A 57671-nucleotide genomic window follows, 5' to 3' on the forward strand; every position below is an offset into this window, starting at 1 on the left:
CGAAGCCCTGCGAAAAAAGATGACTCAGAGTGCTAGAACTTTTATACACCTTGACATGCACAAAGTCTCTTCCATTTCGAATCAAATCACAGTGTTCCAATTTATCATATGGACCACCTATTTTTATGTTCTTTTTATCCATCAGACAAAAACCAGTCTGGGATTTATAAACATGATCATTGTATTCCTCTTCTCGATCATGAGAATAGACAGGAAACTGAAAATCATATTCTTCAAGTTCTTCCAAGTATTCGTCAACCGCTGAGACGAAGTCATTGTTTACCTTGTACCAAACGCCATTCCTTAGAATGTACTGACTGCCATCGAAAGAAATTTCGGCATATAAGCAACGATATACCGACCAACTCTTAACAGACTGATACTCCGAATTGTTCACATGGATAACATCAGACTTCATCCTCTCGACAGATGGCAAATCTCCTCCTAAGTAATCTAAATAGTCTTGAAACAAAAGCACAGCGTGTCGGGGCGAATTAGGGTACATACTAAATGAGTAACCGATCTGGCTTTCCCAATCTACAATTTCTGGCTCTCCTAACCAAAAACTTTCAGCCGCCATTGTTTTGAAGCATTCGTCTAGCTCTAGATCAAGAATCTCGATTTCATCCAAATCCCTTACTCGATTGATATTTTCAACCCAGCTAAACTTACTAGGCAGGGTTGTTTTATACTGAGAGTACGCAGTCTTTAGGATTCTTGGTATATCGTCTAGTGACGCCTCAACTGCGATAGTGAGGGCATCTCTTCCTGTAACGTGGCTGCCAAACTCCTTTACTTGAGACGACCCTGTAATTGCGTACAGCATCTCCATTTCTGAATCAAGATGAAGATTGAATATATCCACATCTCTGGTGCTTTGCGTTCTAGAGTTGAGTGGATTGTGATCATAACTAGCTTTATCTAAGCTTCTAAGCTTATCGGGATCAACAGAATTGAGAGTAACCTTCAGCCCAAAATCCCTTTCAATAGCTTCTGGTTTGAGCAAATGAAAGCCTGTTCCAAAAGATAAAACAAATGTAGCCGTTCCGGTCCGCACGATAAAAACTGAACCAACATTCGAGGAGACCCCAAATAATGAGGCATCGACCGCTTCATTTTCGGTAAACAATTTGGTCCATGGAGGCGGGTTTTTTGGTGGCTGCTTTTTCACATAAAGAACGGCTGCCTCAACCTCTGGAAGGTCGAGCTCTACTGCCTCTTTAGCATTCTCAAGTTTAATCAGGTCCGAGTCGGGCTTGGCACTTTCCCTTGCGAGATAAATTGATAGCTTCTCTTTCCGTGCTTTCTTTTTATTAGCCATACACTCCTCGCACCTAAAAAATTAACGCAGTGCTCTGGGGCAAACCGAAGCGCAGCGTAGGTTTGTCCCTAGCAGCACCTTGCTATGCCTTGCCTACGCCAAACCACGATTTGAGCTTTGAACCCCATTTTTTCTCGTAGAATGGCTTAGTTTGATTTATAAAGTACTGGCTAAGGCCAGAATCATTTTCATTGACCCTATACAGATCAACAGGCTCGCCTTCGGGCGCGGTATCGCCAGCTACAGCGCCAGCCTCTCTCATAACCTTTTCAATATCACCATCTGCCTCTATGCCAACTATTAGATGAGGTTTCTCATCAACAGATGTGTCATGCATGAGTGCCAGATAAGCTTTTTTAACACTGCCATGTTTTGCCAATAGCTGGGTCAATGAGTCAACCATCTTTGAAGGGTAATTAGAAGGTTGCCCCAGTAGTACCTTAGTTTCTTTCTTTACCACTCTCTGGGATGGAGCCTGACTGATACCTATAGATAACAAATGTGCAACTTCTTCAGGAACAAATTCTTTGCCATAGTCGGATTTTGGATTAAGAAATAGCGTAGCTCCTTGCGTCATTTCAAACAAAGAACGTACTGGTAGAGCCAAATATGATTCTTCGCTATTGATTGATTTTTGCAACACTTCTAGCGAAGAAAAGAAAGGAATTACAGGTGAGCCATCTGCTTTTTCCCAATGCTGTATCTGAATTTTACTACCAGCTTCGAGATCCACTTCTCCGTCCGCGCCTGAAACTCCCGTTGTACCAAGTAAAAATACCTGAGAACTTAGTAGAACTTCACAGAATTGTGGTCGATGGGCTGGCTCGTCAGCTGCCAACCTTAGAATTTCTTCTAGTTTATTTTCTTCGGTTATTTCCACGATTCTTCCTTTAGGCATAATGTTTCAAGCAGAGGCGCGCTTTAGCGCGTCCTGCTGCCTTGACTTGTTAAGTTCTTTCATTTGCCGATTTTTTTATTTTTGATTGAACTGTCAATAGCAGAATACCTGCACTAATATCGATTGCTGCCCAAAACTCTTTGGGAAGGTGAATTTTTATTATTGGGTTGAACAGTATTGCGTACACGCCAAATACCCAAGGTAAAACAGTATCTTTCTTTTTATATGCGACTATGACAGCCCATACAAATACCACTGTTGCTACAATTCGAAGCAGCATGTAATAGCCATAGGGCAATGGCGCAGCACCAAGAAAAAGCATGCCCGATGCGATATAGATTACTGCAATTGGCATTATCTGCGACTCTCTAGCGCACCGGAAACAATTGCGATAATTAAAATGACAACAAACGGACCAAAGAACAAACCGCCAGCTTGTAACCAAGACCAATGCCATGCTGTTACAGCACCGAACATACCGACGACTGTGCCAACCAAGGGAATGTAGGCAATAAACAGTGCTAATGGTGCAGCGATTATCCAATGCAGACCTACCCAATCCTCAAGGCCAGCCATTACTGCTGCTAATTGGAAAAGCCCTAAAATGATGTATCCGATGAATACGATTGCTTGCATGATTTCTCCTTGCTCGGGCACTTAACGCCTTGCTCACCGGTAATTTATCCGCGTGCAGCAACTTATTAGCCATTTGCCAGCTGTGAGACAGTTTGAATAATTTCTTCGATTTCATATCTGTCTACGCCATCGTCACCACAATATTTTGATCTTTCTTTAATTTGTTCAGCTGTCATCCTTGGCCAGAACCTTTCCAATACATCATCTTTTCTGACGGTTAATGCTGTTGCGATTTTCTTTTTCGCATCACAGGTATCTGTGTACTCAATGTTGATACCATGAGAAGCTTGAAAAAGCGCAGGGTCTAGATAGTTCTCAGGCTCTCTTTTCTTGGTAAGGAGAGCAATTTTTCCTTGCTTCTTCAGTTCAGAGATCTTCTCCACATTCCTTGGGTTTTGAATTGGATCCCCTAGATCAGAATCCATTAATATTCCCCACTCCAAACCCAGTTGATCAATAAGCTTCTTGGATACCCAGTGCTTTAGATTTCCACAGCCACCTATAGGAATACAAGCTATACCCAGTTCAGACAAGGTGTTTTCAATATCACCATTAATCTTTAATTGCTCAGCGGAATGGTTAACAAATGTCACGTCGCTATGTCCTTCTACTAGGAGAACACCCCGTGATGATGCAATTTCACTTTCAGGAAGTACTCCTAGACTGATTGCTACCTTTTCAAGGACCTCATCTGACCCGCTGGTTATTTTAGGAGTGTTATTTTCGTCTTTTTCGATAAAGCGAATAGACTCTACAGGCAGAAGGCCGGCCAACGCTGGGACATGCGTTGTTAATAAAATTTGGCAGTCAGGTCTGCATGACAAAGCGATTAGTGCTTCAATTAGCATGATTTGATAGCTTGGGTGCTGTGATGTTTCGGGCTCTTCAATAGCGTATATAACCTTAGGAGAGCTCTTTTCCACCCTAACCTTTTCCGCTTCAGCTCTAAAAAAGTTGAGCAAAATAAGTCTTCGAACACCGCTACCACGTTTATTTATCGGAACTCCACCCTCGCCATCTAACGTGAAATTGAAAGTCCACTTTGGTTTATCCTTAAACCTTGGGTGTAATTCCGACGCCAGCGCTGGATCCATTTCTCGTAATTTTTCTTTCGTACGCTCTGCGACCTCCAAAACAGACTGTTCGATTTTTTCTTGCAGCTCGTCTATTTCTTGCTGAAGTGACTTTTTGGCTTGATCTACCGCAACCTGAATTGGGGTTTTTGCCTCAGGATCAGAATCGTTACTCTCTCTATCAGCCTTGAACAAGGCAAATGTAGGCATTTCCGCCTCAATTTTCTTATATATATTTTTTGATTCTTTTTCCAGCGCACTGACATCCAAATCGAAGTCCGTCAGTTGTAAGTTATCAAATTTATTCCAGATAGCAGAACGCCATAAACTTGCAACTCGCTTATCCTGTACCTCTCCATCGATACCTAACTCTTTGCCTCGAGCCTTTAATTCCGCTAGTTTTAAGCTATGTAGATCATTAGTGCTTTCGAGAGAAGGGTGCATGCAGCGAATTAAAATGGCAGGTGCCGATACTGTTTTTTGTACCTTGTACACCTTCGATATTTCGATATCACCATTACTATTTAGCAGGTACTCATTTTTAAAGCTTGTGGGATAATTCTCATCAACAACAACTTCTTCAGACAACTCATCAAAAACACAAGATATTTTGATTTCAGATTCACCAGACTCTACATTTTTATCATCACTATCTATTTTCACAGACTTGTTATTAAAGAAAATCTCGAGTGCCTCAAGTATCGTGGATTTTCCTGCGTCATTTCTTCCAGTGATACCCGTTAATCCATCCTCAAATGATATGGAGGTTTCCTCTTTATAGCCTCTGAAGTTTTTTATCTTTATTTCCTTGAGTTGCATAAATCCTCCTTAAATATGATTGAGTGGCTAACGCCCCGCTAAACGGCGAGCGCTAGCGAGTCCGGTGGAGGCCACGCTTTTTGTGGCCGGAACGAATTTGAGCGGTTTGTTAGGCATTACATTCCACGGCTCAATTCGGCAGCTTGCATAAGTGCATACGTAAGACGATCAGCTAGCGCTTCAAATTCTTTAGCTTGTGCCGGGGTTACGTTTTCATGAGCATGGGCCGCCCGATTTCTCAGAAGTCTAAGCTCTTGATAGGCCGAAACAAGTTGAGGAGGAAAATTAGGATCGTAATCTAAATGACCGAGTATTGTCTGGCCTGATTTAGGAGGTTCAATTCCCCTGCTTTCAAAGTAGTGATTGAGCGTCCACTCCACGTTTCGCCAACTATCTAGGATAGCCGCATTTGGTATCAATTCGATAAGCTCTTTTTGGAGCTCTTCCCGAGACTTAGGCGGTGGAGGTTGTACGGCCTTGACAGGCTTCTTCTCTCTAGGAAGTTTTGCCTCCAAGTCACTTAGAGTTTGGCTGGCCTTTTCTAATTGCTCACCGAAGTCCGCCTCAAAATGCTTAGTTTTAATGCGACGAACATCTTTTATTCGCTCAGCAATAGGCTTTCGAAAAAGAATGGCAACAACGATTACCGCCACTGGCCATGACAGAATTTGCCCAATCAGGTTAGATGTAAATGTGATCCAATCCACTCTTAGTTTATTCTCCGATCTAAGATGCCTAACAGCTTATTATACAGAACCACTCTATGAGAATACTTCTGTATAACTTACCGCCACTCGATGAAAACTCTGTCCTAATCGCATGAAAAAACAGACGAAATACCAGTAAAAAACATCACTACGTCAGAAATTACAGCACAACACTGTCTAACTCACTCACAAATGATTCACTAACATTTTCACCACCATGTACATCTCGGATAAGCTCCATTTGTTCTCGAATAAGCATCGAGATACCCTACATAGCATTGAATAGGTTACAGAAAATCGCCAGAAAAAATTGACACAAACATGACATTTTTTGATGTAGATAGGTTTTGTACAAAATTGCAGCGTTTTGATCCTCAAGGGAAATAATGTTGCTGCGGTGTGATGTGCGATGACTTTCCTGAGTTCAGAGACTCATTGGCTTTCAAAAGGGTTTCTCCCCATTCAAATTAGCCACCAAACAAAGAAAATCATTCACGGAAGAATGATTAGGCTTTTCCGGGCAGGACGCCCGTAAAAGCCGGTTCTGGAAAGCGCACACCCAAGCCCAACAAAAAAAGATTTTCTGGTTCGTCTTTCATCTTTGAAAGATGAATTGGCGCACTGAGTAACGATGTCTCTGAAATTGAGAAACGCAATTGTGCGTCAAAATTCGGTGCCAAAGGCTAGACTAATAAGACTTGTGATATAGATGTTTGGGACGCAATCATATTCATTGATTTCATTAGCATTTTCGAAAGCGCCCCAGATACTTTTTCAAGGCCGAAAAGTACCCCAAAAGGTCTAGGGTTGAGTTCAGTACCTGTTATCAGGGACGCTTTTATTCGCTCCTGCTCACGAAAAGCTTAAAATTCATCCGTGAATTTTACCCTGAGATCATCGATCAAGCTGGCTTTTTAAAAAGATTTCACCCAACTTAAATTATCCACCCAACAAAGAAAATCATTCACGGATGAATGGTTAGGCTTTTCCGGGCAGGACGCCTGTAAAAGCCGATTCTGGAAAGCGCACACCCAAGCCCAACAAAAAAAAGATTTTCTGGTTCGTCTTTCATCTTTGAAAGATGAACTGGCGCACTGAGTAACGATGTCTCTGAAATTGAGGAACGCAATTGTGCGTCAAATCTGGGAGCCGGAGGCGGGGAGAAATAGCAAAAGTGCTTATGCAGCGGTGACGCGTTCAGGATCAGGCAAATGCCAGTCTCAAAACAATGACAGGGGACGACAAGCGTCCCCTGATTGAAGAAAGGTATTATTAGGCGTGACGTCGAATCGCCAATAACCCAAACAGAGAAACCAATAGCACGCCACTGACCGAGCCGCCCATTTTTAGTTCCAGTACCGCAGGATCATGATCTGATGCCCGGTATTGGTCACGATATTTAGGGAGGTCGCCTTTATGTTTGTTATTGTAATCAAACAGAGAAGACTCAGCCGCATTGATATGCCAATCGGTGGCATCAATCACGTGCATTTTTAGACTTGGGCTAATCAAAATATGGTCTAAAGAGCCCACTTCGTCATTGTACGAATAACTCCAGTTGTCAGGATGGATCATACTCACTGCACTGATATAACCGTAGCCATGTGTGATGTCAGCCCCTTGATCGCCAAACTGCGGTTTGCCATTGATGAAGGTATCTCTGGCGGCATGGATGGTTTTGCCATATTTCTCAGGGGTGTAATCGGTCAGCACCAGCAATGGATCTTCTTTGCCGTAGGCATTGAGGTCTCCGAGAATGACCTGATGACCCTCGATGGTTTTCAACGCTTCTCCCAGTGCAACGGCAGCGGCAACGCGGAAGTTCTCACATGAGCCTTGGAAATCCGGGTCTTGCTGACCTTGTCCGCCATTTTCAACTGCAGCCGCATCTTCCCAACAGGCTGAGCCTTTGGATTTAAAGTGGTTCACTGCAACGGTGAGTGTTTGCTCGGTGCCGTTGCTGCTACTGACTTTAAATGTCGGGGCGAGGGTATCACGCTGATAGTTTTTACCGTCTTCAATCATATTGCCGTCTTTGTCATACACAGCAGGTGCTTGTTGCGATGGCATATGAATGATGCGTGGCGTGGTTAAAGAGACATGTTGATTGCGGTAGATAAGGCCAGTGGTAATCGCATCGGTGCCGACAGTATCCCGTGAATCGATGGTGCCGTCCTGATTGCTGTCTATCGCCACATAGTGGTAGCGGTTTTCCGGTTTGTCTATCTGTTGATTGAGTTGTTCAACCAACTGATGAATGGCACCGCCATCGCCGAAACCGTTATTTTCAATTTCCATCAGACCGATAATATCGGCATCGAGTTGCAAAATTGCCCGCACGATTTTCTCTTGCTGGATTTCAAATTCACCGGCACTTTTCGCGCCACGGTTACTGCCATAAGGATTCGCATCACCGCCAAATGGAGAATTGAAATAGTTCAGCACGTTGAATGTGGCAATGCGCAGGTCACCACCATTCTTCAACTGTGGTGAAGCGCGGCGTGGCGAGTTGTGAACGAAGTTATCCTGAGTCAGCGTATTGGTCATGATCAGGCGATATTCACCATAACTGTAAGTGAGTACACCTTGGGCACCGCTGAGGGTATCATTGACGCGAATATAATCTTCGGTAGAACCGTCTTGATCTGCGTCGCTCCGGCCAAACTGCGGGTAGTAAGGGATTTTGCCATCATCAGCAATCTGATCCGATTCAATAAACAGACGATGCTGTGCATTGTCCAGACTTTGTTGTTTGGCTTGCTCCGAGCCTGCCACAAAGTTTTGGTTCGGCTGGGCATTCAAACGCCCCTGAGCGAGCACCATATTGTTGCGTCTGGCATCATAGTCGTAACTGAAGGTACGAGTCACACGCATGTCCAGACTGGATGGCAGGTTAACCAGCATCCCTTCATAGCGCTCTAGCGTTTGGGCAAAGTTATCATCCCCTTCGGCTAAGGCAACATCGGTTGCTTGTGGCGGTTGCTGCTCTCCCTGTTTGACCCATTGATGGTTATCAGCCGAGAGTTCGGTCAAATCATAATACTCTTTGACTTTCCCTTTCGCGCAGACCACATCACCGGGTTTGAGATCAGCGGCTGACTGACCGGTGTAGATGAAAAGACCTTCCGAAGTATTGCTATTGTAGTCATTCTCCAGCGCTTGCAGATAGAAGCCTTTAGTGAGCCCTGTCGTGACGGCGCTGACGACACCCTGAACGGTATATTGTTGATCGGTGGTGTTACTTGAGCCACTGAGCAGTGGCGAGCGGTTGCCTTCTCCTTGAATTTCTTGAATGGAGATAAAGGATTCGCCCTCACAGGTAAAGCTCGATACCGGGCTGTCGACGGCACCGAGTCCGTCGATATTGTCTTTTCCGGCAGTGAGCCATTGTGATTCGACATAGGTCGGTGAAGGAGTTAATTGATTGGATTGACGCACTAAAGTGACGTCTTTGGCAAAATCGTTGCCGCCCATCGTGCCGATCACATCGTGTACCGCACCGTTGCGGAGTAAGGCGATCGGGTCATTACCGTTAAAGTTCAGGACAGTGGTATTGGTTTCCTGACTGACTGCCAGAATGTCACCGCCGGCCTGACTATTGGCTATGACGAGCACCCCGTGAGCCGGAATGCTTCGCCCGTCGAGGGAGAGTTTATTGCCCCACTCGCCGTTCCCATTGGTTGATTTCGCCAGGGTATAGCCGTCCAGAGCGCGTGCTTCATCTCCGGTATTGGCTATTTCGATGGCTTTATTGTATCCGGAACCTTCCACATATTGTGAAAGGAGAATATCGGCATGTGCCGAGAGCGAAAGAATGCCTCCGATGGCAATCGAGAGACATGATAATGAGGTTTTGACTTTCATTTCTGATCCACTTGACGTTGTTTTCCATGATTATGTGAGATTTCGTTCGTGAATAATCAATACATCAAAATTGATAACTCACTACTAAAATGATCAACTATTTCACGGTTTAGTTTTACTTTTTAATATGAAACTAAAAATACATTTCAATTAACCTGAGAAGCGCATCACATAAATAGCATCAATAAATTGAGGTGAGTCACACTTATATATGTAACAAAGTCTGTGTTGAGGAAGGGGAGAACAGCCACCGCGGTACGAGGTGGCTGGTGGTGATGTCAGATGCGATCAAAACAGCAGCATGAAACGATTGGAATTCAGAATCCTCGCATCTGAATACGGCGCAGAAATTCGGTCATAATTCGGTCGTAGAGTAGGTCCCCTAAGAAGGCATCTTCTACATGATGATCGATACTTGGATTATCATTGACTTCAATCACATACACCTGACCATTGATCTCTTTTAAATCAACGCCATATAAACCATTACCAATTAAATTAGCAGCTTTCAGTGCCGTGTCGATGACATGTTTGGGCACTTGTTTGAGATCCAGAGTTTCAAAACTGCCGGACGTTGTTCTGCCATTATTATGGTGGTGATATATCTGCCAGTGGCCGCGGCTCATCATGTATTTACATGAGAAAATTGCTTGTCGATTGAGAATACCGATACGCCAGTCAAAGTCGGTCGGCATGAATGCTTGAGCCAGAATCAACGCACTTTTTTCAAACAACAACGCTGCTTCTTGATTGAGCGAGTCAACGTCCGTCACTTTGATGACACCCCGGGAGAAAGCACCATCAGGAATTTTTAACACCATCGGGAACGACAGCTCAGAGAGCAGCTTTTCCTGCCAGTCCGGATCGAAGCTCTGCACAATCACACTTTTCGGGGTAGGTATATGATTGCGTTGCAGTAATTCGGTTAGAAAAACTTTATTGGTGCATTTCATAATGGATTCGGAATCATCCATCACCACTAATCCCATTTTCTCGGCCGTCTTTGCAAAACGATAGGTCTCGTTGCTGATGTTGGTGGTTGCGCGGATAAATACCCCGTCAAACTCGCCCAAACGGGAGAAGTGCTCCGCTGTAATCGTTTCCAGATTCATGCCTAATCGTTGGGCTGCTTTCTGGAAGCGCTTGAGTGCGGCTTTATCCGACGGGGGCATTTTTTCCTCCGGATCGGTCAGCATCGCCAGATCATAGCGAGAGGCTTTGTTTTGTTTGGGAGTCTTCCACACTTTGCGGGAAAATTTTTCCAGCGATTCAATGAAGAAGTCCTGTTCCGGGTCGGTTAGATCCTGAAACGGGAATGGCTGAATTGATTTGATATGCCACTGCTGATTATGTCTTGATAGCTCTAGATGAATCACCGGAATCATGAATTGTTCAAACAAATGACGTGCCAGCTTCTCTAACCCGTTTTGTGGTGTGCGGCCAAAATAAATTTTGCACTGCAACGCATGTTCGGACGGATAGAGTTTATTCAGCTTGAGTAGATTCGAAGAGTGCAGAAACGGCTGATGGATATCATTGATCGCCATGACCCGGGGGATCACGCGGTGTCCTCTCGCTTCTGCCATCAGTGAGCAATAGTACCCACTGCTCATATAGTCGTAACTGCGGCATAAGTTGACGATCTGAATCGATTTATGCGTCGGTTTCCAGTTGGTGTTCAGGTAGCTTTGAACGTTGATAACCTGATCGGAAGGGAAATATTGGTGCCAGTCATTGGTATGATCGGTCACAATAAAAAGATTTGCCATGGCCTATAATTCCGGTTGCATGATACTTCGTCTCTTATGAAGATAAGTCTCTTGTGGAGATGAAAGTATCGACATAGTATTGCATCGCAATCTTCTAACCTTTTGAGGCATCGTATGGACATTCGTCATGCGAACCACACTGATCTTTCTGCGCTGAATGCACTAGAGCAACAGCTTTTCACCGGAGACAAAATCTCACCACGTCAAATGCGGCGGTTTCTGAAATCGACACATGCTGCCATTTTTGTTGCCGAATCGGGCACTCAATTGGCTGGCTATGCTTTACTTCTGTTTCACCAAGGTACACAGCTATCAAGGTTGTATTCGATTGCCGTAAACCCTGACTTCAGAGGCCGAGGTATTGCCCAGCAACTGATGGGGCAATGTGAGCGTGCAGCTCTTGATCAAGGTGCTTGTACATTACGACTAGAAGTTCGGGATGACAATAGGGCCGCGTTAAAATTATATGAAAAAATGGGCTATAAACGGCTCAGAATACTGATGCATTATTACGATGACCAATGTGACGGGATTCGGATGCAAAAACGGCTCGATCCGCATGAGCCTCGTTTGGAAGTACCCGTGCCCCTTTACGTCCAAACAACGCCGTTTACATGTGGTGCGGCTTGCCTGTTGATGAGCTTTGCGCGCTTTGAGTCTGCAACCGAATTGACTCGGATTCATGAGCTACAGTTATGGCGAGAAGCAACCACGATCTACATGACCTCCGGACATGGCGGATGTAGCGGACATGGTCTGGCGTTGGCTGCGGCACGGCGAGGATTTGAAGTCGAGCTGTGGAGTCGCTCTTCAACGGTGCCATTCATTGATGGTGTGCGGGATCTGAATAAAAAGTCGGTGATTGAATTAGTCCATCAGGATTTTTGTCAGCAGTTGGCAGGGTATTCGAATGTCACGGTGACGGATATGCCACCCACACAGGCTCAGTTTGAGGGTTGGTTGGAAGAGGGGGCGAGTGTTTTATTGCTGATCAGCACTTATCGGTTTACGGGAAACAAAGAACCGCACTGGATTTTACTCAGTGGCATGAGCGAACACTTTTTCTTTATTCATGATCCACATGTTGATGATCAGTCTGAGGTCGTTGCAGCCGCTTATATTCCGGTCGGCAAAGCGGTTCTCACTCAAATTATTGGCTATGGCAAACAGAAGCAGACATCTTGTGTGGTGATCCGCAAGGGGAAAGCACCTGAACTATCGAACGAAGCGATTAAAGATTAAATTGACTAATGCCTAACACGAGCATCCGTAACGTGTTAGGTCAGTGATGATGTGTATTTGCAGTATGCTTGATGCGCATCTGCTCAGGCACATTTTCTATAGTCAGAACTTTTTTTATGCTCAGGCATAGTCGCGCATTGTTGCATGCCGAGTTCCTGAGCTTGACGCACCAGTTCCTCTCTTTCTGTGGTGGTCATTTCGCTTGTTTCTGGTGAGCGAAACGTTTCGATATCAAGTTCTGCAGGGATAAGGACATAATGTTTGTTAAACATTTTTCAATCTCTCTATTTGTTACGATGGATATGTGATGGTTGAAAAAAGATGCTGCTTGATTCTAAGCAGCATCGATAGAAAGGTCAAATAATAATCACAAATCTATTAATAAGCGAACGATTTGTTTTCTAATTTGTGAGCTTCAGACATCATAAGTTGTTGAAGCGGTATCACCGCCTGTACCTGTCCAGTTGGTGTGGAAGAACTCGCCACGCGGACGGTCAACACGCTCATAGGTATGCGCCCCAAAGTAATCACGTTGCGCCTGAAGCAGGTTTGCTGGCAGACGTGCTGTTGTATAACCGTCTAAGAATGTCAGCGCTGATGTGGTACAAGGCATTGGAATGCCGGCTTCCAGAGATTTGGCAGCCACTTTACGCCAAGCAGCAAGACACTGATCCAGAATACCTTTAAAGTAAGGATCTGACCCTAGGAAAGCGAGTTCAGGGTTGGCATCATACGCATCGCGGATATTACCGAGGAATGCTGAACGGATAATACAGCCACCTCGCCACATGAGTGCAACGTTACCGTAGTTCAGTTCCCAGCCGTTCTCATTAGATGCTTCACGCATCAGCATAAAGCCTTGTGCGTAAGAGATGATTTTTGAAGCCAACAGTGCCTGACGTAATGCATCAAGCCATTCTTGCTTATCACCAGCCACTTTCGCGATAGATTTACCAAATTGTGCTTCAGCATCAACGCGCTGTTCTTTGAGTGCCGACAGGCAACGTGCAAATACGGATTCGCTGATCAACGTCAGTGGAATACCGAGATCCAGTGCATTGATGCCAGTCCATTTACCGGTGCCTTTCTGACCAGCCGTATCCAGAATTTTTTCAACCAGCGGGCTACCGTCTTCATCTTTATAGCCAAGAATATCCGCGGTGATCTCGATTAAGTAACTGTTCAGTTCGGTTTTATTCCAATCGCTGAAGGTTTGTTGCATCTCTTCATGGCTCAGACCAAGACCGTCTTTCATGAATTGATAAGCTTCAGTAATCAGCTGCATGTCACCATATTCGATGCCGTTGTGCACCATCTTAACGAAGTGACCGGCACCATCGTTACCAACCCAGTCACAGCAAGGCTCGCCTGTATCGGTTTTGGCTGAAATAGCTTGAAAGATAGGTTTGACTGCTGGCCATGCTTGTGGTGAACCACCCGGCATAATCGATGGTCCAAAGCGCGCACCTTCTTCACCACCGGATACACCGGTACCGATGAAGTGAATGCCTTTCTCTTTCAACGCAGCAACACGACGGTTGGTATCCGGATAGTTGGTATTCCCACCATCGATGATAATATCACCTTCGTCGAGGAGCGGTGCTAACTGATCGATAAATGCATCAACGACTGAACCGGCACGAACCATCAGCATGACTTTGCGTGGCTTCTCTAGCTTTTCAACCAAATCTTCCAAAGAATAAGCACCAATAATATTGGTGTCTTTGGCAGGGCCTGCTAAGAATTCATCGACTTTGGATGTGGTCCGGTTGTGTGCAACGACTGTGAAACCATGGTCGTTCATATTAAGAATTAGGTTTTGTCCCATCACCGCAAGACCAATAACACCTATATCGCCTTTCATTAAATTTATCTCCTCACGCAATCTTTGCTGCTGCGTCTTTATCTAAATACCACTCAGTCTCACCTTGAGAGGACTGAACTTTAGCCGCTGGATAAGGTAATGCTTCTGCAGCGGTGGTGTGAATTTCATGGACAATGTCTGCCTTCCCGGCACCGAGAACCAAGTAGCTGATTCGTTTAGCAGCTTGAAGGACTTTGGCACTTTTAGAAACACGCAATTGGCCTGATTCAGGGTGAGAAGCCACAAGTGCCAGCGCAGGATCTTGATAATTGGTTGCTCCGGGGAAGAGTGAAGCAGTATGTCCATCGGCACCGACGCCTAACAGAATCCAATCGAATACTGGGGTTCCGTCTTGAGTCGGGACTTGCGCCAGCATTTCTTGGGCGAAGCGCTCGACTTCAGATGCCGGATCATCTTCCCCTAAAATCCGGTGGATATTCTCTGCCGGAATTTGAATCTGACTAAACAGGAGTGCGTTTGCTTCACCGTAGTTGCTTTCCGCATCGTCAGGGGCGACACAGCGTTCATCACCCCACCAAAAATGGAGATTGTGCCACTGAATTGATGTCGCATAGGGGGCAGACGCCAGCAGTTTGAACAACATTTTGGGCGTGCTACCACCGGACAGAGAGATATGAACAGGGCGTCCCTGTTCACTATAGGTTTTTAAGTCGTCAGCAAGCGAATGCACGACTTCATCGGCAGTTTGAAAAATTTTGTGGTTGATCATAATTCACAATAATCCGTATTGGTTAAGTTTTTACAGGGGAATCGCCATTCTCTGCCATCTCTTTGCAGCAGCTCATCCGATTCTTTAGGGCCCCATGTCCCACAGGCATATCCATATAAAGAGGTCGGGTCTTGTTTGTAGTCCAGAATCGGCTGAACGAATTTCCAACAAGCCTCAACCGCATCTGTGCGGGCAAATAATGTTGCATCGCCGTTTAGGGCGTCGAGCAATAAACGCTCATAAGCCGTGAGCATGTTGGTTTCTTCCAAAGAGGTGTAATGGAAGTCCATTGATGCTTCTTTTGCTCGGAAACCGGCACCCGGCTCTTTCAGACCAAAGCTCATTAAAATGCCTTCGTCGGGCTGGATTCGAATCACGAGTTTATTTTCCGGTGCGTTCTGAGCAAATACCGGGTGTGGCGTGCGTTTGAAGTGAATCACGACTTCGGTCACGCGGGTCGGCAGTCTTTTACCGCTACGGACATAGAAGGGCACCCCATTCCAACGCCAGTTGTTGATAAACATTTTTAGCGCGACATAGGTTTCGGTGCGTGAATCTTCGGCAACCCCATGCTCATTCCGATAGCCCGGCAGGAATTTTCCCCGGACTTCAGACTCGGTGTATTGTCCGAGGACCAAGTTGTGCCGGAGATCTTCATCACTGAGTGGCTGAAGACTTTGCAGCGCTTTGTTGACTTCATTCCGGATAGAATTCGCATTAATCGCGGCCGGTGGCTCCATCGTGACCATTGCTAGTACTTGCAGCAAATGGTTCTGGAACATGTCTCGCACTGCACCTGAGTTGTCGTAGTATCCACCACGCTCTTCTACACCAAGGAACTCAGCACCGGTGATTTCGACATAATCGATGAAGTTGCGGTTCCAGAGTGGTTCAAACATACCATTGGCAAAGCGGAAAACCAGAAGGTTTTGCACGGTTTCTTTACCCAAATAATGGTCAATACGGTAGATTTGATGCTCTTTGAAGTGACGGTGGATTTCGATATCCAGTTCTTGCGCTGACTCGAGGTCATAGCCAAATGGTTTTTCGATAATCAGACGCTTCCAGCCTTGGCCTTCATCGTTTAATCCATGCGCGGCCAGACAGCTGGGGATCACGCCATACAGACTTGGCGGTGTTGCCAGATAGAATAAGGTGTTGCGTTGCTCAAAGTGATATTGCTCGGCCAGTGTTTCCAGCCGTTCAGACAATTTTTGATAGTCATCGACATTGGCAGTATCAATCGCTTGATAATGAAGGTGCTGGCAAAATAATTCCAGCGTTTCAGGAACTGTTTTCTCCAGTTCTTGAAGGGTTTTTTTCAATCTTTCCCGGTAGGAGTCATCACTATATTCCGTTCGACTTACACCTAAAATTGCAAATGATTTTGGTAGTTGATTGTTTGCATATAGATGATATAAGGCAGGAATAAGTTTGCGGTAAGTGAGATCGCCGGAAGCACCAAATATTACGATGCTGCTGTTTTCAGGTATTACCATCATCTTTCCCTTAAAAACGAGGTATTTAGCGTGTGCCAACGGTAACAGCACAATACCAAAATAGAAAATCGGCTCTTTCTATGGCAATAATAGGTACTATCAATATCCATGATGCTTATCATAAAAGAGCAAAAAACTGATCTCTATTCTCTCTGACAATTTGATTTACATCAACCAAAAGTGTCGCTTCGATCAACTTATTTTGTATATGAGTGTCCGTCTGGCCGGGCTTATTGTTTTCACGATCATATCTGATGCGTCATTGTTTTCAGATATTGTTTGACGCGCTTGATGTGGATGTTCGGGTCAATCTGCGTGATCTGGTTTTTTCCCATGAATGTTTCGGCATAACGCTGATACAGTTTGTTTTCCAGAAAGAGTAAATAGAGACGCGGATCCAAGTGGCCGTTGACGGCCATTTCCGTCATCCGTTCAATGACTTCTGACAGCATATTGACTTGTTGATCCGGTCGATCACGGAAGGTGAGCGATTCAAAGACGTTAGCCACCGCGATAATTCTGGCTTGAACCGAGAGTTCTTCACCTTTTAACCCTCTGGGGAATCCTCGGCCGTCCATGCGTTCATGATGACACGCTGCAATTTTCGGAATATTTTTCAGATGTTCCGGATAGGGCAGTCTTTCCAATAACATCAGGGTCTGTACGGTATGTGAATTGAGGATAAATTGTTCTTCTTCCGTTAACATGCCATGACGAACGGATAAATTATGCAGCTCTCCCCGATTGTATAGCAGCTCACCCGGTTTGAGTGAAAAACGATCCTGCCATGTCTCTTTCGAGTAGTTACCGGATTCCCAAGTCACACAGTGGCTTGGCTTATCGTCGAGTAGTTTTTCCATGACGGGTAGCGCTCTCGATTTGCCCGCGTGTTGTTGCTCAATCGAGGAGACGCCTAACTGATCATCCAATGTGCGCTTCCAACTGCGTTGTGCAATATGATGTAACTTCTCGATTTTTTCATTGTTCATCGGTTCATCGTTTACATTACATTGGGCAACGAAGACAAACTCTTCATCCAAGGTTTGGTGGATCGCTTCAAGCTCGGCCAGTAAGGTTGTTTGGTCTTTCCCTTCCGCCAGTCCCTTCCAGTAATCCGTTTCAGCCTGAAGTTTGAGTAGTTCAAAACGCATTCGGACTTCATGAATCCGGTTATAAATGGTTTCAAGCTTGGTCGCCTTATTGAAGATATATTCAGGCGTGGTGATTTTTCCGCAGTCATGCAGCCAAGAGGCAACATTTAACTCTTCCCACTGTGCAGCATCCATTTTGAAATAAGGGTAATAATGCGTGTCGGTGACGGTTGCTTCTGCCAACCACTGCACCAAAGCCGGAACGCGTTGGGAATGGCCGCGTGTCTGAGGAGACTTGGTATCAACTGCGGAAGTAATGAGCTCGATGAATGCGTAGAACACTTCTTTCTGTTGTTGCAGGGTGTCAATATTGTCTTTGGCGATTTGTGCAAAGCTCATCAATTCACGCAGGAAGGCGTGTTTGTCTGATTGCTCCTGAGTAATCGGGCGTTCATAGCCGAGATTGAGAATACCGATCAGTTGCTGACGCCGATTCAAAAGCGGGAACAGGTAAATATCCGTATTAAATAGCTGGTCGCGGTACTTTTTAATGATGTTATCTTGCTTATTGAGGTGAACCACCTCTCCTTTTTGTAATTGTGACTTGAGCCAAGGTGTCTCATTCAGTAAATCATTGATATCTATTTTGAACGGGATGATTGCATGATTCGTCAGTATCGTGAATGACGCTGTTTCATTAGAGAAGATGTACAGAATGATCGTTTCTGCTCGGGTGATCTGATAGCTTTGCTGGGTGAGTGTTTTTGCCAGTGTATTGAAATCATAATTACTGGCTGTCTTGCGGAGTAACTTCAGTAAATCGTACAGCGTGTGTTCCATTAACTGCAATGACTGAGATAGGTTCGCGACTTCTTTAATCATCGACTTAGGGTAACGTGTTTTCTTAAATTCAAATCGTGTAATGCTGTCGGAAAGCTGGACCAAATTTTTTAAAGGTTTTGCTAGCCTTGATGCAATCATCGCAGCGATCAGAAAGCAGAATATGAGTAGAATGACGACCACTTTCAGCTGTTGGTCCCGCATCGATAATAAATTGGCTAATAGGGCATTATGTGGGGTTGCTTCTGCTAACATTAAAGTGACGTAAGGATTCAGTGTCACGGGGGTCAACGTGATAGACCAATCCTTGCCTCCATGATTGACGGTTTCATAAAGAACCTGACTACTGATCCGATGGAGAATCGGTGTAAATAATGAGTTCTCCAGCTTGCGGTGATTCTCTGCCGGGGTATTGCTCACCGATACACCGGCATCATGTTGAGCTAAGACATTATATTTTTGATCAAACAAGATGAGCTTTGTATCTTCAGAAAAGCCAATGGCATCGATTTGCTTCGACAAAGAATCCAGTGTGAAATCAGCGCCAACAACTTTGTGACCATCTGGTGAGCGCCGTGATAGGGTTACGCCGTGAGTTTTCAAAAAATAGAAGAAGTAGGGTTCTGTCAGCCGAATTTTCCCGTCAGTCTGAGCAGACAGAAACCAAGGGCGTTCGCGCGGATCAAACTGGTTATCAAAAGTCTGACGATGGCTAATTTGCTGGAATTGTTCATCAAGAAAAAAGATATCACTCTGCCCATTGATTTGGGTTTGCTGTGCATACAATGCAGCGTTTTTCGGGGCATTGAAGCGCCTGATATTTTGTTCATTCAACAGTGGGCGTAAGATGGTGAAATCGCCATTGTCATCGGCAAAGTAGATGGCAACCAAATTGGGATTTTTTTGAAACACCAGCGCCATTGATGCCAACCAGCGTTTATCGTCAATCGGGGAGTGCTCCTTTTCGACAAACGTGCTGAATGCAAGGAAATCCAGTGTGGTCAGGATTGGGCCAATACTTTGTTTATATTCGGTTTCGATTTTACGGCTGTTTTCATAACTGAGCTGCTTTGCGGTTTCGGTGAGTAATGCTTGGGCATGGTTATAACTGATTAGGATTAAAACGCCACCAACGATTGAAGTTAAAATCAGGAATAAACTACCAATATGAAGACTAAGGGAATAGCGACGTAATTTCATAAGTTTGTCCGTAGATCGAGCCTTTATAGAAAATAAGTATCCGTTAATAGGGGTTTATCTGAACAAAATTTAACCACGAAAGGTCAGCAGTCCCTAGGATATAAGTATTGTCGAATGTGGTCAGGTTGCAAAAAAACCGTTGAAATTGGTGATAGCCAGTCACAATGTGCATTGATATAGTTTTGTATGGGAGAGAAAGGGAGGCTTTATGGATATTGTTGTTGATACACATACGCATACTTATGCAAGTGGTCATGCTTATAGTACGTTGCTTGAAAATGTCAGTGTTGCGAAAGCAAATGGGCTAAAAATTTTATGTACGACCGATCATGCCGAGCGGATGCCGGGCGCCCCTCATCCTTGGTTTTTTGCCAATCAGAGAGTGATTCCACGCTTTTTAAATGAGATTGCAATTATGCGTGGTGTGGAAGCTAATATTTTAAATACCCAAGGCGAAATTGACTTACAACCGCATGTACTGGCACAACTTGACTGGGTGATCGGCAGTTTTCATGAGCCGGTGTTTGCACCAACTGATAAAAAGACGCATACCCAGGCATTGCTGAGTGTGATTGAACGTGGCGAAGTGGACGCTTTGGGACATTTGGGCAACCCCAGATATGATTTTGACTTTGATGCGGTGATTCAGTGTGCAGCCGAGCACCATGTTGCGATTGAGATTAACAATAGTACCTTGCTGGGGCATAGCCGCATCGGCAGCATTGAACGATGTTATGAGATAGGGCGTCTTGCCAAGTTGTATGGCGCACCGATTACTACGGGCAGTGATGCTCACTTTTGTCACGCTGTCGGCGAGTTGAGTCTCGCTCGGGAACTGATCGGAAAGGTTGAGATTCCCGCAGAGCAGGTCATTACACACAGTGCCCGCCAGTTTTTGCAGTTTCTGGCATTGCGCGGGCGTGAGGCGATTCCTGATTTTGATGCAATACAGTAAAAAAGTGTGCCATAAAAGTTGTCATGAAGATGCATAAATCGCCATTAGATATACTTTGTCAAAAAGTGAATTTATCTTAAGATGGCAAAGAAATGTCAATAAGTCAGAAACATACGTAAGGAAGCAATGCAATGTTAAAAAAAATAACAGTATTATTATTGGTGATGTGTTTTTCTCCGGTCTGGGCGCATAGTGGTGATATGCATTCATCCATGAGACAGATGAAAAAAGCCTTCGGTGATGCAGCTCAGTCTTCGAGTGTTGAAGAGATGAAAGGTGCAATGGGGCGACTTGATGAAATCGTGAGTCATCTCAAACAGGAGAATTATTCGGGTGACAGAGGGAAGACAATGCAGGAAGGTTTTCAAAAGCTTTCTGTTGCCATTGATCAGGTTGAATCTGAACTCAATCAGGGCAACTTACAAAGTGCCAAAGATAAGCTCAGAACGATTGATGAATTGAGATCAGAATATCATCGCAAGGTGAGATGATCTTTTAAGAGATAACCGTAAGGTTTCGTTGCTTGGCAGGTTCGGTCGTGGTTCTAAAAAGCATATTCTGCAAAAACATGCTCTGTAAAAAGATGTTGTGCTGAAAACGCTGTGCTTCCCTGCAACGAGACTTTTGCCTCACACCAAGCCCTTGATGCTTTCAAACCGCTTATTTTCAAACCGACAGTTTTTAAACCAAAAGCTTTAAACCAAGGCGTTCAAATCCAATGTTTTCAAGCAGAGTTAGAGCGCAACGCTCTTAAACTCAAAAAGACATGCGCTGACGACACGTGAAAACGTAAAATATGAATAACCTAAACGATTAACGCTCTTCATCGGGTTCTTGGATTTGATAGAGTGTTTTTTCCTGATTTTCACAGACATCTTTGCAGTTACAGGCACGCTCCACGCCGATAGAAGACAAACCACCACAGCTCCCCTGAATGGATCGACGATGAAATAGTACTCCGATCGCCATACCGATGATTAAGATGATAAATACAACAAATGTCAGTAGGTAAGTCACGGATATCTCCTTTAGCGTCTGTTCTGAAATGAATTTGGGACGAACAACGCTTCTTGATAAAAGTGTAGTTGATAAAACGGTGTCAAAGCAACCACCGACCGATGAGGGACGAATACCTGCATGATCGGGGGATTGCTGCTCTTGTTTATCGTGCGAAAAGGATAAACAAGCGCACAGCATAACTCTTATTTTTAGCATATGCTACATATAAATACGTTGTAGCACCTATAAATCGACCTTGAGGGTCTGCCCGCTGTCGTTGCTCTTGAGTGCAAGCTCTATCAGACGAATCGCATTCAAGGCTTCATGCGCTGTGACTGGGGGCGGTGTTCCCTGACGAATTGAGTCGGCTAACTGAATAAAGTAGTGTTCATAGCCACCTTGTTCATTCTGAATCAATTCAACATGCGCTTCAGTCGAAAGCTGTCCTCGGTTTTCCTCAAATTCTCGGCGCTGCTGCCGCTTCTCAATACAACCGCTTGTTTTGAGCCATGACTCTTGCGGATCAAGACCCATTTTGATGTATTTTGCTTTGGTTCCCAGAATCTTATAGCGCAGATTATCACCTGGACTATATGGGTTGGCATGGAGTTGAACCAGAAAAGTCGGGTAGTGCAGTAGCAGGTTGAAGAAGTCCGTTGCACCATCGGCTTGACGCATTGAGCGGCACTGCGCGGTGAGTGCATCCGGAGAACCGAACAGTTCGAGGACCTGATCGATGAGATGAGGCGCAAGATCATAGAGTATACCGGCACCTTCAACGTCCGCCGATTCACGCCAGCGATCTCTGACCTCAGGGCGATAGCGATCAAAATGGGATTCGAACCATTTGACATCGCCCAGTTTGCCTTCCGCGAGCAACTTTTTCACAGTGAGGAAATCGTTATCCCAGCGGCGGTTGTGGTAAACACTGAGCGTGAGTTGCTTTTCTTGAGCGATACGGATCAAGGTTTCTCCGTCAGAAACCCGAGTGACGAATGGCTTTTCGACAACCACATGTTTACCGTGTTCCAGCGCCATTTTTGCCAACGAGAAGTGCACATCATTGGGGGCTGTAATGATCACCAGTTCTGCATCTGACTGTGCAAGCAAACGGTCGGCACTTTCATAGCAGGTGACGGCCGGATATTGTGCCGCAATCACATCTTGCTGACGACTGCTAATGGCGCAAAACTGAAACTGGGGTAAAGACCCAAGGAACGGAATATGAAATGTTTTGGCTGAGTAGCCGTAGCCAATCACGGCCGTCTTAATGGGTTGGGACATCATCTTCACCTATTCGTTATCGTTAATTCGTTATCGTTAGAGTTTAATACCTGTGACTGTTCAACATCATGACGGAGTCAGTCATCTTGATCAATCAATGTCTGCTCAAGACCGCTGTATCGTAAGAACGACCCGTCCGAGAATGCGGACTTTATTCGTATCGATACTCACCGCCTCCTCGGGAAACATGATGCGTATTTGCTGTTCCGGCAACCGTTGTGCGGTGTGAAGCACAATTCTACCGTCGATATCCATTAGATAACGACCGGCAACAATCTCCTGAATATGTTGATCAATCAGATAGATTGCATCTGTCGTTTCGACTTCGATCGTCGAGGCTGCTTTCAATTGAAGTTCATGCATTCTTTGTGCGGCATAGGGGGATTCTCCGGTACTGATTAATGCTCCGTGTTTGAGACTGAATCGCTGAAGAATCACGGTGGCGTGCTGATAAATCTGGCGTGTTTCTGACGGAGATTGGTAAAAGTTCACCTGATCCTGTATTTGAGGCATGAATTCATGACTTTCCCACAGCGAAGGATGGATATCTTTGCATGGATAGTCCCTCGGTAAAGCGAGTTGTTTGACGGGAATCCCCAATGAGAGGTGCAGCCGGACAATCAGTTCATGAGAGGTCCGATTATGTGCATTCCAAGTGCTAAAAGTCGATTTTGGAATATTCAGAAAATTGGACAATGCGATATAATCTTTGCACTGAGTTTGGAGTTTTAAATTGTTAGTAAATGCCGTTCCTTTTAGGTAAGAAAACGTCTTTATATTGTCATTTGACATCCTGAAGCCCTATTTTAGTATGGTTTTAGTATGAGATTGCCCGTGTAAGCTTTATCTGTTTTAAGGAGAGAATTAAGATTCTGACATCAGATTCAAACCGGTTATATCTCCCCACCGGACAAGTGAAAAAATAATATCACTGCCTGTCCGGGAGAACAGCCAAATGGTCGTGTACTCCGTCGCAAAAGATATGATTGATTGGATGTTTGTGACCCGTTTGCTTCTGTCGTGCTTATTTTTTGTCAGAACCGTTTGCCAAGAAAACGGTATAACTTATGGAGTAGATGAAGCATATGCTATTAGAAGATCAGGATTTTTTTGTTGAATCTGTGGAATTTGTCCTTGATGCCGTCGCACAAGATCAAATCGGAAATAGTCGGGCTGATATTGGTATTTATTTGATTAGCTTATTAATCGCTGATCAGAAACTCAGGTCGGAAATCAGCGTAGAGTCATGACTGGGTGATATATTTGTCAATATAAGATGTAAAAAAAGGGAGGGAAATATAATATATTCAAGATAATAATATATCTTGTTTACAGATGAATATATTCTATTGCATACGTTATGTTAATGAATATATAGGATGGCATGAGGTGATTCATATTTATCAATTGCCTCATTTTAATTGGGTATATATTTTATGATTGAAATTCAATGATAATGTATTATGCTTTGACGTCTTTATGAATGATATCGTTATTAACGCTGATTGACCTTTATCATTATGTGTCATTAGCAAGAATTCATCACGAAACAGGAGATGATCATGAAAACAGTTGGCTACGCAGCATACAATCAAGGTGCAGCTTTGGAACCGTATGCATTTGAACGCCGGGAGCTGAGAGAGAATGATGTTGCAATCGAAATTCTCTACTGCGGTGTTTGCCATTCGGATCTGCATTCGGTTCGTAATGATTGGGGTGGCTCAACTTACCCACTTGTGCCGGGACACGAAATTATCGGACGGGTGACTGCTGTCGGGTCAGATGTATCCCGTTATAAAATGGGTGACACTGTCGGAGTTGGCTGCATGGTTGATTCATGCCAGCACTGTGATCAGTGTGAAGCAGGGGAAGAACAGTTTTGTCGTGAAGGAATGACCGCCACTTATTGTGGTCAGGATCGCCATACGCATGAACCGACACAGGGTGGCTATTCACGCCATGTTGTCGTTCGTGAAGAATTTGTGCTGTCAATTCCGCAATCGTTGGAGCTTTCTCGTGTTGCACCGCTGTTGTGTGCCGGTATCACCACTTACTCACCACTCAAAGCTTGGGATGTAAAAGCCGGGACAAGAGTTGCAGTGCTGGGACTGGGGGGGCTTGGTCATATGGCGGTGAAACTTGCAGTGGCAATGGGCGCAATCGTGACGGTTATCGGTCGGACTGATTCAAAGATTGAAGATGCAAAAGCATTAGGTGCGCAGCATTATTTGATCTCTTCAGATGAAGCGGCGATGGCGCAAGCACAGTCTAGCTTTGATTTGATCATTGATACCATTCCGGTCAAGCATGATGTCACCGGTTATATCCCGTTAATGGATGTCAATGGCACACTGGTTATCGTTGGTCAGGTGGGGCTACTGGATGAACCATCAACATTACCGATGATTTTCGGTCGTCGTCGAATTGCAGGCTCTCTGATCGGGGGAATTCAGGAAACGCAAGAAATGCTTGATTTCTGTGGTGAACATAATGTGTTGCCTGAGTGTGAAATGATTCGGATGGATGAAATCAATGAAGCCTATGAGCGAATGGAACGTTCTGACGTTCGCTATCGTTTCGTGATTGATATGGCAACGATGCCTGAGAGCGCATAATCCACATACGATATGCTGTCTGTGTGAGTTACAACTGATGCAGATATGATGTAAGAAAATGCACCCGAAGGTGCATTTTTTGTGCGCGGATTATATCCGCTCGTTTTTGTTCGTCATTATTAATGCGATAAATTGTTGCTACCTGTATGTGTAGGTAATTGCATCGCCGTATCGATTTCACTGTTCAGTATCAATGAAACCGATTTGACTTCAACGGTTTGTCCCCAAAAGTCAGTGATCAGGAAGTCATAAGGGCCGATACCAAATCCATCATTTTTGACAAAGTAGTTGTAGGGTTTACGTTCTAGCTGGGTGTAGTCATTGCCTGAACCGGAAACTCGGTATGACATCGCTGCAATCGGATATTTATGATCACGGACCTGAATCGCTGTCCACCACTGGCTGGATCCTTCTTTAAAATATAACTTCATATTTCCGGCTTGTTCGTTCGCAACATACTTCCAGGAAATTGGAATGCGGCCGGCTACAAGCGGTGAAATTTCAGCAAAAGCATCTTGATCCAGATCGACATCCCCTTTGGCACATTCCGGACATTGGTCGTCAATACGCACGGTGACGGTCTGGTTGGTATTCATATTGGTCACTTCAATTACGGCACCGCAAGCCGCTGAACCATCATAGTCCGTAGCGTTCATTGCTGCGGTGTAGATGGTGTCGTCCGGCATTGGAAAACTACAGTTACCGCCACCGCCATAGCCATAAAATGTCCCTTCACCAGTATGCACTGAACTATCTGCAAAAACTGATCCGCAGAATGAAACACTAATGATAAACAATAGATTAGATATTTTTTTCATAAAAGCCTCTCTGTACGTTGAAAATAGATACTTAAATTTCTGTTACTGAAACTCAAGTAAGCATTTTAATGCATATTTGGCTAATAAATGTGTCGTGGCGGTCAACTATCGTGCAAAAGGATGGTTGCCATCAACAGATTGCGATGCTGCACATGTCGGGTTGTACGTGGTAACCATGTCATGACAACTTGTAACATGCGGTGGTGGTGTAAAATTGTAAAATCAGGTCAGATTTCCATAATCTTTTTCCTGTCATGTCTCGTAATCTAAGAGGCTCAGACAAATTTGTCCTGAAATAATGTTGCACAAGGATTCCGTGTTGATGATTATTTTCCGTCCCGCTCAATTGAGTGATATCCAACAAATCGAACGTTTGGCCCATGAAAGTGGTCCGATGGTGTATACCTTACCTGCACAGCGTTCTCATCTGATTAAGAAAGTCGAACGTTCAATCGATTCGTTTCGGCAAGCGGTTTTTTTTCCGGGTGAGGAGAGTTATTTCTTCGTGCTGGAAGAAACGCTGACCGGACAAATTCTCGGAACGGGTGCAATCAACGCACTGGCCGGATATCAAGAACCCTTTTACGCGCTGCGTAACGATGTCTTGATCCATTCCTCCCGGGAGTTGAAAGTTCATAGCCGTATTCATGCACTGACCATGACCCATGATCTGAGTGATCACTCTCAGCTTTGTTCTTTTTATGTGATTCCGTCACTGAAGAATAGCCTCTATCCGGCGTTGATTACCTTAGGTCGATTACTGTTTATGTCGATCCATCCGGAGCGCTTTACGACCGACTGGCTGGCCGTGATTCCGGGGGTGGCGGATGAAGATGGCCGCGCTCCGTTTTGGGAACATGTGGGGCGAAAGTTTTTCCGGATCGATTACAACCAAGTGGAATACTACAACGGTACCCGGGATAAAACTTTTATTGCCGAACTGATGCCGCATCATCCGCTGTATGTACCTCTGATTCATGAAGAGGCCCAAGCGGTGATGGGGCAGGTCCATCCCGATGCGCTACTACAATGTGGATTATTAAGTGATCAGGGCTTTGAACCGGATAAATACGTTGAGATTTTTGATGCCGGTCCGATTCTGACCGCGAACCGAAATACGCTCGATATCTGGCAGCATCATAAATTGTGCCGCGTGAAAGTTGTCGAGAGCCTTCCCCAGCGCCGAAAATATCTGATTGGCGTCAGTCATGAGACAGACTTCCGTGCGGTGATGGGAGAGGGATGGTTGGAAGGTTCGACGTTGCTGCTTGAGCCGCAAACATCGCAGACGTTGGCAATTAGTCATTCAGACGGCATTGATATGGAAAACCAGATCTGGTGTTTTCCTGTCAGTGACAAGGCTGAAACTCGTCTATAGTGAACATAAACCATTCAGGGATAATGAAAAATGATGGTGATCCGTCCGGTTGCAAGGAGCGACCGCAATGCAATAACAGCGCTGGCGGCCAAAACAGGCGTCGGTTTTACTTCGTTGCAAAATGACGAAAGTCAGTTAAATGATCGGATTGAACGGATGCGACGGACTTGGGAGCAACGAGCCCCACGCGAGGAGCAGGGATATCTGTTTGTACTGGAAGACAGCGATACCGGTAAAGTCGTGGGCATCAGTGGGATTGAAGCGGCCATCGGGTTAAATGAACCTTGGTATAACTATCGCGTCGGGACGCTGGTTCATGCCTCCAAAGCTTTGGATGTTTATACGCAAATGCCGACGCTGTTTCTCAGTAATGACCATACCGGTTATAGCGAATTATGTACTTTATTTCTCGACCCGGAATATCGCCACGGTAAAAACGGCCATCTGTTGTCGAAAAGCCGGTTGTTGTTTATTGCGACATTTCAGGACCGTTTTGCCGCTAAATTAATTGCTGAAATGCGAGGGGTTTCCGATCAACAAGGACATTCACCGTTTTGGGAAAGTCTCGGGCGTCATTTCTTTGCCATTGATTTTGCACATGCGGATTATCTCACGGGGGTCGGGCAGAAATCGTTTATTGCTGAACTGATGCCCAAACATCCGTTGTATGTTGATTTCCTCAGCGATGAAGCCAGAGCCGTGATTGCTCAGGTTCATCCCAGTACGATTCCGGCGCGGAAAATCCTTGAAAGTGAAGGGATGCGCTACGAAGGGTATGTCGATATTTTCGATGCCGGTCCGACACTTGAGGCCTACATTGATGATTTACGCGTGGTGCGTAAATCTCAGGCTCGAATTGTGAAAGTCACGCAGATAGAAGAATCCGGTCCGATTCACTGTTTGATCGGTAATGAAAGCTTTAGCGACTATCGGGTCATCATCGGCACGCCGCAAGTCACCGAATCTCACGTCCTATTGACCAGTATGCAGGCACAAGCGCTGCACGTAACCGATGGTGACTCGGTACGTCTGGCCCCACTTTTTGCACAGGAGAATTTCTCATGAGTCAGCCAAGCCTATATCTCAATGGTGTCTGGAGCGACGGACATGGTGATGTGTTTGACAAGCGTAATCCGGCGACGAATGCGGTGATCTGGTCAGCGAATGCTGCGGCACCGGACGATGTAGAACAGGCCGTCGCGGCTGCTCGTCAGGCATTTCCGGTCTGGTCTCAGACGCCCATGGCAGAACGTCTCGCATTACTGGAACAGTTCGTCCAGCGTTTGAGTGAGCGCAAAGCGGAACTGGCTGAAGTGATCGCCCAAGAAACGGGGAAAGTGCGTTGGGAAGCATTGACCGAAGTGCAAGGGATGATGAATAAAATTCAGGTGTCGATCCAGGCCTACCAAGAACGGACCGGGGAGAAAGTGGCCGAAATTGCGGGCGGTAAAGCGGTGCTTCGCCATCGGCCGCATGGCGTATTAGCTGTTTTCGGGCCGTATAATTTCCCCGGTCATCTACCGAACGGACATATCGTGCCAGCGTTGATTGCCGGGAACTGTGTGGTATTTAAACCGAGTGAACTGACGCCGTGGACGGCGCAAATGACATTGGAGATATGGCATAGTGCCGGTTTGCCTGCCGGAGTGATTAATCTTGTTCAGGGAGGCAAAGACATCGGGATCGCGTTGTCTTCTCATCCGCAAATCGATGGGTTGCTGTTCACCGGGAGTGCGAATACCGGTTATCACCTACATCGCCAAATGGGCGGACAGCCGGAAAAAATTCTGGCGCTCGAAATGGGGGGCAACAATCCGATGGTGATCGAGTCTTACGATCATTTGGATGCTGCGATCAACTTGGTGATTCAGTCTGCTTTTATCTCGTCCGGGCAGCGCTGTACTTGTGCCCGACGGCTATTAGTCAAACAAGGAACCGATGGCGATCGCCTGATCGAACGGCTGGTGGCGGTTACTCGCCAGATTCGTGTGGATCGCTGGGATGCTCAGCCAGAGCCATTTATGGGGGCGGTGGTGTCGAATCAAGCTGCGGATGCCTTGCTTGAAACGCAGCAGTATTTGTGTGATTTAGGCGCGAAACCATTACTTGCCATGACTCGCCCTGACCCGAATTCCGCACTGGTCACGCCCGGTATACTGGATGTGTCTGATGTTCGTGAACTGCCGGATGAAGAATATTTTGGGCCATTGCTCAGTGTGATGCGTTATCAGACTCTGGCGGAGGCCATCGACATTGCGAATCAGACTCGCTTTGGATTGTCCGCCGGGATTATTTCGACCCAGCGCGATGATTATGAGCAGTTTGCTGCAACCATACGAGCCGGGATTGTTAACTGGAATCGTCCACTGACAGGGGCTGCGCCAACCGCACCGTTCGGGGGGATCGGTGCCTCGGGTAACCATCGTCCGAGTGCATTCTACAGTGCAGATTTTTGTGCATGGCCAATGGCCTCAGTAGAAGCTGAACAGCTCACCATGCCGGCATCCGTATCTCCGGGGCTGGATTTTTCTGCCACAGCAGATGATGCAGAGTAAACCGTGAGGAGTATGGCAATGACTCAAGAAAAACAATCGCGCATGTCGGCCGCTGAAGTTAATTTTGACGGTTTAGTCGGGTTGACGCACAACTATGCAGGGTTGTCATTCGGCAATGTTGCTTCGACCAGCAACAAGAGCCAGGCTGCGAATCCGAAGTTGGCAGCACTGCAAGGGTTGCAGAAGATGAAAGCCTTAGCGGATCTCGGCTTAAAACAGGGGGTTCTGCCACCTCAGGAGCGGCCTTGTATCGGGACGTTACGCCGGTTGGGATTTTCCGGAACCGATGCTCAGGTGCTAACGCAGGCCGCGCAGCAAGCCCCGGAAATTCTCACCGCGGTGAGTTCTGCTTCTTCTATGTGGGTTGCGAATGCAGCCACGATTTCCCCGTCGGCAGATACGCACGATCAACGGGTACATTTTACGGTGGCGAATTTGAATAATAAATTCCACCGGGCCATTGAAGAAGAGACCACGGGTAATGCACTGCGCAGTATTTTTTCCGACCCTGATCATTTTGTCCATCATGCAGCATTGCCACAGCAAGCGGTGATGGGGGACGAAGGCGCTGCCAACCATAATCGTTTATGTTCGCATTATGGGGCCGCAGGTGTGGAAGTCTTCGTCTATGGCCGTCAGGTTTATGGTGGGCGAGTCGAACCAAAACGCTATCCCGCACGCCAGACTCGTGAGGCCAGTCAAGCGATTGCTCGTCTCCATCAATTGGATCCGGCAAAGACGGTTTTTGTCCAGCAGAATCCTGAAGTGATTGATCAAGGGGTGTTTCATAACGACGTAATTTCCGTGAGTAACGGCCCGGTGCTGTTTCATCATCAGGAAGCATTTCTCAACCCATCTGCGGCATTTGCTGAGATTCGGGCCAAGCTTGCTGCGGTCGAGTGTGAATTTATTCCGATCGAAGTTCCGAGTGCACAGGTATCAGTTGCTGACGCAGTTAACACTTATCTGTTTAATAGCCAGCTTTTAACCAAACCCGATGGTAAGATGCTGATTGTCGTCCCGCAGGAAGCCCGGGAACATGAAAGGGTGTGGCGCTATCTTTCCGAACTGATACAACACGATGGTCCGATCGATGCAGTGCAGGTCTTTAATTTACGGGAAAGTATGCGTAATGGCGGCGGTCCGGCTTGTTTACGTTTACGTGTTGTTTTGAATGAAGCTGAAATTCAGGCAACCAATCCGCACGTACTGATGAATGATGATGTTTACCGGACGCTCACGAACTGGGTCGAGAGACATTATCGCGATCGCCTGTCGGAACATGATCTGGCTGATCCTCAGTTGCTGCTCGAGAACCAGACCGCGCTGGATGAATTGACTCGGATTCTGCATTTAGGATCCATCTATCCGTTCCAGCGTTAATCGGTAGGAAGGAGAATAAGATGAAGGATTTTCTTCACACGATGTTACAAGGACAGCCACCGCAAGAGACCTCTGGTGAAAATGCCGAGTTAACCTGGCAGTGGCTGGCGGATGGCGTCTTGCTGCTGGAGCCGAAAGTCGTGGCGGATGATATCAAACATGTGTTGATGTCGGCTGGTGTGCATGGCAATGAAACCGCCCCGATAGAAATTCTGTCTCGACACGTCAACCGTTTATTAAACGGGGAAATGCCACTGGCAGTTCGCTTATTGGTGGTGCTCGGCAATCCGGATGCGATTCGGGCCGGGGTTCGCTATCAATCGGTGGATCTGAATCGATTATTTCATGGTCACCACCGTCATTATCCGGCGTGCTCGGAGACTCAGCGTGCGATTGAGCTGGAAAACATCGTCGAAACATTTTTTGCCGATACCAGCACCGAACGATTCCATTTTGATCTGCATACCGCGATTCGCGAGTCCTTTCATCTCCGCTTCGGATTGTTACCGCAAAAGACACTGGCTTCAGACGACTTTCTCCACGGCTTGATTGGTATGGGATTGGAAGCGTTGGTGATTAACCCGATTCCCGGTGGCACATTCAGTTACTACACCCATGCCGCGTTGCAGGTGCAGAGTTGTACGCTGGAGTTAGGCAAAGTCCGACCATTCGGTGAAAACGATCTCAGTCAGTTTGCCGCCGCAGACAGAGCGCTGGAATGCTTTATTTGCGGTGAAGCCTTTTCTGCCGATATGTTGGCACCAGTTAAGGTTTATCAGGTTGTGCGTGAATTGAAAAAATTGTCGGATGATTTTCATTTTATTGATGTTAGTGATAATGCCAAAAATTTCACCTGCTTTACTCAAGGGACGCTGATTGCTCAAGATGGCGATGTGATGTATCGGGTTGAACGCGCCAATGAATGGCTGATATTCCCGAATGCCGGAGTGAAAACCGGCCTGCGTGCCGGTTTGATGTTGGCAGAGGCCGATCTTGATGCGTTAATGTAAATCGTGGGCGGCGGTGTTGATGTTAATACTGCTCCTGCGGGGTGATGGTGAGATGCCTGTCTTGGGGTTCGACGCGGTTTCTTCCCTGTTGTTTGGCTCGGTAGAGGTGTTTATCTGCGAGCCGGTAAAGGGTTTCTAATGCTTCAGCATTTATCCGGGTCGCAATCCCGAAGCTGGCGGTCATCTGAATGTCTTGCGCCTCGTGCCGGAACGGTGTTGCTGCAATGGTGGCACGTAAATGTTCTGTATAGGCGAGCGCCTGTTCTGCATTTGTATCAGGGAGTAATATCACCATTTCTTCACCGCCCCAGCGCGCAATAATATCATTTTCTCGTGTATGCCGTTTGAGCAGTTCCGCAATGTGGCTCAGGGCAAGATCACCGACGTGATGTCCGTATGTATCATTAATTTGTTTAAAGTGATCGATGTCCATCATCACGAAACTGAGTTTTTTTTTCGTACGATTCGATTGTTGAATACACTGGTGACCGGCTGCCATGAATGAGCGCCTGTTGAACAGATTGGTCAATGGGTCATATGACGACAGATATTCCGCTGTAATTTTTTGTTGCTCAAAACCTTTCAATCGATAAGCCACGATCACGGCTAGAATTGTTGCCTCAAAAACCACACCGAATACCGCCCCGTTATAGCTGTAATAGTTATAAGGGATGAGCCCCCAGACTGAAAGCGTGGTAATAAGCAGACCTAACATGCTGCATGTGACTGCTATCAGAAAATAGAGTGTGTCTCTGGTTTTATTCAGATTTAAAACACCCAGTAAGATCATCAGCATTGTGGTCAGCGAGAGAAATTTAAATGCAAATTTGGTTGCCCATAGGTGCATGTTTAAGCTGATCAGAGCCACCATCGTTAAAGTACCCAAACCGCTATAGATCAACAGTGCCAGATTTAATTTGGGGGTATGTTGATGGATACGTAGAAAGTTAGAGACAAAAACTAATCCGGCGATGCCATGAAAAACCATCATGATCAGCGTGAGATTATTTTCGATAAACACTGAATTGGGATACAACCAAGCGAAACCATAGCCATTGTAAGAAATATTGACGATGATAAAACAGCTAATATAGAGCGAGTAGAGAAGTGCATCTAACTGTTTTATCGATAGGTATAAGACAAGGTTCATTCCAACCAAGGCCAGCAATATGCCATATAAGATACCGGACGTGACATGGATTTGTGCGTCAAGGGTTCTGGATTGATAGGCATCGAGTAAAGCGATGGGGAGCGTTAATGGGTCAAGCGACTGACCTCGGATGACGATCTGGCTTTGTCCGGGAGGGAGCCTCATATCAAACACAAAACCAACCCCGGGCAACAGATGTGAATCTGCAACCTGATAATCTCCGGAATGCCACGTCTGGATAATACCTTGGTCATTGACCAAATAAATTGCCAGATCATCTACCCATGGTTGTGCTGCATTGAGACGCCGGTATTGTGCAACCTGCGTATGATTTTGCACATCGAGCTTAATCCATGTTGCGTGTTTGTGGATACCGAACGACATAAAGTCTTGAGGCGGATGGTGTACTTCTCCGCTGCGAAAGCGTTGTTCAGCCTGCGCAAACGATAAGGGCGTTGTGCCATCCTCATGAAAATATGTGGCACCGGTCAGTAATGTCGGGATGCTATTGTGATGGCCTGTCGCAGCAAAAGCATTTTGACAATAAACGGTCATCAAAAAAATAATCAATACAAAACGTATTATCATGTTTGCTTATTCTGTTTTGGACGAAAAAACGGGGAGTAGAAAAGGGCACATCATCTGTAATTATTTGAATAAGACGACATGTCATACTAGCATTTTTAGAGATGATGGCATGGTTTCAAACGGTATTAACTTGATATGAGGGTGCTTATTTTTAATTATCTCAATAGCGATACAATTTACATAATTTATCTTGTTTTTGTGTGGAAAAAGCTGCTCGAATTCGCTGTGGAGATATGGATCGGTGCATTGTTATCACTCAGGTGCGTTTTATTGGTAGATAAATTGTAAATGTGCTGCCTTTTCCCAGTGTAGAATCAACCTCAATCCGTCCGCCGTGTTTTTCGATGATACCATAAGTGACCGAGAGCCCCAATCCGGTGCCTTTACCGATGGGTTTGGTGGTGAAAAATGGATCAAAAATGTGGGGAATCATGCTTTCATCGATGCCGACACCGTTGTCGCAAATCGTGATGATAGCCTGATCCTGTGCCACGGCGGTTTGGATGGTAATGGTGCCCCATTCGGGAATAGCCTGAGCTGCGTTCATCAGCAGATTGAGGAAAACCTGATTGAGTTGAGACGGCAGGCACTCAACCGGAGGAAGTGTGCCGTATTGGCGTATCACCTCTGCTTTGAATTTGATTTCATTCCAGACAACATTGAGTGTACTGTCAATGCAGCTGTGAATATCAGTGGTTTGCCATTCACAATTTCCGGGACGTGAAAAATCACGCAAATCTTGCACAATTCTTCGAACGCGTGCCACACCATCGATAGATTCGTTCATCAAGGTGACAATGTCAGTCCGCAGATAATTGATGTCAATGCTGTTTTTGTAAGCATCGAGCCGGGCTTGGATTTCAGGTGGCAATGCTGCTTCGTATTGGGCATATTGATCGTGCAGCGCTAATAACTGTTCAACATAGCCTTTCAGCATATCGAGGTTAGAATTGACAAAACCAATCGGGTTGTTCACTTCATGGGCAACGCCGGCAGCTAATTGACCAATGGATGCCAGTTTCTCTGATTGCAAGAGTTGATCATGGGCATCCTCCAGTTTTTTGATCAATTTACGTTGCTCTTCGCGTTCCTGAGTCAAGTCGCGGTTGATACGCTCATTTTCATGCAATGCTGATTCGAGTTCAGCCGTGCGACGGCGCACTTGATTTTCCAGCATGACCGCATCCTGAAACAAACCATAGTTGCCGGACAGTTTGTTTGCTTCACGCTCGGCTCGGTCCATCAGTGAGGTGACGACTTTATTGAGGCGGCGAATTTCCTGACGCAGAGCGGCTTCATCTTTGGCTGAATCAGTCATTGGCGTCTTCCTTGTTATCGAACACCATTTGGTTGCCAAGTGCTTCTTCATGACCAAATGCTGCCTCATGACCAAATGCAATACCGGTCAGCGTTTGATTGATATGGACACCACCAAATTGTTCGCCATAGGTACTGAATCCTACCGCGTTGTACTGGCTGAATAATTTACTGATAGCGGTTTTGCTTCCGTCATGGGAGGCTTCCAGATTCCGCAATATACAGTCACACACTAACATGCCCTGAATATGCTCCAATTGTTCCTCTAGTGCTGTCAACGTTGTGGTTAGCTTATCGAGCATGTTTTCACCGTGAGCGACTCTGAGCACCACACCTTCGTCAATGGCACAATAGAAGGTCAGGCTACCATCCGGGTTGGCATGTTGGATCGAGCGAACAAAATCGGTTCCATCAATCATGACTACCACCGGCCAAGCGGCAAAGTGATCTGAGGTGAGCTGTTCCGGGTCAACGTTGACGAGGCGAGCATATTCAGTCGCTGCCGGTAGCCCATTAATTTCTTTGACGACGCGGCTCTTGGCATCGACTTCAGTAACGACCATTCGCTCACGGCCAGAGATAAAGTGCTGTGTTTTAAACAGGTGAAACTTAAGAGAAGTATTGATTAGGATCAGTGCTGCACTATCGGGGTGGAATTGCCCGTCAGCAAAGATCCAAGTCTGTTCAAAGTCCAGTTCGTCACCGGCAGAACCTCCAACCATCCGAACACTTCCGAGGCCGTCTTGTAAAGCATGTGTGACCGGTTCTTCGCGTACTGAGAGTCCATCAATCAATAAGAAACCAAAATCTTGGTTGGTTTTAATATAAGAATCAGTACTTTCTAACTGACGTAAGAGATCTTGGGCGAAGGTGCGACCATAAGAGATTTCAAAAGATTGGAGTCGATCCAGATGGCCAACGACAGCGGTGCAGCATGCCGCAGAGAAGCTGATTCCCGCCAGGCTGTGGTTCAGATAACCCGCCGGACCAATTTCACCAGCTGTGGTGCAACCAACAACCAGTTCATCAGGAAAGAGCTGATTGATTGCTGTTGTAAGTTGTTGTAAATCATAGTTGCTGGAACAGAAGAAAATAACCAATGCCATGTGTGGCTGACTAATTTGTGTCCGAAGTTCTGATACGGCTGTTGCTGCATCCGGTGCGTAAGAGTGGCCTGTTAGTATCGGATTCGGTTTACCCATAACTGCCTCCGGAGATGACCGTTGTACGTCTTACCAATGGATGGGAGTAAAATGTTTTTGTCAAAGTATCGTTCAACGGGTCTCGCCCACCCTCGGTAACACTGATTCTCACCCATATCTGTTTCAGTATGGATGTCCTTTCATGTAAGCCATTATTATAAGAATTCTCATTTGCATACCACCGCAGGAGGAGGCAGCGTGATATGCATGATTGTTTCGCTATAGGTATAGTTCGTCGCCAACAGGAAGATCAAAAATGCGCCGTAGAATTTGTGATCATCATCTTTGCTTTGCGTAGCAAATCACGGTTTTTTCCATCATATTTACGTGGGATTGATTCGATAAATATGAATAGAAGGAAATGCTTTCTTTGATGATGAGAGGGCAGTACACTTTGAACTGCTTATATGCTTACTGAGGAACACGTTTGCTCATGGATATCGTGAATCTACTGTTTAACAATGTCTTTACAGTGCCTGTCGCACTGCTTATTTTCGTATTCTTTTTACTGAAATCCTCCATTATTTTTGTACCTCAGAATCAGGCTTATCTGATCGAACGGTTTGGCAAATATCTGTCAACCAAAGAAGCCGGATTACACTTTTTAGTGCCCTTTATTGACCGAGTTGCGGCGGATCGTTCATTAAAAGAACAGGCCGTTGATGTTCCCCAGCAGAGTGCGATTACCAGAGATAATATTTCTCTGCATGTGGATGGTGTGCTGTATTTTCGGGTGCTTGACCCATATAAAGCCACTTACGGGGTTGATGACTATGTTTTTGCGGTGACTCAGCTATCCCAGACAACCATGCGTTCTGAGCTGGGTAAAATGGAGTTGGATAAAACCTTTGAAGAGCGTGATGCGCTGAACACCAATATTGTCTCTGCAATCAATGAGGCGGCCGGCCCTTGGGGGATTCAGGTGTTGCGTTATGAAATCAAAGATATTATTCCACCTCAATCTGTCATGGAAGCGATGGAAGCTCAAATGAAAGCTGAGCGGGTCAAGCGGGCTCAGATTCTCGAATCAGAAGGGGATCGTCAGGCCGCGATTAACCGTGCTGAAGGTGAGAAACAGTCAATTGTATTGTCAGCGGAAGCCGATAAAGCCGAGAAAATACTCCGTGCAGAAGGGGAAGCGAAAGCCATTATTGCGGTGGCAAATGCACAGGCGGAAGCCCTGCAAACTGTCGGTGAGTCCGCCAATACGGAAAGCGGTCAGAAAGCAATTCAGCTTGAACTGGCGACCAAAGCAATTGCAGCGAAGCAGGCGATTGCCAAAGAGTCGTCCATGGTGATTCTGCCTGATAACGCGACAGATGCCAGCTCTATCGTGGCGCAGGCGACGTCGATCATTAGTCAGTTGAATAAGAGCCGATAATGGATTTTATCATAGCGCATTTGGTGCAGGTATTGGCCGTAACCGGATTAATCTTGTTAGTGGTTGAAGTGTTGGTGCTGGGCGCGAGCACATTTGTGTTGTTATTGATGGGGATAGGGTTATTACTCGCATCACTGTCGATGTATCTCGAATGGATTCCCACCACATGGCAATGGGCGTTGGTGGCCACGACCTTTTATACACTGCTCTCCGGTGGTGTATTGTGGCCGGTTTTTAAACGTGCTCAGAAAAAGCCTCAACACACGAGCGTACATAGTGATTTGATTGGTCACAGTTTTGTGTTGCCACAAGATACCACACCGGAAAAACCGACATCGTATCGTTTCTCTGGCATTGAGTGGCGTTTGATCACCCAAGAGCCATTAACCAAAGGGACTTTGGTGGAAGTGATCCATTTGCAAGTCGGTGAATTATTCATCCGGGCGAAACCGTAACCCAATCGACACGACCATTGATACCCCTATCGGGTCAGTAATTGCCTGATAGGGTTTTTTTGTAAGTTCAGCTTTTTAATTTGAACTAAAAATAACTCGCCACAGGCGAGTGCATCGCTGGCTGCCGAATGTGAACAGTAATCGGGTAGATGGTAGAAACGGCGTAAGTCATCCAACTGATAACTGTCGTGTTGTTTGCTTTTTCCGGCGTAACTGAACCGTTTTTCAATATCGAGGGTATCGACAAAACAGGCAGGAAACGATTGCAACTGCGCGTGATGTCGGAGAAAAGTTGCGATAAAACATTTTTCTATCTGGCAATGATGCGCCAGTAATATTTTCCCCTGTGCCCGTTCCAACAGTCGATTCATCCCATCGGTCAGAGAGATACCTTGCTCCAAGGCGTGCGGTGTCAGCCCGTTGATTTGTGCGGTCTCTGGTTTGATGAATTTGCCATGGTTGATCAAAAGTTCTTCATGACTGGCGATATCAATGGCTTCTAAAGTTAAATCAACCATCCCAATCGAGAGTATCTGATCATGTGCAGGTGTCAGACCTGTCGTTTCGAAATCAAGCGCCAGAAACCGGAGCTCGCTGAGTGGCGTTTCTGGCTGAGCAAAGGGATATGACAGATATGCCCGCAATGCTGCCGACCAACGCGGATCGATTTGAATCCGTTGCCGTAGCGCTTCCGCATCGGATGGATATTTCCAGTGTTGCAACCAGTCAGTGAGCATCATTGGCTTTCCTTGATATCGTCTATCTTCCTTTAACGAATTTCAGCTTCGCGACATCTTGTAATTCGCTGATGATCTTAAACGCATCTTTCAGATGTTTGCGTTCAAAGCTGCTGAAATGATCGGGAATAATCTGATTATTCGGTGTCGCTCCGGCCAGAATCGCATTCAGTTGATGGCGAAAGCGAACCTGCGTGATAAAACGGTAAGCACCAATAATGTTTTCACAACTATCCTGAGACAGTACGCCGTGTTTGGTTGCATAACGGAAACGCTCTTCCGTGCCGGTCAAAGAGCCTCCGGCGGCAAGACTGAAAATTCTTGCCAGATCAATGATTAGGTTTAGTGCATACTTTTTAATATTCAGGGTGTTGCTGTTTTGCCCGCTTTTTTCGAGCACCAGATGATTGAAAATCCCAAGCGGGGGCTGGGTTTCAACAGCATCACGTACCAGTGCCGGGATAAAACCGGAACTTTTTTGAATACAATCATGCAAATGGTGTTGAATCTGATCAACCAGTTCTCGTTGCCCATAAATGGCCCGGACTTCAAGAAATACACTGATGCTCAGTAGCCGATTATATTCCGGGCTGGATACCCATTTTTGATAGTATTCTTTCCAACGGGAGACCGGTTGGCACCATTTCGGGGACGCTGCCATATAGCGACCATCACACACCGGATAGCCACAGGCTGCCAGTGCATTACAAACGCGCATCGCCAGATGAGTGAAATAGAGTTTATGTTCATCACGGGCGTGATCCGAGAGAACCAAGGCACTATCCTGATCGGAGAGCATATGGACTTCATTGCGGGCATGTGATCCGGCAACCACCCAGGCATATTCACAGGGGGGAGGCCCGAGGACTTCTTCGCTAAGTTGAATGATACGGCGTGTAAACGCATCCATCATCATGGACATGATCTGTCCTTGAATTTCAGCACTCACGCCCCCTTCGACTAACGCCTGAAATATCGTTTCCCGCTCGCTTTTGAGATGAGCCAACGCATTGACTGAACTGGCGTATTTAATTTTTTCGAGCAGAAACAGCGATTGGGTGCGATGGTTGTGAACCAGATGCGTGGTGGTGAGAAGCCCGGTGACTCGCTTGCCTGTCAAGACCGGTAAACAGCGGATGTTGTATTGCATCATCAGTGAGATGGCTTGGATCACTTTGGCATCGTGTTCGATCATATGCGGATGCTGCGTCATGACCGTTGCAATCGACTCATCAATGTCGCGTCCGGTTGCAACGACCGACTGTGTCATATCCCGATCCGTCACTAGGCCGACAATATCTTGATTTTGCATAACGACAGCGCAAGAACTGCGTTGCTTGTGAGGGATATTACCGCACATCATACGTGCGACATCGCGGATACTATCGTGACAGTTGACGATCGTAATATTCTCACTGGCAATTTCTCCGACCGTGCGAAAGAAAAGCCCTTTGGCTTCTTTTTTACACACGTCGTTGACCGCGGAGGTCAGCCGAATGTTGGCCTGAGACGCAAAGTAGTCAGCAAAATCCGGATAGGTTTCACAGACCAGCGTCAGCTCCTGATGGGGAATCAAGTACAACAGTGAGTCATCAATGGCCTGTGCCTGATAGCCGTCTTCTGCATTCACCAGTGGTTTGAGGAAGGTAAAACCAAATTGATCATCCTGACCGAGTCTGGCTCGTAACTCACCCGTTTGAGTTCGTTGTTCTATGGCACCGGTTCTGATGATGTAGAGATAGCGTTGTTCACACAACGAACTAAAATCAATCGTTTCGCCTTTCACGAGATATTTGACTTTGACCGTATTGGCCATCGAAGCAACCAATTCTGGCGGTAATTTATCGAACGGGTCGATTCTGACCAGAAAATCATGGATGTTAGGCGTGATCGACGTACTCATATATTCATTCTATCCTGATGCTGTTCTGCGCTATTATATCGTTGTATGCAAAGGTGAACAATATTTTTAAAATAGCTTTTCAAAAATCCAAATTTGTGCAACTATTGCACAAATTATTGATCGGTTTTATTGCTACTTTTCTTGTTATTCAATTCATTATATTTACTAACTTGTAAATTTTAGGGTAAGAGTATTGCTGTGGGTGACACAATTTTCGCCAATGATACATTGGCACAAGCGCTAGGTTTGGTCAGTTTTGCTTTAGGGCTTTCGACTTTTTATCAGAAGAATGATCGGCGTTTGAAAATATTAATGCTGATTTTCAACCTGAATCACTGTATTCATTATCTGTTACTGGGTTCAACGGTTTCGGCACTGAGTACCATGTTATCTGCCGCCCGGACGACCACCGCCATTTTTGTCTCTTCGATCCGCGTTGCTGCGGTCTTTATTGTGATCAGTCTTGTCAGCGGTGTATGGATGGCAAATCATTGGTGGGATCTCTGGTCAGTCGTGGGGACCGTTATCGGCACCTATTCGGTCTTCTGTCTTGCCGGTATTAAGATGCGGATCGGGTTTCTGCTGGGCGGCATATGCTGGCTCATCAATAACATAATTGTTGGCTCGATTGGTGGGGTGATGCTGGAAACCTCGCTATTGAGTATGAATTTGTTAACGATATATCGCATTCACCGACAGGCGAGCAACATGTTAGTGAAAACACCGGAATGTTAAATGTAATAGCAACATTTTCATGATCAGTCCCACATGAATTTTTATGGCAATGATAGCCTGTATTACCTCACTTTGAGAGCTCCCTCCCAAACATTTTCCTCGACTTGAATGCCCGGACTGTTTGTCCGGTCTGACCACCATTATATTTATGATATTTCCATTCATTCCGATTCATAAATCGGTAATATCGATTGAATTCAAAATAAAAATAGTAGGAGAACATCCTAATGATATTTCGCATTTATCAAAAAAGATCATCATCCATTGTTGGTTGGTTTTCTCGGTATCGTGTTTGGCGACAGTGGCTTGGGTTATGGATTTTAATCAGTGGATTAACCGCTTGTTATGATGATGCGCGTCCGGTGACGGTTGAGCCGAAACCGATTCGTCCGGTCAAAACCATGGTTGTCTCATCGGTGAAAACCACACCGGTTGTGACACAAGTCGGTGATATTGAAGCTTATCAGCAAACGGTGCTGGGGTTTCGGATCGCCGGACGCGTCCTTGAGCGTCGGTTTGATGTCGGTGATCTCGTACACCAAGGGGCGATTTTAGCGACCTTGGATCCCAGTAATGCCAATAATGCTCTCAAGCAGGCCAACGCGGAACTGGATAATGCGAAATCAGCGGCAACACTCGCTCGGCGAACCCTTGCCCGGATGGAAAAATTATTACCCAACGGGGCCATTTCTCACTCTCGTTACGATGAGGCAAAATCGGACTGGCAAGCCGCTGCTTCCCAGCTTAAGCGGGCTCAGGCTGCCGTCAAAGATGCGCAAGATAATTTACAGTTTACCCATCTGATTGCGCCACAAGATGGGGTGATCAACGAGACCAATGCGAACCCCGGACAGGTTGTCAGTGCAGGGCAACAAGTCTTTAAACTTGCCGACAATGGTCAGTTGGACGCCGTGTTTGAAGTGCCTGAGCAGGTCTTACAGACCCGGATTGAAGACCCGCAAATTACGGTTTCTCTACTCTCTAATCCTGAAATCAAAACTCGCGCTAAATTACGTGACATTACGCCACAGGCCGACCCGTATACCCGGACATACCGCGTTCGGGTCACGCTGATTGATCCGCCAGCATTGATGGGACTGGGTGCGATTGTCAAAGGGCAATTACAACTCCCTACGATTGATCAGGTTATCGTGCCGAAAGCGGCTTTGACACGTCAAGGCGATCAGCCGGCCGTTTATGTGGTTGATAGACAAAGCAGTGAGCTTCGGCTGAAGTTGATATCGGTCACTCGCTACAGCGACGATGCGCTTTATGTGTCTTCAGGGCTTGATGCTGGTGATCAGGTTGTCATTGCCGGTGTCAATCAACTGCGACCCGGGTTGAAAGTTCGTCTGATGCAGGGAGAGTAATCATGGCATCCCATTCATCTGAAAAGCGTTTCAATCTCTCTGCTTGGGCACTGGAAAACCAACAAATGGTATCGTTTTTGATGTTGATGATCGTCGTCATGGGGATTATCAGTTTTCAAAATCTACCGCGTAACGAAGACCCAGAGTTCACCGTCAAAATTGCGGTGGTTTCTGCGCATTGGCCCGGGGCGACTATCGAAGAAACCACGCAATTTCTAACCGATAAGTTAGAGAAGAAGTTGCAAGAGATCCCTTATCTTGACCATTTGAGAAGTTATACCCGGGCCGGAGAGACGGTCATCTTTGTTAACTTACGCGACAGCACACCGCCAGACCAAGTGGCGGATATCTGGTATCAGACGCGCAAGAAAATGTTGGATTTGTCACCTGAACTACCGAGCGGCGTGATTGGCCCTGCGGTCAATGATGAATTTGCTGATACTTTCGGGACGATTTTCGCATTCACGACAGATGGATTCAGCATGAAAGAGCTGCGTCAGACCGTGGATGGCGTGCGTTCAACGCTGATGCGAGTACCTTATGTCAGTAAGATTGAAGTGATGGGCGCACAGGAGCAACAGGTTGTGCTGGCCATCTCATCCAAACGGCTGGCAGGGCTCGGGTTAAATCTCAAAGAGGTAATTGACAGCTTACAGGCCCAGAATGCCGTGACGCCGGCAGGGGTGATTCGAACCGATGATGAACGGATATCCGTTCAGGTCAGTGGTGCATTCCGCTCGGCCGAAAGCCTGAAAGAGATTGTGCTCCGTATCCATGATCGTTTTATTCCCCTGCGTGACATCGCAAAGATATATACGCAAGCCGAACAGCCCCCGAAACCCGAGTTTCGGGTCGATGGCAAGGCCGCAATAGGGCTGGCGATTTCGATGTCGCCTGATGGCAATATGTTAAAATTCGGGCAGGATTTACGCCAAGCAATGTCTCGGATTGAGAATAATTTACCCTATGGGATTGACGTCACTAAAGTGGCCGACCAATCTGCGGTGGTCAAGGATGCTGTCGGTGGGTTCGTCAAGGTGCTGATTGAAGCGGTCGTGATTGTGCTCGCGGTGTCGTTTGTATCGCTGGGCACAAGAGCAGGCTTGGTCGTTGCTGTGTCGATTCCGATTGTACTCGCTATGACTTTTTCCGGGATGGAGATTGCCGGTATCGGTTTTCAGCGCATCTCTCTCGGGGCGTTGATCATCTCGCTCGGTTTGCTGGTCGATGATGCCATGATCACGATTGAAGCGATGGTTTCCAAGCTGGAAGATGGCTGGCCGCGGAAAAAAGCGGCTGCATGGGCTTATCAAAATACCGCGTTTCCGATGCTAACGGGAACACTGGTAACCATTGCGGGCTTTATTCCGGTCGGATTCGCTGCCTCAAGCGCCGGGGAATATTGCTATTCGCTGTTTGTGGTGGTGATGGTATCCCTAGCCAGTTCATGGATTGTTGCCATTCTTTTCTCACCGTTATTAGGGGTATGGTTATTACCTGAGAATCTGAAAGCTTATGCAGCCAAACAAGGACGACTTTCTGCCGGGTATCAGCGGCTGATTAACGGTGTCCTCCATCATCGATGGAAAACCATTGTTCTGGCGATATCTTTGTTGGTTGTCGCCGGTGCGTTATCTGAGCGGCTCCATTCTGAATTCTTCCCGGCATCTGACCGACCGGAACTGCTTGTCAGTCTGAGACTACCGGCGAATGCGGCTCAGAGAGATACGCTGGCTGAGGTAAAAAAACTGGAAGCTCAGTTGGCAAGTAACCCCAAAGTGGCTCTGTTCTCAAGTTACGTTGGTTCCGGCGCTGTACGGTTCTATCTACCGATGGATATTTTGCTGAATCAGGAGAACATTGCTCAGGTTGTGGTTGTGGCTAAAAATATCGAGCAGCGCAAAACGCTGCGCAAAGAGTTACAAACCATCATGCAGCGTGATTTCGGAGCATGGATTACACGTGTCTCGCCATTAGAACTCGGGCCGCCGGTCGGTTGGCCGTTGCGTTACCGGGTCAGCGGGCCGAACCTGAATCACGTTCGGGCATATGCACAGTCACTGGCGAATGTGGTTGCTGATCATTCCGATACCCGGGATATCAACCTGACATCCGGAGAACCACAGCGTTTGCTGCGTGTCGATGTCGATCAAACGGCTGCCCGGGCTGTCGGGCTGAGCCGCCAACAGATTGCACAACAGTTGGCGACGATTTTTTCTGGTCAGACGATTACATCACTACGGGAAGGGATTCATCCGGTCAGTATTGTGGTGAAAGGTGGTGTGAGTGAGCAGCAGGATATTGAAACGATAGAGAACCTGCAAATTTCGCTCGGTCAGGATCAAGTCATTCCGCTCAGGCAAGTGGCAAAAGTCGAATATACCATTACGGATCCGATTATCTGGCGACGTCAGTTGGAACCCTTTATTACGGTTCAGACCGATATCGCACCCGGAATCATGGCCGAGAAAGTCTCTTCCGAGTTAGCTCCTCAGATTGAAGCATTCAGACAACAACTCCCTGCCGGTTATGAGGTCACAGAAGAAGGTACTGTCAGCGAGTCGGAGAAAGGGAATGAGTCAATTTACGCAGTTTTACCGGTAACGCTCATCGTGATGCTGACCTTGCTCATGATTCAGCTCCGACGTTTCTCCAGCATGATGTTGGCATTGTGTACCGCGCCATTCGGTTTAATCGGGATTGTCGCCGCGATGTTACCAACGGGCACACCTGTCGGTTTTGTCGCGTTGCTTGGCGTGATTGCCTTGGTCGGTATGATTATTCGTAATGCGGTGATTCTGATTTCTGAGGTGGATGACAACCTGAAGCGAGGCAATGGGGCGCATCAATCGATAGTGATGGCCGCAACGCATCGCGCCAGACCAATTTTGTTGACTGCTTTTGCTGCTATTCTTGGCATGATTCCAATTGCCAGACAGGTTTTTTGGGAACCCATGGCATATGCCATCATCGGTGGATTGATGGCTGCAACTGTCATTACGTTAACGGTGTTACCGCCCGCAATTAGTTTGGTCTTACAGTGGGAGAAACGGAGAACATCACAGCAAGAGGCATAAACATCTTCCAAATTTTAGTCGCGCTGCTAATTGATAGCAGCGCTTTTTTTAGCGCTGTATTTTGAATAATTAAATATGCAATTGATTGCTATATTTAACTGCATTTTTTTGCTTTTCTGTTTGAATTATCGACTCAATGTATTGAGAAATATAATATTTTTAGTTCACATTGCTTCTTAGTAAGAATAATGGATAAATTCACTGATTTATTTTCTACAAAATAACAAATTGTTTTAAATTTGAACATATTAGCCATTAAATTAATAATTTTTAAAATAATTAAACCTCCACATGGTAATGATGTGTAAATAATAATGAATTTAATATAATTGAATCTGTAATGATAAGCAAAATAATTTATTTATCATGATGACAACTGACTCTTTGCTGAGAAAATAGCTTTCCTAATTATTATATTTGGAAGGTTTTTATTATGTTTAACTATCCTAAGTCTCTACCTGAATTTATTGAGTCAAGAATTGATTTTTTAATGAAAGATCTTATCAATACGGATTATGGGAAGAACTTAGTTGTTGGGATAACACCGACACTCGAAGATATCGTGATGCAGAGTAATGATTATTTAGATATATCTGAACATATAGATATTCGTGAACAATTGATCAAATCACTGCAACACAAGAAAAATGACATGTTTATGTCATCAATATTTCTACATGATGATAATCATAAACATATCTTAGAAGATGAGATATCAAAGTACACTGGCTTTAGTAACTCATTTATCTCTCAGTCTGGATGGAGTGCGAATGTCTCTTTATTACAAGCTCTTTGTGTACCAGAAACCAATGTCTATATTGATTTTTTTGCTCATATGTCGATGTGGGAAGGGGCTCGCTATAGTCATGCGAATATTCATCCATTTATGCATAATAACTGTAATCATTTGAAAAAATTGATCCAACGCCATGGCCCCGGGATTATCGTGGTGGACTCTGTCTACAGTACCATCGGAACCGTAGCGCCTTTAGAAGATATTGTTGCAATCGCTCATGAGTATAATTGTGTTTCAGTTGTGGATGAATCGCACTCTTTAGGGATCTACGGGCAGAATGGCGCAGGCATATTAAATGAGCTGGGTCTATCGGAAAAAGTTGATTTCATGACTGCAAGCTTAGCAAAAGCATTTGCCTACCGTGCTGGTATCATTTGCACGAATAGCGATTTTGGTCACTGTATCCCATATGCTGCATTTTCGAATATTTTTAGTTCAACGATGATGACTCATGAAATTCCAGCATTAAAAGCAACATTGGATGTAATAAGAAATGCTGATGATAGAAGAGAGAAATTGTTTGCTTTATCAAAAAAACTGAGATTAGGATTGAAGGAAATTGGTCTTGATATAAGAAGCCAGTCTCATATTGTTTCACTAGAAACGGGTGATGAATTTAATACTAAAAAAATTAGGACAATACTTGAAGAACAAGGTATTTTTGGTTCGGTTTTTTGCCGTCCAGCAACACCTAAAAATAAAAATATTATTCGATTTTCGATTAATAGTTCGTTAAGTTTTGAAGATGTAGATAAAATAATAATCGTCTGCGATTCATTATTAAAAGATAGTTCTGTGTATTTTAAGTAAAATATATTTTATGTACATCATGCTTCTAAATTAGATTTGATACAGAACTAAAAGCGTGAAGGAATAGATGGTTATATCCAATTTGCTAGCTTATCAAGTAAGTTATTTGTATCTGCTGGTTTAATAATATAATCATTCATTCCAGAATTCCGAATTCGTTTCAACGTTGGTGTATTGGTATCACCCGTGTGACCAAGAATTGGAATATGTCGATAAGGTTTCTGGGAGCGGCGAATCGTACTGGTAGTTTCGATGCCATCAAGAATAGGCATCTCAATATCCATCAGAATCAGATCAACTTCGTGCGCCTCCATCGTTCCCAGAGCCTCTTGACCATTTGATGCTTGTAAAACATGATAGCCCTGCTTCTCTAAAAGAATCGCGGTCAAGTTGCGAACGGAATGATTATCGTCCACGATCAGGATGCATTTTTCGCTGCGCTCCTGTTTGAGTGGTATGACATTTCTATCGGCTTCAACTATTTCTGGCAGCTCAAAAAATAAGTGATATAGAATCGAGGCGCTTTGATCAAGTAAATAACTTCTTTCCAGCGGATAGACAGAAAGATGGCGTTCGATATGAATCGGATATTGGCTATCGGCATCATAAATATAGTGGATTTGTGCTTCAGAGAAATGAAGCTGAGATTCTAGAACAGTCAGTAAATCCCATTGCCGATTAATTTGGTTGAGATCGACCATGATCACATCAAACTCGAAATCATATTCCTTGCGTTTGGTCGCCTCGGGCAATGTGATGGTCTCGATATGAAATCCCATCTGCTGTGCCTGTTTTTTCAGCCGCAGCCGAACGTCACCCTCGTTACCAACGTAAAGTAAAGATTTTGCATTCACCAATTCTTCTTTGAGTTTTCTCATTTCCGAAGATGATTCGGTTGGGAATAAGAGTGTGAATTCTGTCCACTGACCTAACACGGAAGCGCATTCAATTTTTCCACCGAAAGCTTCCATAATGCGTCGACAGAATGGTAATCCCAGACCATACCCTCCGTTTTTACCGTGTGTATAAAAGTCTTTAAAAATATCTTGAAGGTGCTCTTTGGCAATCCCAGCACCATTATCTGTAACGGTTATTTGATTCCATTTGTCTTGAGTCGTAATAGAAATTTCAATGTGAAAGTTCTCATTATTTTGATAATAAAATGCATTTTTGAATAAATTATAAAAAGCATACTTTAGCAAAATGTCGCTGCCTAGGAATCTGAAATCGTCTTCAATATGAATATTGATAGCCAGTCGATCGAGTGGGTTTTTATAACTGAACGATTGGATGGCATGCTGCGCAATGTCACTGATAGTGTAGATTTTGAAAGTCGATGTCGGAATCCGATTTTGGTCTATTGAAGTAAGGAGCAGATTGATTGTCTCATTAGCAGAATCAACGGTGTGATTCATATTGTCGAGTAGTTCATTAACCATCTGATAATCATTCTGTTCGATCATGTAATGGGGCACTGAATCGGTCGGATGCTTAGTATGCAGTAGCGATTGAAGCAGATCTACAGATGATTTGATTGCACTGAGCGGATTACGCATTTCATGCGCAATTCCTGCTCCGAAGGATTTTGCAATGGAGACCTTTGCTTCATGAGATATCTGATTTCGAAAATAAAATACGTTACCGAAAATATAGACGAAAAGAAATATTGGGATATATGCCCAATCGTGAAAAGAACTCAGTTCATTTCCGTTGATATAGATAGCGATAAAATAAGCGATAAGTATGGATATAGTTGTTTGAATGATCAGCGATTTTGTTTCATGAATAAGTAGTATATGCAAACAAATGGAAGATGTGAAAGACATAACCCAGACATTATTATAATCATTCATGATCATCATGTAGCCAAAGAAAAATGGCAGGCAATATCCCATCGTAAAGTAGTAGTAGTAAGGGAGATACTTTTGGATTTTTATGGGCACGAAAGAACGTAACGCTAGGCCAAGACAGAGGAGTGTTCCAATGACTCTTAACCAAAGAGATTCATATGGTTGAGGGAAAAGATAAGTCCAGACATAGTAATATACAGGAAAGCCGAAAAATCCCAGCCATCCCACGGAGGATAAATTAGGTTCTGCATATTGGTATATTTTCTTGATAACATTCATTGATTTTCTAGCCCAAACCGAACAAATTGTCTGTTAGATTACGGTCACGATGTCAGCAATGTGATGTTCTAACTTTTATATTTTATAACGACAAGACTACCTGATTATACACCGAAGAGAAATGCTCTTTTGTCTTAAGCATGTGTTTTATATGGCTGTTGTGGAATATGAGGCGGTGAGCCGAGAGTCACAGGGATTGACTAGTAAATTTTTATTGTCTTTTTTATTATTAAAAGATATTGAATTTAATAAATACTTTGGCATAAATGTGTCTGTTTACATGCTCGCTGGACTCTTCATTAACCGTTATTTTATTGTTCATCTGTAGTTCAAAGTTAACTGAATTTCGATACTAGAGAGTTGCTTTCGGACATGCCATTGAAAGCGAAAAAACTGAATTGCGCACCAAAACGCGACTTGCAAAGTTTTATCTCCCAGCCGCCGGCCCCAAACTTTGCACATCTCGGTGCCCATACACGCCGCCTAAGCATAAAAATGTTATATCCCTTCAAAAAATCGCCTTCCCAAAATCAAACTGACTTGATAATGCGTGAATCCTGTCCTGCATGTTGCATATAATGGTCCGACTTGCAGATCAATTTTTATTTTATATAAATCATCTGGCTGCGGTAGCGTAGTGAATCAGGAAAGGCTTGGCGAAACATTGCCAGTCACCACGTTCCAATAATCATAAAGAAAGCAACACGAAGGGTGTTTACATGGCAACGTTAGGGTTCAGGCTCACCATCGATGGCGTCAATGATGAGACATTGGTGGTCCGTGATTATCAGGGCATCGAATCGATCTCAGACTCGGTGGATGATCAAGGTCAGCCGGTTTATGGCTATCGGTATCGCATCGATATTGCCAGCCGCAACAATGACCTGAGTTTCGAGCAGATGGTCAATAGCAGTGCATTACTGGAAGTGCTGCGTGATAACGAAGTGGTACAAAAGGTTCATGGCATGATTCGTAATTTCAGTGCATATCTCCTGATTGGCTGGGCACTTCACCCAGCGCTACGTTTCCTCTTTCTTTAATGCAATAACTAATATTGACATGTTAGCTTTGGGACGAGTAAATAGATTGTTGATATTGAATATCAAGGGATACTCAAGGTGACGATTCAATTGCAAACCCAACGATTAACAATGAGACAGATTAATGTAACGGATTGGGATTTCTTTCACGACTTGCAAACCGACCTAACAGCGATCAAATACTGCTTTAACCGACGAACAGAGGCCCAAATCAGGGCGCGATTCGAATCTCGTTTACCACCGTGGACCCCAGCGTCTGATTTCTGGTTATGTCTTATGTTACAAGAAATATCGACCAATCAGCTTGTCGGTCTTACCGGATTTCATTTGCAGAATCATGTGGCCGAGCTGGGTTATATGATTGCGCCGGAGGCCAGTGGTAAGGGCTATGCGACAGAGTCTTTAAATGGCCTGCTCGAATTTGCTGACAACTGCGGTATCAAACGCTTTCAAGCCAATGTCACTCAGGGGAATTATGCCTCTGAACGTGTTCTGTTAAAATGTGGCTTCCACTGTGCTGAGGTGGTGAAGCAAGATGTCGAAATCGGTGGAACGCTGTATGACGATCTGATTTATCGCAAGGAGAGCGGTGCCTGAAGTGACTCTTTACTTTGGTCAATACAGTTACAGTATGAAACGTATTACCGTCGTCAACTGCACATAGAAAGACGAACCAAACGGTTCGTCTTTTGTTTAAACAATCTCAATTGGTTTTACTGCAATCGATTCACTTGAAAGCCAGATGATGAATGATTGAAACGCAGCTATTCTACTGTGACATCGCAGACCATATTCCATGCTTGCGGCAGCACTTTCTTACTACCGCTGACGTGGATGGTATAGCGCGATTCAATCGCTTGTGAAGAACGACCAATCATCAGTTCAAACTCGCCACCTTCCACAACGCGCTGGTTGGAAGTGTCGGTAAAATTCAGCATATCAACCGGCAAATGGAAGGTGACTGTTTTCTGTTCTCCGGCTTTTAAGTGAACCTTTTTAAAGCCTTTCAGTTCTTTGACCGGACGTACAACCGAACAGACTTTATCCCGTACATATAACTGGACAACTTCTGCACCGTCACGTTCACCGCTGTTGGTAATCATCACCGAAAGCGCCACGGACTCATCAAAATCATATTCGGTTTTGGCCAGTGTCGCATTGGTGTAGTCGAAGTGAGTGTAACTGAGCCCAAAGCCGAAGTTGAATTGGGAACCGAAGTGGAATGCGATCGGTGTGCCGGAGCTCTTCAGCTTATGGTTGTAGTAGTAGGGGACGGCGCCGACATTTTTCGGGATCGAAACGGTCAGACGACCACTTGGGTTGATCACACCTGTCAGCATATCTGCAATGGCATCGGCACCGCCTTGTCCGGGCTCCCAGCCATAGACAATCGCAGCGGCTTCGTCTTCAGCGCGTCCCAAACGGTATGGTCGGCCTCCCGTGACGAGAACCACGACCGGTTTACCGCGATCAAGTGCAGCATCGAGCAGTTGTTGCTGAACGCCCGGCAGATTCAGTGAGTCTGCATCCGAGCCTTCACCAATCGTCCCGGTTTGGAATAACCCTGCCAAATCCCCGACGCACACTACAGCGATGTCAGCGTCATCGATGATTGACACCGACGAGGCAATCGCGGATGTATCCAGACTGACAGGGGAGACTTTGTCTTGTGTTACTGCGATATCGACATCCCCGGGGAATACCGGTGCACCGCTGTTACGTTCAGGCAGAATGTCACACCCTTTTTGATAACCAACGAGATTGACACGTTCCGCTAACGCTTCTTTAATCGATTTAGCCACGCGTTCGCTGGCATGACTTCCCCCCAAAATGAGGTGAACAGGGAAGCTATAACCGGAGAGCAGCGCTAAAGGATCATCGGCTGTCGGCCCGATTAGCGCAACTTTGCTCTGTTGCGACAGCGGCAGATGACCATCGTTTTTCAGTAAGACAATCGACTCTCCCGCGGCTTGGTAGGCCAGCTTCTCACTCACGTCATTGTGCAGTGCTTCGGTCGGTAGGGGGGTGTAAGGATCTTCAAATAGACCTAATTCAAATTTGACGGATAGAATACGGGTAACGATTTCGTTAATCTTTTCTTCTGTAATCAAACCGCGTTCGATAGCTTCGGTGAGATAAATCGCACACTTGTCGTCCGGTAATTCAACATCAAGCCCCGCATTAAAGGATTGTGCTGCTGCATCCACACGGTCTGTCGCGGTCGCGTGATGTTCGCTCAGCAACTCCACACCGCCGTAGTCAGCCACGACCAGACCATCAAAGCCCCATTGATGACGCAGAATTTCGGTCAGCAAGTACGCCGAGCTATGACAGGGTTCACCGTCGATATCATGATAAGCCGGCATCACAGAACCGGCTTTACCGAGTTTGACAGCCATTTCAAAGGGGAGCAGGAAGGTATCATTGAGTGTTTTAAAACCGATATTGACCGGCGCATGGTTACGCGCACCTTCACTGGCAGAGTGGCCGACATAGTGTTTCAAGGTGGCAATAAAGTCGCGGTCTTTGCCTTGTAATCCTTTGACGTAGCTGGTGGCGATCATGCCGACAAGATAAGGATCTTCGGCTAATGTCTCTTCGGTACGCCCCCAGCGCACATCGCGAGAGACATCCAACACCGGTGATAACCCTTGTTTGGCACCGATAGCTTTTGCCTGACGGCTGATATCTTGTGCGACTTGCTCGATCAATTCCGGGTTCCACGTATGACCATAATTGATCGACGCAGGATACAGGGTGGCATCTTTTGCCATCAGACCGACGAGGCATTCCTCGTGAGCAATCGCAGGGATGCCCAATCGAGTTTCTTCGACAAGATATTTTTGGAGTTGATTGAGCGCTTTGACGCCCGTCACGGGATCAACAATATGCGTGCCGAGAGGACGCGTGATCTGCCCCAGACCATGCATGAGCTTTTCTTTGACGGAACGCGAAACAGCCTGATTTGTGAATTCCAGCTCACGTTCCTGATGATCGCCTTGTTCGTCGAGTATCAGCCATTGCGCGCCTAACTGCGCGATTTTTTCTTCGATTGTCATCTGTGACAGTAGATCATGTACACGTTCAGACGTTGTGTAGCTCGCATCTTTGTATATTGACATAAACAAGTTCCTATCATTGAAAACTCCATTAAAACTCTGCCCATTCTGACTGAGTCTTGCAAAGCTGCATTTATTCAAATTCACGATTAGGTTACGTTATTTTGTAAATGTGATTCAAATACAAAAAACGCTAGGGAGACAGAGATTATGAGAGCCCGATTCTACCAGTATTGTTCTCCACTGAATATCGATACGATCATGATATTGCTAGAATAAATTGTATCTTCAGGTCATCATCTGTGTGATTAAAAATAGATAGTTTATATGATGGTAGAAAGTTATTTATTTAGTGTGTTAGGCGACGCTGCTCTCAATATTATATGAGGATTTTATGTCTTTTATCATGGTTTCTCTATTTTTATGACATTATTTATATTTAATCCATTTAAGTGTTGATATTGTTTATTTTATATTGATTAAATCTTTGGTTGAGTATCATATTCTATTTATATGTGCTGGGTAATCCTGTTCTGTATTATATCGTTTTTCTTGTTCGAGCAAAGTGCTGTCTGTTTTGTTGCTGTCTTTTTATAATATTGATATTAATCAGTTAATTATATGCATATTAATGTCGGTGGTGAATGACTGGTCTTCTACGTAACTGTCCTTCAACGTAACTGTCCTTTTACAACATAGAACCTTTAACAACATAGAAGCGTGCAACGATGCCTCGATATTTTTATCCCCTATCTGATTCATCTTTTTTTGATACCCGAGTCAATTGTTTATCTCACTTTAAAAATCATGATATAAATTTTTCGATATAACGATCTATAAATGAAAATGACATCGTTGTTATTTACATGGTGACATTGGTTCAATTGATAGAATACGTTTATTTTTGTGATTATTTTGTGGGGAATTTCATTTAATAAATATCAAAATTTGACAAAATAAGCAAATGAATGAATATTCATATTGTTATGCTTCCTAGAGTTTTAATTATTGTGACGTTGATGTCAGTCTTGATTTGATGACGATATGTTGATTGAGGATAAAGATGAAAATGAAATTAAATACTGCATTGAGCTTGATTGGGTGCGCTTTGTTTTCGCAGGCCGCGATGAGCGCCAACTGGCAACTTGTCTGGCAAGATGAATTTACCAATCGCATTAGCCCTGATTGGGTATTTGAAATTGGTAATGGTAGTAGTGGTTGGGGAAATCAGGAGTTGCAATATTACCAACGGCAAAATGCCACGGTTGAACAGGGGAATTTGGTCATTACCGCCAAACGTGAAGATGTCAATGGTTTCCGGTATACATCATCGCGGATGAAAACTCAGGGATTGGCATCATTCCGCTATGGTCGTGTCGAAGCGCGTATCCGTTTACCGAATGGTAGTGGTTTATGGCCTGCGTTCTGGATGCTGGGCAGTGATATTGATCGTGTTGGCTGGCCTCGCTGCGGTGAGCTGGACATTATGGAACATATCAATTCTGAGAACCAAATCTACGGTACGGCACACTGGGAAGAGAATGGTCATGCGAGCTACTCCAGCCCGAGTTATAACCTCGACGTCAGCCAATACCACAATTACGCGATTGAGTGGGATGAAAACGAAATTCGCTGGTATGTCGATGGCAATATGTACCATGTAATGAGCATTGCCAATAATGCTGGTGGTACTGAAGAATTGCATAACGATTTCTTCTTACTTCTGAACATGGCCGTTGGTGGGCAGTGGCCGGGATTCAATATTGATGAGAGCAAACTCCCGGCGAAGATGTATGTCGACTATGTCCGGGTTTACCGCGATGCAGATCGGCCTTCCGATGACCCGTCAAACGATTTTCCCAAACAGATTGAAGCGGAAGACTTTTCTAATATGAAAGGCGTTGGCACCGGGCCGAGTAACGATGTCGGTGGTGGTAACAGTGTCGGCTGGATCGACACCGGTGACTGGATGTCTTACGACAATATCAACATTCCGACCTCTGGCGACTATCGCATTGACTACCGTGTTTCGAGCTTAAACGGTGGCGGGCGCTTGTCACTGGATCTCTCATCAGGTTCAACCGTATTAGGTTATTTAGACATTGGTGCGACCGGTGGCTGGGACAAATGGACAACCTTATCGCAGACCGTACATATTAATGCCGGTACTTATAACTTTGGCATTTATGCACAGCGGGGTGGCTTTAACTTGAACTGGTGGCGGATAAGCAAGTTATAACGCTGGTTGGTTTAAGCCCCTATGTCCGGATCATATGTCCGATCGACAAATCCCCATTCATGTCAATGAGTGGGGATTCTTTATGGGACAGTGGCATGTGTTGAGTCTGATCGAGTTCAGCGAGTGACCGAAAGCAATGACTGAACTCGAATGAAGGCCGTTGTATTCAGGAAACCGTTGTGTTCAGGAAACTATAGTATTCAGAAAACTATAGTATTAAAAAAACCATAGTATTAAGAAAACAATCGTATTAAATGGCCGACGGATGCGTCTCCATCCAATGGCGGGCGATGGCTTCTCGTTTGGCGATCCAGACGTGATCGTGTGACTGAACATAATCGAGGAATTTCTTCAGCGCCATAAATCGACTCGGTTTCCCCAGAATCCGACAATGCATACCAATCGACATCATTTTGGGGCTTTCTTTGCCTTCTTCATATAAACAATCGAAATGATCTTTCAGATACTGGAAAAATTCATCCCCGTGACTGAAACCATAAGGGGACGCAAAGCGCATATCATTGGTATCGAGGGTGTAAGGAATGACCAGGTGAGGTTCTGCTTGACCTGCAACCGGAGTCCAGAATGGCAGATCGTCTCCGTAATAGTCAGAGTCATAGAGCAAGCCGTCCTGTTGTGCCACTAACTGGCGTGTGTTTGGTGAATCGCGCCCGGTGTACCAGCCAATCGGACGTTTGCCCGTCAGGTTTTCAATGATATCCAGCGCTTCCTGCATGTGCTGACGTTCCTGCTCAATCGGCATGCTCTGATAATGAATCCATTTCAGGCCATGGCAAACAATTTCATGATCGGCTTCAACAATTGCTTTTGTGACTTCCGGATTACGTTGGAGTGCGGTTGCAATGCCGAAAATCGTCAATGGCAGGTTGCGTTGACGAAATTCATTCAGAATCCGCCAGACGCCAACCCGGGAGCCGTATTCATAAAGAGATTCCATACTCATGTGGCGTTCGGGATAAGGCTCTGCACCGAATATCTCAGAGAGAAATGTTTCGGCATGGTCATCCCCGTGCAGTACGCAGTTTTCCCCGCCTTCTTCGTAGTTCAATACAAATTGCAGCGCGATACGCGCCTGTCCCGGCCATTGGGCATGCGGCACGGCGCGGCCATAG

At 45.4% G+C, this 57671-nt stretch carries 44 protein-coding genes (2 of these 44 running past the window's edge); 19 read left to right on the forward strand and 25 right to left on the reverse strand.

The features are described from left to right. From MKS89_RS17160 to MKS89_RS17195, 8 genes are all read right to left on the reverse strand, one after another. Positions 1-1321, reverse strand: the 5' portion of a protein-coding gene (locus tag MKS89_RS17160) for a TIGR04141 family sporadically distributed protein (protein ID WP_072954761.1). The gene continues 296 nt to the left of window position 1, outside the view; only the first 1321 of its 1617 coding nucleotides appear in the window; it begins with the start codon at positions 1319-1321; its stop codon lies beyond the left edge, outside the window. Positions 1322-1403: 82 nt separating this feature from the next. Continuing rightward, on the reverse strand, positions 1404-2201 hold the full coding sequence (gene sseB, locus MKS89_RS17165; RefSeq protein ID WP_072955105.1) for an enhanced serine sensitivity protein SseB: 798 nt from the start codon (positions 2199-2201) through the stop codon (positions 1404-1406). A 67-nt stretch (positions 2202-2268) separates the two neighbouring features. Next, positions 2269-2574, reverse strand: coding sequence for a DUF6804 family protein (locus tag MKS89_RS17170; protein WP_072954763.1), 306 nt, complete (start codon positions 2572-2574; stop codon positions 2269-2271). Beyond that, on the reverse strand, positions 2574-2855 hold the full coding sequence (locus MKS89_RS17175; protein WP_072954765.1) for a hypothetical protein: 282 nt from the start codon (positions 2853-2855) through the stop codon (positions 2574-2576). The genes MKS89_RS17170 and MKS89_RS17175 overlap by 1 nt, the downstream gene beginning before the upstream one ends. Positions 2856-2920: 65 nt before the next feature. Further along, a complete protein-coding gene (locus MKS89_RS17180) occupies positions 2921-4747 on the reverse strand; it encodes an ATP-dependent nuclease (protein ID WP_072954768.1) in 1827 nt (608 codons plus the stop codon). A gap of 116 nt (positions 4748-4863) precedes the next feature. After that, positions 4864-5454: a hypothetical protein gene (locus MKS89_RS17185; protein ID WP_072954771.1), complete on the reverse strand. Its 591-nt coding sequence runs from the start codon at positions 5452-5454 to the stop codon at positions 4864-4866. Between the two features lie 1272 nt (positions 5455-6726). Next, a complete protein-coding gene (locus MKS89_RS17190) occupies positions 6727-9318 on the reverse strand; it encodes an ExeM/NucH family extracellular endonuclease (RefSeq protein WP_072954774.1) in 2592 nt (863 codons plus the stop codon). Between the two features lie 317 nt (positions 9319-9635). Further along, positions 9636-11087: a RimK family ATP-grasp domain-containing protein gene (locus MKS89_RS17195; RefSeq protein WP_072954775.1), complete on the reverse strand. Its 1452-nt coding sequence runs from the start codon at positions 11085-11087 to the stop codon at positions 9636-9638. Positions 11088-11201: 114 nt separating this feature from the next. Here MKS89_RS17195 and MKS89_RS17200 point away from each other — a divergent pair, with 114 nt between their 5' ends. Further along, the gene (locus tag MKS89_RS17200; RefSeq protein ID WP_072954778.1) at positions 11202-12329 is read left to right on the forward strand and encodes a GNAT family N-acetyltransferase/peptidase C39 family protein; all 1128 of its coding nucleotides are present in this window, start codon (positions 11202-11204) and stop codon (positions 12327-12329) included. A gap of 83 nt (positions 12330-12412) precedes the next feature. Here MKS89_RS17200 and MKS89_RS17205 read toward each other — a convergent pair whose 3' ends face one another. The 5 genes from MKS89_RS17205 to MKS89_RS17225 all read right to left on the reverse strand — a co-directional run bounded on the left by MKS89_RS17205 (position 12413) and on the right by MKS89_RS17225 (position 19553). Beyond that, complete coding sequence (locus MKS89_RS17205; RefSeq protein WP_072954781.1) at positions 12413-12601, reverse strand: hypothetical protein; 189 nt, start codon at positions 12599-12601, stop codon at positions 12413-12415. Positions 12602-12744: 143 nt separating this feature from the next. Continuing rightward, complete coding sequence (gene gnd / locus MKS89_RS17210) at positions 12745-14193, reverse strand: decarboxylating NADP(+)-dependent phosphogluconate dehydrogenase (RefSeq protein ID WP_072954783.1); 1449 nt, start codon at positions 14191-14193, stop codon at positions 12745-12747. Between the two features lie 13 nt (positions 14194-14206). Next, entirely contained in the window at positions 14207-14923 is a 717-nt protein-coding gene (gene pgl, locus MKS89_RS17215; RefSeq protein ID WP_072954785.1) for a 6-phosphogluconolactonase, read from the reverse strand. Further along, entirely contained in the window at positions 14920-16422 is a 1503-nt protein-coding gene (zwf, locus tag MKS89_RS17220) for a glucose-6-phosphate dehydrogenase (protein ID WP_072954788.1), read from the reverse strand. The genes pgl and zwf overlap by 4 nt, the downstream gene beginning before the upstream one ends. Positions 16423-16667: 245 nt before the next feature. Then, complete coding sequence (locus MKS89_RS17225) at positions 16668-19553, reverse strand: HD domain-containing phosphohydrolase (RefSeq protein ID WP_072954790.1); 2886 nt, start codon at positions 19551-19553, stop codon at positions 16668-16670. A gap of 208 nt (positions 19554-19761) precedes the next feature. Between MKS89_RS17225 and MKS89_RS17230 the strand changes: the two genes are divergently transcribed. Further along, positions 19762-20508, forward strand: a complete 747-nt coding sequence (locus MKS89_RS17230) for a phosphatase (protein WP_072954793.1) — start codon at positions 19762-19764, stop codon at positions 20506-20508. Positions 20509-20639: 131 nt separating this feature from the next. Next, positions 20640-20999, forward strand: a complete 360-nt coding sequence (locus MKS89_RS17235; RefSeq protein ID WP_072954796.1) for a cytochrome b562 — start codon at positions 20640-20642, stop codon at positions 20997-20999. A gap of 322 nt (positions 21000-21321) precedes the next feature. Here MKS89_RS17235 and nqrM read toward each other — a convergent pair whose 3' ends face one another. The 3 genes from nqrM to MKS89_RS17250 form a co-directional block, all read right to left on the reverse strand. Further along, positions 21322-21525 carry a (Na+)-NQR maturation NqrM gene (gene nqrM / locus MKS89_RS17240; RefSeq protein ID WP_072954800.1) on the reverse strand — a complete coding sequence of 68 codons (204 nt, stop codon included), beginning with the start codon at positions 21523-21525 and terminating at the stop codon, positions 21322-21324. A 225-nt stretch (positions 21526-21750) separates the two neighbouring features. Continuing rightward, a complete protein-coding gene (locus MKS89_RS17245) occupies positions 21751-22794 on the reverse strand; it encodes an oxidoreductase (protein WP_072954802.1) in 1044 nt (347 codons plus the stop codon). 102 nt (positions 22795-22896) lie between these two features. Beyond that, a complete protein-coding gene (locus MKS89_RS17250) occupies positions 22897-23583 on the reverse strand; it encodes a helix-turn-helix domain-containing protein (protein WP_072954805.1) in 687 nt (228 codons plus the stop codon). Positions 23584-23867: 284 nt separating this feature from the next. Between MKS89_RS17250 and MKS89_RS17255 the strand changes: the two genes are divergently transcribed. Together MKS89_RS17255 and MKS89_RS17260 are read left to right on the forward strand one after the other, a co-directional pair. Further along, a complete protein-coding gene (locus MKS89_RS17255) occupies positions 23868-24041 on the forward strand; it encodes a hypothetical protein (RefSeq protein WP_159439553.1) in 174 nt (57 codons plus the stop codon). A gap of 312 nt (positions 24042-24353) precedes the next feature. Continuing rightward, positions 24354-25406: an NAD(P)-dependent alcohol dehydrogenase gene (locus tag MKS89_RS17260; RefSeq protein WP_072954807.1), complete on the forward strand. Its 1053-nt coding sequence runs from the start codon at positions 24354-24356 to the stop codon at positions 25404-25406. Between the two features lie 119 nt (positions 25407-25525). Here the strand turns inward: MKS89_RS17260 and MKS89_RS17265 are convergent, their stop codons facing one another. Then, the gene (locus MKS89_RS17265; RefSeq protein ID WP_072954810.1) at positions 25526-26224 is read right to left on the reverse strand and encodes an expansin EXLX1 family cellulose-binding protein; all 699 of its coding nucleotides are present in this window, start codon (positions 26222-26224) and stop codon (positions 25526-25528) included. A gap of 322 nt (positions 26225-26546) precedes the next feature. On the opposite strand from MKS89_RS17265, the gene MKS89_RS17270 reads away from it, so the two are divergent. From MKS89_RS17270 to astE, 5 genes are read left to right on the forward strand one after another with little or no spacing between them, the layout of a single operon-like run. Then, the gene (locus tag MKS89_RS17270; RefSeq protein WP_072954812.1) at positions 26547-27602 is read left to right on the forward strand and encodes an arginine N-succinyltransferase; all 1056 of its coding nucleotides are present in this window, start codon (positions 26547-26549) and stop codon (positions 27600-27602) included. A gap of 30 nt (positions 27603-27632) precedes the next feature. After that, positions 27633-28667 carry an arginine N-succinyltransferase gene (astA, locus tag MKS89_RS17275; protein WP_072954814.1) on the forward strand — a complete coding sequence of 345 codons (1035 nt, stop codon included), beginning with the start codon at positions 27633-27635 and terminating at the stop codon, positions 28665-28667. Then, positions 28664-30157, forward strand: a complete 1494-nt coding sequence (gene astD / locus MKS89_RS17280) for a succinylglutamate-semialdehyde dehydrogenase (RefSeq protein WP_072954816.1) — start codon at positions 28664-28666, stop codon at positions 30155-30157. The genes astA and astD overlap by 4 nt, the downstream gene beginning before the upstream one ends. A 42-nt stretch (positions 30158-30199) precedes the next feature. Continuing rightward, positions 30200-31540, forward strand: coding sequence for an N-succinylarginine dihydrolase (gene astB / locus MKS89_RS17285; protein ID WP_072955107.1), 1341 nt, complete (start codon positions 30200-30202; stop codon positions 31538-31540). Positions 31541-31560: 20 nt separating this feature from the next. Then, positions 31561-32550 carry a succinylglutamate desuccinylase gene (astE, locus tag MKS89_RS17290; RefSeq protein WP_072954819.1) on the forward strand — a complete coding sequence of 330 codons (990 nt, stop codon included), beginning with the start codon at positions 31561-31563 and terminating at the stop codon, positions 32548-32550. 22 nt (positions 32551-32572) lie between these two features. Here astE and MKS89_RS17295 read toward each other — a convergent pair whose 3' ends face one another. The 3 genes from MKS89_RS17295 to MKS89_RS17305 form a co-directional block, all read right to left on the reverse strand. Beyond that, the gene (locus MKS89_RS17295; protein WP_072954822.1) at positions 32573-34288 is read right to left on the reverse strand and encodes a diguanylate cyclase; all 1716 of its coding nucleotides are present in this window, start codon (positions 34286-34288) and stop codon (positions 32573-32575) included. A 256-nt stretch (positions 34289-34544) separates the two neighbouring features. Further along, positions 34545-35606 (reverse strand): ATP-binding protein, encoded by a 1062-nt coding sequence (locus tag MKS89_RS17300; RefSeq protein ID WP_205409078.1) that lies wholly within the window; start codon positions 35604-35606, stop codon positions 34545-34547. Next, positions 35599-36807 (reverse strand): FIST N-terminal domain-containing protein, encoded by a 1209-nt coding sequence (locus MKS89_RS17305; protein WP_072954826.1) that lies wholly within the window; start codon positions 36805-36807, stop codon positions 35599-35601. The genes MKS89_RS17300 and MKS89_RS17305 overlap by 8 nt, the downstream gene beginning before the upstream one ends. A 433-nt stretch (positions 36808-37240) precedes the next feature. Between MKS89_RS17305 and MKS89_RS17310 the strand changes: the two genes are divergently transcribed. Next, positions 37241-38188, forward strand: coding sequence for an SPFH domain-containing protein (locus MKS89_RS17310; protein ID WP_072954828.1), 948 nt, complete (start codon positions 37241-37243; stop codon positions 38186-38188). Further along, a complete protein-coding gene (locus MKS89_RS17315) occupies positions 38188-38643 on the forward strand; it encodes an NfeD family protein (RefSeq protein ID WP_072954830.1) in 456 nt (151 codons plus the stop codon). The genes MKS89_RS17310 and MKS89_RS17315 overlap by 1 nt, the downstream gene beginning before the upstream one ends. 26 nt (positions 38644-38669) lie before the next feature. Here MKS89_RS17315 and MKS89_RS17320 read toward each other — a convergent pair whose 3' ends face one another. Together MKS89_RS17320 and MKS89_RS17325 are read right to left on the reverse strand one after the other, a co-directional pair. After that, on the reverse strand, positions 38670-39383 hold the full coding sequence (locus tag MKS89_RS17320; RefSeq protein ID WP_370737039.1) for an exonuclease domain-containing protein: 714 nt from the start codon (positions 39381-39383) through the stop codon (positions 38670-38672). Positions 39384-39402: 19 nt separating this feature from the next. Then, positions 39403-41283: a DUF294 nucleotidyltransferase-like domain-containing protein gene (locus MKS89_RS17325; RefSeq protein ID WP_072954832.1), complete on the reverse strand. Its 1881-nt coding sequence runs from the start codon at positions 41281-41283 to the stop codon at positions 39403-39405. Between the two features lie 198 nt (positions 41284-41481). Between MKS89_RS17325 and MKS89_RS17330 the strand changes: the two genes are divergently transcribed. The 4 genes from MKS89_RS17330 (at position 41482) to cqsA (ending at position 48071) form a co-directional block, all read left to right on the forward strand. Continuing rightward, positions 41482-42018 (forward strand): YgjV family protein, encoded by a 537-nt coding sequence (locus tag MKS89_RS17330; RefSeq protein ID WP_235862441.1) that lies wholly within the window; start codon positions 41482-41484, stop codon positions 42016-42018. 227 nt (positions 42019-42245) lie between these two features. Then, on the forward strand, positions 42246-43388 hold the full coding sequence (locus MKS89_RS17335) for an efflux RND transporter periplasmic adaptor subunit (RefSeq protein ID WP_072954835.1): 1143 nt from the start codon (positions 42246-42248) through the stop codon (positions 43386-43388). A 2-nt stretch (positions 43389-43390) separates the two neighbouring features. Then, the gene (locus tag MKS89_RS17340; RefSeq protein ID WP_072954838.1) at positions 43391-46465 is read left to right on the forward strand and encodes an efflux RND transporter permease subunit; all 3075 of its coding nucleotides are present in this window, start codon (positions 43391-43393) and stop codon (positions 46463-46465) included. Between the two features lie 433 nt (positions 46466-46898). Further along, a complete protein-coding gene (gene cqsA, locus MKS89_RS17345) occupies positions 46899-48071 on the forward strand; it encodes an alpha-hydroxyketone-type quorum-sensing autoinducer synthase (protein ID WP_072954841.1) in 1173 nt (390 codons plus the stop codon). A gap of 71 nt (positions 48072-48142) precedes the next feature. On the opposite strand, the gene MKS89_RS17350 is transcribed toward cqsA, so the two are convergent. Then, positions 48143-50200: a hybrid sensor histidine kinase/response regulator gene (locus tag MKS89_RS17350; RefSeq protein WP_072954844.1), complete on the reverse strand. Its 2058-nt coding sequence runs from the start codon at positions 50198-50200 to the stop codon at positions 48143-48145. Positions 50201-50919: 719 nt separating this feature from the next. Here MKS89_RS17350 and MKS89_RS17355 point away from each other — a divergent pair. Beyond that, the gene (locus tag MKS89_RS17355; RefSeq protein ID WP_072954845.1) at positions 50920-51240 is read left to right on the forward strand and encodes a hypothetical protein; all 321 of its coding nucleotides are present in this window, start codon (positions 50920-50922) and stop codon (positions 51238-51240) included. 111 nt (positions 51241-51351) lie between these two features. Continuing rightward, positions 51352-51837: a GNAT family N-acetyltransferase gene (locus MKS89_RS17360; protein WP_131814846.1), complete on the forward strand. Its 486-nt coding sequence runs from the start codon at positions 51352-51354 to the stop codon at positions 51835-51837. A gap of 167 nt (positions 51838-52004) precedes the next feature. Here the strand turns inward: MKS89_RS17360 and MKS89_RS17365 are convergent, their stop codons facing one another. Continuing rightward, positions 52005-54362 carry a glycoside hydrolase family 3 N-terminal domain-containing protein gene (locus tag MKS89_RS17365; RefSeq protein WP_072954848.1) on the reverse strand — a complete coding sequence of 786 codons (2358 nt, stop codon included), beginning with the start codon at positions 54360-54362 and terminating at the stop codon, positions 52005-52007. Positions 54363-55362: 1000 nt separating this feature from the next. On the opposite strand from MKS89_RS17365, the gene MKS89_RS17370 reads away from it, so the two are divergent. Next, a complete protein-coding gene (locus tag MKS89_RS17370; RefSeq protein WP_077316169.1) occupies positions 55363-56538 on the forward strand; it encodes a carbohydrate-binding protein in 1176 nt (391 codons plus the stop codon). A 250-nt stretch (positions 56539-56788) separates the two neighbouring features. Here the strand turns inward: MKS89_RS17370 and puuE are convergent, their stop codons facing one another. Next, positions 56789-57671, reverse strand: partial view of an allantoinase PuuE gene (puuE, locus tag MKS89_RS17375; protein WP_072954849.1) — the 3' portion only. 32 nt of this gene lie beyond the right edge of the window; 883 of the gene's 915 nt are visible here — the last part of the coding sequence; the start codon falls outside the window, past its right edge — the gene reads right to left on this strand; it ends in the stop codon at positions 56789-56791.

The organism is Vibrio gazogenes (assembly GCF_023920225.1).
Taxonomy (GTDB): Bacteria; Pseudomonadota; Gammaproteobacteria; order Enterobacterales; family Vibrionaceae; genus Vibrio; species Vibrio gazogenes.

Excerpts from the sequence above, each read along its gene's own strand:
- MKS89_RS17230 (WP_072954793.1), top strand. The coding sequence starts at position 19,762 with ATGGATATTGTTGTTGATACACATACGCATACTTATGCAAGTGGTCAT.
- MKS89_RS17325 (WP_072954832.1), bottom strand. The coding sequence starts at position 41,283 with ATGAGTACGTCGATCACGCCTAACATCCATGATTTTCTGGTCAGAATC.
- MKS89_RS17365 (WP_072954848.1), bottom strand. The coding sequence starts at position 54,362 with ATGTCAATATACAAAGATGCGAGCTACACAACGTCTGAACGTGTACAT.
- MKS89_RS17200 (WP_072954778.1), top strand. The coding sequence starts at position 11,202 with ATGGACATTCGTCATGCGAACCACACTGATCTTTCTGCGCTGAATGCA.
- MKS89_RS17195 (WP_072954775.1), bottom strand. The coding sequence starts at position 11,087 with ATGGCAAATCTTTTTATTGTGACCGATCATACCAATGACTGGCACCAA.
- MKS89_RS17260 (WP_072954807.1), top strand. The coding sequence starts at position 24,354 with ATGAAAACAGTTGGCTACGCAGCATACAATCAAGGTGCAGCTTTGGAA.
- MKS89_RS17190 (WP_072954774.1), bottom strand. The coding sequence starts at position 9,318 with ATGAAAGTCAAAACCTCATTATCATGTCTCTCGATTGCCATCGGAGGC.
- MKS89_RS17175 (WP_072954765.1), bottom strand. The coding sequence starts at position 2,855 with ATGCAAGCAATCGTATTCATCGGATACATCATTTTAGGGCTTTTCCAA.
- MKS89_RS17255 (WP_159439553.1), top strand. The coding sequence starts at position 23,868 with ATGAAGCATATGCTATTAGAAGATCAGGATTTTTTTGTTGAATCTGTG.
- MKS89_RS17225 (WP_072954790.1), bottom strand. The coding sequence starts at position 19,553 with ATGAAATTACGTCGCTATTCCCTTAGTCTTCATATTGGTAGTTTATTC.
- astE (WP_072954819.1), top strand. The coding sequence starts at position 31,561 with ATGAAGGATTTTCTTCACACGATGTTACAAGGACAGCCACCGCAAGAG.
- MKS89_RS17310 (WP_072954828.1), top strand. The coding sequence starts at position 37,241 with ATGGATATCGTGAATCTACTGTTTAACAATGTCTTTACAGTGCCTGTC.
- MKS89_RS17340 (WP_072954838.1), top strand. The coding sequence starts at position 43,391 with ATGGCATCCCATTCATCTGAAAAGCGTTTCAATCTCTCTGCTTGGGCA.
- MKS89_RS17170 (WP_072954763.1), bottom strand. The coding sequence starts at position 2,574 with ATGCCAATTGCAGTAATCTATATCGCATCGGGCATGCTTTTTCTTGGT.
- MKS89_RS17300 (WP_205409078.1), bottom strand. The coding sequence starts at position 35,606 with ATGACTGATTCAGCCAAAGATGAAGCCGCTCTGCGTCAGGAAATTCGC.
- MKS89_RS17250 (WP_072954805.1), bottom strand. The coding sequence starts at position 23,583 with ATGTCAAATGACAATATAAAGACGTTTTCTTACCTAAAAGGAACGGCA.
- MKS89_RS17370 (WP_077316169.1), top strand. The coding sequence starts at position 55,363 with ATGAAAATGAAATTAAATACTGCATTGAGCTTGATTGGGTGCGCTTTG.
- MKS89_RS17265 (WP_072954810.1), bottom strand. The coding sequence starts at position 26,224 with ATGAAAAAAATATCTAATCTATTGTTTATCATTAGTGTTTCATTCTGC.
- zwf (WP_072954788.1), bottom strand. The coding sequence starts at position 16,422 with ATGGTAATACCTGAAAACAGCAGCATCGTAATATTTGGTGCTTCCGGC.
- MKS89_RS17335 (WP_072954835.1), top strand. The coding sequence starts at position 42,246 with ATGATATTTCGCATTTATCAAAAAAGATCATCATCCATTGTTGGTTGG.
- MKS89_RS17320 (WP_370737039.1), bottom strand. The coding sequence starts at position 39,383 with ATGATGCTCACTGACTGGTTGCAACACTGGAAATATCCATCCGATGCG.
- MKS89_RS17235 (WP_072954796.1), top strand. The coding sequence starts at position 20,640 with ATGTTAAAAAAAATAACAGTATTATTATTGGTGATGTGTTTTTCTCCG.
- astB (WP_072955107.1), top strand. The coding sequence starts at position 30,200 with ATGTCGGCCGCTGAAGTTAATTTTGACGGTTTAGTCGGGTTGACGCAC.
- MKS89_RS17245 (WP_072954802.1), bottom strand. The coding sequence starts at position 22,794 with ATGATGTCCCAACCCATTAAGACGGCCGTGATTGGCTACGGCTACTCA.
- MKS89_RS17355 (WP_072954845.1), top strand. The coding sequence starts at position 50,920 with ATGGCAACGTTAGGGTTCAGGCTCACCATCGATGGCGTCAATGATGAG.
- cqsA (WP_072954841.1), top strand. The coding sequence starts at position 46,899 with ATGTTTAACTATCCTAAGTCTCTACCTGAATTTATTGAGTCAAGAATT.
- pgl (WP_072954785.1), bottom strand. The coding sequence starts at position 14,923 with ATGATCAACCACAAAATTTTTCAAACTGCCGATGAAGTCGTGCATTCG.
- gnd (WP_072954783.1), bottom strand. The coding sequence starts at position 14,193 with ATGAAAGGCGATATAGGTGTTATTGGTCTTGCGGTGATGGGACAAAAC.
- MKS89_RS17295 (WP_072954822.1), bottom strand. The coding sequence starts at position 34,288 with ATGATAATACGTTTTGTATTGATTATTTTTTTGATGACCGTTTATTGT.
- astD (WP_072954816.1), top strand. The coding sequence starts at position 28,664 with ATGAGTCAGCCAAGCCTATATCTCAATGGTGTCTGGAGCGACGGACAT.
- MKS89_RS17305 (WP_072954826.1), bottom strand. The coding sequence starts at position 36,807 with ATGGGTAAACCGAATCCGATACTAACAGGCCACTCTTACGCACCGGAT.
- MKS89_RS17180 (WP_072954768.1), bottom strand. The coding sequence starts at position 4,747 with ATGCAACTCAAGGAAATAAAGATAAAAAACTTCAGAGGCTATAAAGAG.
- astA (WP_072954814.1), top strand. The coding sequence starts at position 27,633 with ATGATGGTGATCCGTCCGGTTGCAAGGAGCGACCGCAATGCAATAACA.
- MKS89_RS17205 (WP_072954781.1), bottom strand. The coding sequence starts at position 12,601 with ATGTTTAACAAACATTATGTCCTTATCCCTGCAGAACTTGATATCGAA.
- MKS89_RS17270 (WP_072954812.1), top strand. The coding sequence starts at position 26,547 with ATGATTATTTTCCGTCCCGCTCAATTGAGTGATATCCAACAAATCGAA.
- MKS89_RS17360 (WP_131814846.1), top strand. The coding sequence starts at position 51,352 with ATGAGACAGATTAATGTAACGGATTGGGATTTCTTTCACGACTTGCAA.
- MKS89_RS17315 (WP_072954830.1), top strand. The coding sequence starts at position 38,188 with ATGGATTTTATCATAGCGCATTTGGTGCAGGTATTGGCCGTAACCGGA.
- MKS89_RS17350 (WP_072954844.1), bottom strand. The coding sequence starts at position 50,200 with ATGAATGTTATCAAGAAAATATACCAATATGCAGAACCTAATTTATCC.